Annotated in this window: 56 protein-coding genes (1 of these 56 running past the window's edge); 22 read left to right on the forward strand and 34 right to left on the reverse strand. The window is 66.9% G+C overall.

All coding sequences use genetic code 11. The features are described from left to right. Both ASG62_RS06015 and ASG62_RS06020 read right to left on the reverse strand, forming a co-directional pair. Nucleotides 1-672, reverse strand: the start of a protein-coding gene (locus tag ASG62_RS06015; protein ID WP_244487454.1) for an HD-GYP domain-containing protein. 723 nt of this gene lie to the left of the window's left edge; 672 of the gene's 1,395 nt are visible here — the first part of the coding sequence; it begins with the start codon at nucleotides 670-672; its stop codon lies off the left edge, out of view. Nucleotides 673-752: 80 nt separating this feature from the next. Continuing rightward, a complete protein-coding gene (locus ASG62_RS06020) occupies nucleotides 753-1,250 on the reverse strand; it encodes a tRNA (cytidine(34)-2'-O)-methyltransferase (RefSeq protein WP_056689619.1) in 498 nt (165 codons plus the stop codon). A 186-nt stretch (nucleotides 1,251-1,436) separates the two neighbouring features. Between ASG62_RS06020 and ASG62_RS06025 the strand changes: the two genes are divergently transcribed. The 5 genes from ASG62_RS06025 (at nucleotide 1,437) to ASG62_RS06045 (ending at nucleotide 8,416) form a co-directional block, all read left to right on the forward strand. Continuing rightward, nucleotides 1,437-3,320 carry an ABC transporter ATP-binding protein gene (locus ASG62_RS06025; RefSeq protein WP_056689791.1) on the forward strand — a complete coding sequence of 628 codons (1,884 nt, stop codon included), beginning with the start codon at nucleotides 1,437-1,439 and terminating at the stop codon, nucleotides 3,318-3,320. 25 nt (nucleotides 3,321-3,345) lie between these two features. Next, nucleotides 3,346-5,235, forward strand: coding sequence for an ABC transporter ATP-binding protein (locus tag ASG62_RS06030; protein WP_056689788.1), 1,890 nt, complete (start codon nucleotides 3,346-3,348; stop codon nucleotides 5,233-5,235). A 246-nt stretch (nucleotides 5,236-5,481) separates the two neighbouring features. Then, the gene (gene petA / locus ASG62_RS06035; RefSeq protein WP_413814179.1) at nucleotides 5,482-6,069 is read left to right on the forward strand and encodes a ubiquinol-cytochrome c reductase iron-sulfur subunit; all 588 of its coding nucleotides are present in this window, start codon (nucleotides 5,482-5,484) and stop codon (nucleotides 6,067-6,069) included. Between the two features lie 21 nt (nucleotides 6,070-6,090). After that, complete coding sequence (locus ASG62_RS06040; protein ID WP_056689615.1) at nucleotides 6,091-7,389, forward strand: cytochrome b; 1,299 nt, start codon at nucleotides 6,091-6,093, stop codon at nucleotides 7,387-7,389. Between the two features lie 25 nt (nucleotides 7,390-7,414). Beyond that, nucleotides 7,415-8,416: a cytochrome c1 gene (locus ASG62_RS06045; protein WP_056689613.1), complete on the forward strand. Its 1,002-nt coding sequence runs from the start codon at nucleotides 7,415-7,417 to the stop codon at nucleotides 8,414-8,416. 178 nt (nucleotides 8,417-8,594) lie between these two features. Here the strand turns inward: ASG62_RS06045 and ASG62_RS06050 are convergent, their stop codons facing one another. The 5 genes from ASG62_RS06050 to ASG62_RS06070 all read right to left on the reverse strand — a co-directional run bounded on the left by ASG62_RS06050 (nucleotide 8,595) and on the right by ASG62_RS06070 (nucleotide 12,459). Next, the gene (locus ASG62_RS06050; protein ID WP_056689611.1) at nucleotides 8,595-9,065 is read right to left on the reverse strand and encodes a MaoC family dehydratase; all 471 of its coding nucleotides are present in this window, start codon (nucleotides 9,063-9,065) and stop codon (nucleotides 8,595-8,597) included. Next, nucleotides 9,062-9,514, reverse strand: a complete 453-nt coding sequence (locus tag ASG62_RS06055; RefSeq protein ID WP_056689610.1) for a MaoC family dehydratase — start codon at nucleotides 9,512-9,514, stop codon at nucleotides 9,062-9,064. The genes ASG62_RS06050 and ASG62_RS06055 overlap by 4 nt, the downstream gene beginning before the upstream one ends. A gap of 192 nt (nucleotides 9,515-9,706) precedes the next feature. Next, on the reverse strand, nucleotides 9,707-10,810 hold the full coding sequence (gene ychF, locus ASG62_RS06060) for a redox-regulated ATPase YchF (RefSeq protein ID WP_056689609.1): 1,104 nt from the start codon (nucleotides 10,808-10,810) through the stop codon (nucleotides 9,707-9,709). Between the two features lie 117 nt (nucleotides 10,811-10,927). After that, the gene (pth, locus tag ASG62_RS06065) at nucleotides 10,928-11,671 is read right to left on the reverse strand and encodes an aminoacyl-tRNA hydrolase (RefSeq protein ID WP_056689607.1); all 744 of its coding nucleotides are present in this window, start codon (nucleotides 11,669-11,671) and stop codon (nucleotides 10,928-10,930) included. 134 nt (nucleotides 11,672-11,805) lie between these two features. Beyond that, the gene (locus ASG62_RS06070) at nucleotides 11,806-12,459 is read right to left on the reverse strand and encodes a 50S ribosomal protein L25/general stress protein Ctc (protein ID WP_056689602.1); all 654 of its coding nucleotides are present in this window, start codon (nucleotides 12,457-12,459) and stop codon (nucleotides 11,806-11,808) included. 350 nt (nucleotides 12,460-12,809) lie between these two features. On the opposite strand from ASG62_RS06070, the gene ASG62_RS06075 reads away from it, so the two are divergent. Beyond that, the gene (locus ASG62_RS06075) at nucleotides 12,810-13,319 is read left to right on the forward strand and encodes a tetratricopeptide repeat protein (protein ID WP_056689786.1); all 510 of its coding nucleotides are present in this window, start codon (nucleotides 12,810-12,812) and stop codon (nucleotides 13,317-13,319) included. Here ASG62_RS06075 and ASG62_RS06080 read toward each other — a convergent pair whose 3' ends face one another. The 7 genes from ASG62_RS06080 to lgt form a co-directional block, all read right to left on the reverse strand. After that, on the reverse strand, nucleotides 13,320-14,288 hold the full coding sequence (locus tag ASG62_RS06080) for a magnesium and cobalt transport protein CorA (RefSeq protein WP_056689600.1): 969 nt from the start codon (nucleotides 14,286-14,288) through the stop codon (nucleotides 13,320-13,322). A gap of 8 nt (nucleotides 14,289-14,296) precedes the next feature. Then, a complete protein-coding gene (locus ASG62_RS06085; protein WP_056689598.1) occupies nucleotides 14,297-15,229 on the reverse strand; it encodes a ribose-phosphate pyrophosphokinase in 933 nt (310 codons plus the stop codon). 244 nt (nucleotides 15,230-15,473) lie between these two features. Continuing rightward, complete coding sequence (locus ASG62_RS06090) at nucleotides 15,474-16,049, reverse strand: hypothetical protein (RefSeq protein ID WP_156381981.1); 576 nt, start codon at nucleotides 16,047-16,049, stop codon at nucleotides 15,474-15,476. Beyond that, nucleotides 16,046-17,197 carry a M24 family metallopeptidase gene (locus tag ASG62_RS06095; protein WP_056689594.1) on the reverse strand — a complete coding sequence of 384 codons (1,152 nt, stop codon included), beginning with the start codon at nucleotides 17,195-17,197 and terminating at the stop codon, nucleotides 16,046-16,048. The genes ASG62_RS06090 and ASG62_RS06095 overlap by 4 nt, the downstream gene beginning before the upstream one ends. Nucleotides 17,198-17,208: 11 nt before the next feature. Further along, nucleotides 17,209-18,015 carry a peptidoglycan editing factor PgeF gene (gene pgeF / locus ASG62_RS06100; RefSeq protein WP_056689592.1) on the reverse strand — a complete coding sequence of 269 codons (807 nt, stop codon included), beginning with the start codon at nucleotides 18,013-18,015 and terminating at the stop codon, nucleotides 17,209-17,211. A gap of 32 nt (nucleotides 18,016-18,047) precedes the next feature. Next, complete coding sequence (locus tag ASG62_RS06105) at nucleotides 18,048-18,992, reverse strand: class I SAM-dependent methyltransferase (RefSeq protein WP_244487453.1); 945 nt, start codon at nucleotides 18,990-18,992, stop codon at nucleotides 18,048-18,050. Between the two features lie 164 nt (nucleotides 18,993-19,156). Next, nucleotides 19,157-20,035: a prolipoprotein diacylglyceryl transferase gene (gene lgt, locus ASG62_RS06110; protein WP_056689591.1), complete on the reverse strand. Its 879-nt coding sequence runs from the start codon at nucleotides 20,033-20,035 to the stop codon at nucleotides 19,157-19,159. 192 nt (nucleotides 20,036-20,227) lie between these two features. Between lgt and ASG62_RS06115 the strand changes: the two genes are divergently transcribed. From ASG62_RS06115 to ASG62_RS06130, 4 genes are all read left to right on the forward strand, one after another. After that, nucleotides 20,228-20,530: an accessory factor UbiK family protein gene (locus ASG62_RS06115; protein WP_056689588.1), complete on the forward strand. Its 303-nt coding sequence runs from the start codon at nucleotides 20,228-20,230 to the stop codon at nucleotides 20,528-20,530. A gap of 319 nt (nucleotides 20,531-20,849) precedes the next feature. Next, on the forward strand, nucleotides 20,850-21,350 hold the full coding sequence (locus tag ASG62_RS27150; protein WP_056689587.1) for a YbjN domain-containing protein: 501 nt from the start codon (nucleotides 20,850-20,852) through the stop codon (nucleotides 21,348-21,350). Next, the gene (proC, locus tag ASG62_RS27155) at nucleotides 21,347-22,168 is read left to right on the forward strand and encodes a pyrroline-5-carboxylate reductase (RefSeq protein ID WP_274532605.1); all 822 of its coding nucleotides are present in this window, start codon (nucleotides 21,347-21,349) and stop codon (nucleotides 22,166-22,168) included. Before ASG62_RS27150 ends, proC begins: the two co-directional genes overlap by 4 nt. A 4-nt stretch (nucleotides 22,169-22,172) precedes the next feature. Beyond that, nucleotides 22,173-22,529, forward strand: coding sequence for a tRNA-binding protein (locus ASG62_RS06130; protein WP_056689586.1), 357 nt, complete (start codon nucleotides 22,173-22,175; stop codon nucleotides 22,527-22,529). An 18-nt stretch (nucleotides 22,530-22,547) separates the two neighbouring features. On the opposite strand, the gene ASG62_RS06135 is transcribed toward ASG62_RS06130, so the two are convergent. From ASG62_RS06135 to ASG62_RS06155, 5 genes are read right to left on the reverse strand one after another with little or no spacing between them, the layout of a single operon-like run. Next, entirely contained in the window at nucleotides 22,548-22,934 is a 387-nt protein-coding gene (locus tag ASG62_RS06135; protein ID WP_056689584.1) for a type II toxin-antitoxin system VapC family toxin, read from the reverse strand. Continuing rightward, nucleotides 22,931-23,173 carry a type II toxin-antitoxin system Phd/YefM family antitoxin gene (locus ASG62_RS06140; RefSeq protein WP_056689582.1) on the reverse strand — a complete coding sequence of 81 codons (243 nt, stop codon included), beginning with the start codon at nucleotides 23,171-23,173 and terminating at the stop codon, nucleotides 22,931-22,933. Before ASG62_RS06140 ends, ASG62_RS06135 begins: the two co-directional genes overlap by 4 nt. A gap of 59 nt (nucleotides 23,174-23,232) precedes the next feature. After that, a complete protein-coding gene (locus ASG62_RS06145; RefSeq protein WP_082536955.1) occupies nucleotides 23,233-24,729 on the reverse strand; it encodes an ATP-binding protein in 1,497 nt (498 codons plus the stop codon). Nucleotides 24,730-24,739: 10 nt separating this feature from the next. Continuing rightward, complete coding sequence (locus ASG62_RS06150) at nucleotides 24,740-25,468, reverse strand: response regulator (protein ID WP_056689580.1); 729 nt, start codon at nucleotides 25,466-25,468, stop codon at nucleotides 24,740-24,742. Continuing rightward, nucleotides 25,465-26,013, reverse strand: a complete 549-nt coding sequence (locus ASG62_RS06155; RefSeq protein WP_056689775.1) for a MarR family winged helix-turn-helix transcriptional regulator — start codon at nucleotides 26,011-26,013, stop codon at nucleotides 25,465-25,467. The genes ASG62_RS06150 and ASG62_RS06155 overlap by 4 nt, the downstream gene beginning before the upstream one ends. Before the next feature lie 300 nt (nucleotides 26,014-26,313). On the opposite strand from ASG62_RS06155, the gene ASG62_RS06160 reads away from it, so the two are divergent. After that, complete coding sequence (locus ASG62_RS06160; RefSeq protein WP_056689772.1) at nucleotides 26,314-27,204, forward strand: branched-chain amino acid aminotransferase; 891 nt, start codon at nucleotides 26,314-26,316, stop codon at nucleotides 27,202-27,204. Beyond that, nucleotides 27,201-27,887: an MBL fold metallo-hydrolase gene (locus tag ASG62_RS06165; RefSeq protein WP_056689578.1), complete on the forward strand. Its 687-nt coding sequence runs from the start codon at nucleotides 27,201-27,203 to the stop codon at nucleotides 27,885-27,887. The genes ASG62_RS06160 and ASG62_RS06165 overlap by 4 nt, the downstream gene beginning before the upstream one ends. 50 nt (nucleotides 27,888-27,937) lie before the next feature. Here the strand turns inward: ASG62_RS06165 and ASG62_RS06170 are convergent, their stop codons facing one another. Continuing rightward, complete coding sequence (locus ASG62_RS06170) at nucleotides 27,938-28,876, reverse strand: BA14K family protein (protein WP_162245985.1); 939 nt, start codon at nucleotides 28,874-28,876, stop codon at nucleotides 27,938-27,940. 403 nt (nucleotides 28,877-29,279) lie between these two features. Further along, complete coding sequence (locus ASG62_RS06175) at nucleotides 29,280-29,495, reverse strand: cold-shock protein (RefSeq protein WP_056689574.1); 216 nt, start codon at nucleotides 29,493-29,495, stop codon at nucleotides 29,280-29,282. Nucleotides 29,496-29,806: 311 nt separating this feature from the next. Between ASG62_RS06175 and ASG62_RS06180 the strand changes: the two genes are divergently transcribed. Both ASG62_RS06180 and ASG62_RS06185 read left to right on the forward strand, forming a co-directional pair. After that, nucleotides 29,807-30,439 (forward strand): hypothetical protein, encoded by a 633-nt coding sequence (locus tag ASG62_RS06180; protein ID WP_056689572.1) that lies wholly within the window; start codon nucleotides 29,807-29,809, stop codon nucleotides 30,437-30,439. 64 nt (nucleotides 30,440-30,503) lie between these two features. After that, the gene (locus tag ASG62_RS06185) at nucleotides 30,504-30,974 is read left to right on the forward strand and encodes a hypothetical protein (RefSeq protein ID WP_056689570.1); all 471 of its coding nucleotides are present in this window, start codon (nucleotides 30,504-30,506) and stop codon (nucleotides 30,972-30,974) included. 90 nt (nucleotides 30,975-31,064) lie between these two features. Here the strand turns inward: ASG62_RS06185 and ASG62_RS06190 are convergent, their stop codons facing one another. Further along, entirely contained in the window at nucleotides 31,065-31,277 is a 213-nt protein-coding gene (locus ASG62_RS06190; protein WP_056689569.1) for a cold-shock protein, read from the reverse strand. Nucleotides 31,278-31,672: 395 nt separating this feature from the next. Here ASG62_RS06190 and ASG62_RS06195 point away from each other — a divergent pair, with 395 nt between their 5' ends. Then, complete coding sequence (locus tag ASG62_RS06195) at nucleotides 31,673-32,266, forward strand: hypothetical protein (protein ID WP_056689566.1); 594 nt, start codon at nucleotides 31,673-31,675, stop codon at nucleotides 32,264-32,266. Nucleotides 32,267-32,361: 95 nt separating this feature from the next. Continuing rightward, nucleotides 32,362-32,748, forward strand: coding sequence for a hypothetical protein (locus tag ASG62_RS06200; RefSeq protein ID WP_156381983.1), 387 nt, complete (start codon nucleotides 32,362-32,364; stop codon nucleotides 32,746-32,748). Nucleotides 32,749-32,813: 65 nt separating this feature from the next. Here the strand turns inward: ASG62_RS06200 and ASG62_RS06205 are convergent, their stop codons facing one another. Further along, nucleotides 32,814-33,053 carry a hypothetical protein gene (locus ASG62_RS06205; RefSeq protein WP_056689563.1) on the reverse strand — a complete coding sequence of 80 codons (240 nt, stop codon included), beginning with the start codon at nucleotides 33,051-33,053 and terminating at the stop codon, nucleotides 32,814-32,816. A 139-nt stretch (nucleotides 33,054-33,192) separates the two neighbouring features. On the opposite strand from ASG62_RS06205, the gene ASG62_RS06210 reads away from it, so the two are divergent. The 4 genes from ASG62_RS06210 to ASG62_RS26245 all read left to right on the forward strand — a co-directional run bounded on the left by ASG62_RS06210 (nucleotide 33,193) and on the right by ASG62_RS26245 (nucleotide 37,800). Next, nucleotides 33,193-33,417, forward strand: a complete 225-nt coding sequence (locus ASG62_RS06210) for a hypothetical protein (RefSeq protein WP_056689561.1) — start codon at nucleotides 33,193-33,195, stop codon at nucleotides 33,415-33,417. 170 nt (nucleotides 33,418-33,587) lie between these two features. Beyond that, on the forward strand, nucleotides 33,588-33,725 hold the full coding sequence (locus tag ASG62_RS26240; protein WP_156381984.1) for a hypothetical protein: 138 nt from the start codon (nucleotides 33,588-33,590) through the stop codon (nucleotides 33,723-33,725). Between the two features lie 1,368 nt (nucleotides 33,726-35,093). Next, complete coding sequence (locus ASG62_RS25355) at nucleotides 35,094-36,770, forward strand: AAA family ATPase (protein ID WP_082537280.1); 1,677 nt, start codon at nucleotides 35,094-35,096, stop codon at nucleotides 36,768-36,770. A gap of 4 nt (nucleotides 36,771-36,774) precedes the next feature. After that, complete coding sequence (locus tag ASG62_RS26245; RefSeq protein ID WP_156381985.1) at nucleotides 36,775-37,800, forward strand: hypothetical protein; 1,026 nt, start codon at nucleotides 36,775-36,777, stop codon at nucleotides 37,798-37,800. 256 nt (nucleotides 37,801-38,056) lie between these two features. Here ASG62_RS26245 and lepA read toward each other — a convergent pair whose 3' ends face one another. The 10 genes from lepA to greA all read right to left on the reverse strand — a co-directional run bounded on the left by lepA (nucleotide 38,057) and on the right by greA (nucleotide 48,137). After that, nucleotides 38,057-39,865: a translation elongation factor 4 gene (lepA, locus tag ASG62_RS06215; protein ID WP_056695625.1), complete on the reverse strand. Its 1,809-nt coding sequence runs from the start codon at nucleotides 39,863-39,865 to the stop codon at nucleotides 38,057-38,059. A gap of 181 nt (nucleotides 39,866-40,046) precedes the next feature. Continuing rightward, the gene (locus ASG62_RS06220; protein WP_056695627.1) at nucleotides 40,047-41,024 is read right to left on the reverse strand and encodes a CHAD domain-containing protein; all 978 of its coding nucleotides are present in this window, start codon (nucleotides 41,022-41,024) and stop codon (nucleotides 40,047-40,049) included. Nucleotides 41,025-41,053: 29 nt separating this feature from the next. Next, a complete protein-coding gene (locus tag ASG62_RS06225; RefSeq protein WP_056695630.1) occupies nucleotides 41,054-41,524 on the reverse strand; it encodes a CYTH domain-containing protein in 471 nt (156 codons plus the stop codon). Nucleotides 41,525-41,670: 146 nt separating this feature from the next. Further along, nucleotides 41,671-42,483 (reverse strand): potassium channel family protein, encoded by an 813-nt coding sequence (locus ASG62_RS06230; protein WP_413814180.1) that lies wholly within the window; start codon nucleotides 42,481-42,483, stop codon nucleotides 41,671-41,673. 13 nt (nucleotides 42,484-42,496) lie between these two features. Further along, a complete protein-coding gene (locus ASG62_RS06235) occupies nucleotides 42,497-43,723 on the reverse strand; it encodes a DUF3095 domain-containing protein (RefSeq protein ID WP_056695700.1) in 1,227 nt (408 codons plus the stop codon). A gap of 62 nt (nucleotides 43,724-43,785) precedes the next feature. After that, nucleotides 43,786-44,223, reverse strand: a complete 438-nt coding sequence (locus tag ASG62_RS06240) for a winged helix-turn-helix domain-containing protein (protein WP_056695703.1) — start codon at nucleotides 44,221-44,223, stop codon at nucleotides 43,786-43,788. 47 nt (nucleotides 44,224-44,270) lie between these two features. After that, on the reverse strand, nucleotides 44,271-45,374 hold the full coding sequence (gene modC / locus ASG62_RS06245) for a molybdenum ABC transporter ATP-binding protein (protein WP_056695631.1): 1,104 nt from the start codon (nucleotides 45,372-45,374) through the stop codon (nucleotides 44,271-44,273). A 129-nt stretch (nucleotides 45,375-45,503) separates the two neighbouring features. Further along, a complete protein-coding gene (gene modB / locus ASG62_RS06250; protein WP_056695634.1) occupies nucleotides 45,504-46,205 on the reverse strand; it encodes a molybdate ABC transporter permease subunit in 702 nt (233 codons plus the stop codon). A gap of 239 nt (nucleotides 46,206-46,444) precedes the next feature. Beyond that, nucleotides 46,445-47,137, reverse strand: a complete 693-nt coding sequence (locus tag ASG62_RS06255; protein ID WP_056695705.1) for an aldolase — start codon at nucleotides 47,135-47,137, stop codon at nucleotides 46,445-46,447. A 526-nt stretch (nucleotides 47,138-47,663) separates the two neighbouring features. Then, nucleotides 47,664-48,137, reverse strand: a complete 474-nt coding sequence (greA, locus tag ASG62_RS06260) for a transcription elongation factor GreA (RefSeq protein ID WP_056695637.1) — start codon at nucleotides 48,135-48,137, stop codon at nucleotides 47,664-47,666. A gap of 251 nt (nucleotides 48,138-48,388) precedes the next feature. On the opposite strand from greA, the gene ASG62_RS06265 reads away from it, so the two are divergent. Then, a complete protein-coding gene (locus ASG62_RS06265) occupies nucleotides 48,389-49,348 on the forward strand; it encodes a cation diffusion facilitator family transporter (protein WP_056695639.1) in 960 nt (319 codons plus the stop codon). 85 nt (nucleotides 49,349-49,433) lie between these two features. Here ASG62_RS06265 and ASG62_RS06270 read toward each other — a convergent pair whose 3' ends face one another. After that, nucleotides 49,434-49,799 carry a hypothetical protein gene (locus ASG62_RS06270; protein WP_056695641.1) on the reverse strand — a complete coding sequence of 122 codons (366 nt, stop codon included), beginning with the start codon at nucleotides 49,797-49,799 and terminating at the stop codon, nucleotides 49,434-49,436. Nucleotides 49,800-50,033: 234 nt separating this feature from the next. On the opposite strand from ASG62_RS06270, the gene ASG62_RS06275 reads away from it, so the two are divergent. Beyond that, complete coding sequence (locus ASG62_RS06275) at nucleotides 50,034-50,252, forward strand: hypothetical protein (RefSeq protein ID WP_056695644.1); 219 nt, start codon at nucleotides 50,034-50,036, stop codon at nucleotides 50,250-50,252. The last annotated feature ends 348 nt before the right edge of the window (nucleotides 50,253-50,600 follow it).

Here is a 50,600-nt window from a genome sequence, read left to right on the forward strand (position 1 = left end):
GCCGGCGCGCTCGCGCACCTCGGCGAGCGCCGCCTCGCGGCCGGCGGCCGTGTGGAACACGTCGACCACCTGCGAGAGGAGCGCGATGCGGGCATAGAGCGGGATCGCCGGCCCCGCCCGTCGGTCGGGCCGCCCCTTGCCGTTCCAATGCTCGTCGAGCCCATGGATCGCGTCGCAGACGGAAGCGGGAAAGCGCAGCATCGCGGCGATCTCCGCCCCGCGCTGGCAGCGGGTCTGGATGAGATCGTCGACGATCTCGCCGCCATTCTGCAGGACGTTCAGCACCGCCTTGAAGCGCTCGGTAAGGCCGGCTTTCAGGCCCGTATGCGAGAAGACGAAGGAGAGGACCTTCGGCAGGCTGTCGTTCACCGTCTTGAAGTCGCGCTTGAAGCCGATGTCGTCGGACAGATAGAGCTCGCAGATGCGCGCGGCATTGCTGGAGCAGCCGAGGTCCTTCAGCATGATCGTGTAATACAGCTCCCAGAGCTGGAGCTCGGGCAGGCCCATCCGGCGCCCGATATGCACGCCGATCCACGTCGCGCGGACGCAATGGCCGATCGGCTGGCCTTCGGTGATGTCGAGCGCATGGCTGAGCGCGCCGAGAAGCTCGGCCAGCCGCATCTGGTCGGCGCTCGCGGCCGCACGATCCGCATCGACGAGTGCCAAGCCCATGTTCCGAAATCCCGTTCCCCCGAGACGTCGTTCATCGCCGACCGATCCTCAACACCGGATTGATCCCCGCGGGGTCTCTCTCAAGAGGGTGAAGAAAGGCCTTCGCTCGCGGGCCGCGCCGGGAGGAGCCTGAGCTGCCGAACGGCTTCGCCGGCCGCCATTCCGACCGATACCGCAAGATTGAGCGAGCGGGCGCCGGGCACCATGGGGATCGTCACGCGGAGGTCCGCGCGCTCATGGACGCCGGCCGGCACGCCCGCGCTCTCGCGTCCGAAGAGGAGCACGTCGCTCGCCCGGAACTCGGCCTGCGTGTAGGGCAGGGCGCCGGCCGTGGTGAAGAGCACCAGACGCCGGTTCCCGGCCTGCCGCCAGGCCTCGAACCTCTCGAAGGTCAGGTGGCGGGTGAGCCGCGCCATCTCGATATAGTCCATCCCGGCGCGCTTCAGCGCCCGGTCGGAGAGGTCGAAGCCGGCCGGCTCGATCACCGCGATGTCGAGCCCGAGACAGGCGCCGAGCCGCAGGATCGTGCCGGTATTGCCGGCGATGTCGGGCTGGTAGAGGGCGATCGTCGGGGCCATCGCCGCTCATGGCGCAAGCGCCTTCCGCCGTAAAGCCCGCTCGTGTCGAACCTGCGCCTTCGCCTGCGGCATCGTCCGCAGGCGGCGATCCTTCGCCGTGATTTTTCGCGCGGCTCGGCCTATATGCCGGTTTCCGCCGTCCCGCCGGCCCATCCCGACGACCTGCCCGAGCCCGAAAGACCGTTCATGTTCGCCTTCTTCGAAAGGCTGGTCGATCCCTTTCCCGGCGATCGGCCCGCAAGCCCGCCTTCCGGCCTCTGGCGCTTCGTCTGGCATTACGCGCGGCCGGTCTGGCCGCTGCTGGCCGCCTACGCCGTCCTGACCTCGCTCGTCTCGCTGGTGGAGGTCTCGCTCTTCGGCTTTCTCGGGCAGATCGTCGACTGGCTCTCGGCGGCCGATCGCGCGACCTTCCTCGCCACCGAAGGCTGGACGCTGTTCGGCATGGCGGTGACGATCCTGATCGTCCTGCCCGGCCTCGTCTTCGTGGAATCGCTCTTCGGTTTCCAGGCGCTGTTCGGTAACTTTCCGATGCGCTTTCGCTGGAGCGTCCATGCCTGGCTGCTCGACCAGTCGCTCGGCTTCTTCCAGGACGAGTTCGCCGGCCGCATCTCCACCAAGCTGATGCAGACCGCGCTCGCGCTGCGCGAGACGATCGTCAAGTCGATCGACGTTCTCCTCTACGTCACCGTCTACTTCACCGGCATCGTCATTCTGATCACCGGGGCCGACGTGCGGCTGGCGCTGCCCTTCCTCGTCTGGCTGACGGCCTACGTCTTCCTCCTGCGCTTCTTCATTCCGCGCCTGATGCGCGTCGCCGAACGTCAGGCGGATGCACGGGCCGAGATGACGGGGCGGATCGTCGATGCCTATGCCAATATCGGCACGGTCAAGCTCTTCGCCCACACGCGGCGCGAAGCCGAGCATGCGCGCCATTCCATGCGCAGCTTCCTCCTGCCGGTCTACGGGCAGGCGCGGCTGATCAGCGGCTTCTTCACGAGCCTCTACGCCCTGAACTCCGCATTGCTTCTCGGCGTCGGCGGCACCGGCATCTGGCTCTGGCAGGCGGAGGCCGTCTCGGTCGGCGCCGTCGCGGTTGGCATCGGTCTCGTCCTGCGCCTCACCGGCATGTCGCAATGGATCATGTGGGAGGTCTCGGCGCTCTTCGAGAACATCGGCACGATCCGCGACGGCATGGCGACCTTCACCCGCCCGATCCTTCTCGCCGATGCCCCCGAGGCCAAGCCCCTCACCGTTCCCGAGGGCGAGATCCGTTTCGAGAGCGTCGCCTTCTCCTACGGCTCCGACGTCGCCCATCGGCCGGCCGGCGCGGTCATTCCGAACTTCACGCTCACCATCCGGCCCGGCGAGAAGATCGGCCTCGTCGGGCGCTCGGGCGCCGGCAAGTCGACGCTCCTCAACCTTCTCCTGCGCTTCTACGATGTGGAATCGGGCCGCATCCTCATCGACGGACAGGACATCTCGAAGGTGACGCAGGCTTCGCTGCGCGCGGCCATCGGCATGGTCACGCAGGACACCTCGCTTCTCCACCGCTCCATCGCCGAGAACATCCTCTACGGCCGACCCGATGCGGACGAGGCCGCGCTCGCACGCGCCGTCGAGCGCGCGGAAGCGGGCGGCTTCATCGGCGGTCTCGTCGATGCCAAGGGCCGCACAGGGCTTGCCGCCGAGGTCGGCGAACGCGGCGTGAAGCTCTCGGGCGGACAGCGCCAGCGCATCGCCATCGCCCGCGTCATGCTGAAGGACGCGCCGATCCTCCTCCTCGACGAGGCGACCTCGGCGCTGGATTCGGAGGTCGAGGCCGCCATCGCGGAAAACCTCTACCGCCTGATGGAGGGCAAGACCGTCATCGCCATCGCGCACCGCCTCTCCACCATCGCCGCGCTCGATCGGCTGATCGTGCTGGATGCCGGCGAAATCGTGGAGCAGGGGACTCATGCCGAACTCGTCGCGGCCGGCGGGCTCTATGCCCAGCTATGGCATCGGCAGGCCGGCGGTTTCCTCGGAGGCGACGAGACCGCCGCCCCAATCGACGCACGGGCCGCCCCATGAGGGCGATGCCGGCCGGGGCGGCCGCATGATCGAGCGTTTCCTCCAGCGTTTCGAGCGCACGCTCGACCCGTTCGACGACGCGATCGGTGACGATGCGCGCGAGCGCGAGCGGCTGACCGGACATCTCTCGGCTTTGCCCACCACCGCGAACGGCTTCATCTGGCACTTTTCCAAGCAGGCCAAGGGTCCGCTTCTCGTGCTCCTGGTCGCCGGCGGCGTCAGCGGCGGCGTCGATGCGCTGCTCTTCTCGGGCGTCGGCTGGATCGTCGACGCGCTGGAACGGGGCACGCCGGACACGCTCTTCGCCGAGCATGGCACGATGCTGATCGGGCTTGCGCTCTTCACGCTGATCGGCCGCGCGCTCGTTCTCGTCGCGGCGTCGATCGTCGAGGAGCAGGTCGTCGCGCCCAGCCTCTTCAACCGCATCCGCTGGCAGAGCTATCGCCGGCTGATGGACCAGTCCTACACGTTCTTCCAGAACGACTTCGCCGGCCGGCTCGCCCAGAAGGTGCAGCAGATCGGGCAGGCGACGGGCGACTTCATCGTCACGACCCTCCAGACGCTCTGGGGCTTCGTCACCTTCGTCCTTCTCGCCGTCACCATTCTCGGTGCGATCGACTGGCGCATGGCCGCCGTCCTCGCGGTCTGGTCGCTCGGCTATGCCTGGATCGTCCGGGCGCTCCTGCCGCGCATCCGCGAGCGGGGCCGCGAGCGCGCGGCGGCGAACTCGATCTGGACCGGCCGCGTCGTCGACAGCTTCACCAACATCCTTTCGGTCAAGCTCTTCGATGCGACGCGGGCGGAGGACGCCTTCGTCAAGGAGGGCTTCCGCTCCTATGTCGAGACCGTCTGGCGGCTCGGCCGCGCGCTGACCAGCGTTCGCAGCGCGGTCGCCATCCTCAACGGCTTCATGATCACCGGCATCGGCGTCGTGGCGATCCTGGGCTGGCAGGCCGGCTCCGTCACGTCGGGCGGCGTCGCGACCGCGCTCGGCCTCGTCCTGCGGCTGAACCAGATGAGCGGCTGGATGATGTTCAACATCAACGGCCTCGTGCGCAATTACGGCACCATCCAGGACGCCGTAGCGACCATCACCGTGACGCCCACCCTCGTCGATCGCATCGACGCCGTTCCCCTGAAGGCGACGCGCGGGGAGGTTCGCTTCGACGACGCGACCTTCCACTACGGCAAGGGCGGCGGGGTGATCGACGGCTTGTCCCTCACGATCCGCGCCGGCGAGAAGGTCGGCCTCGTCGGCCGTTCGGGCGCCGGCAAGACGACGCTCGTCAACCTCATGCTGCGGCTCTACGACCTCGAGGCCGGGCGCATCTCCATCGACGGACAGGACATTGCGAGCGTGACGCAGGCCTCGCTGCGCGCCGCCATCGGCGTCGTCACGCAGGACACCTCGCTTCTCCACCGCTCGATCCGCGAGAACATCGCCTATGGACGCGAGGATGCGAGCGAGGAGGCGGTCGAGCTGGCCGCCCGACGCGCCAACGCGCTCGGCTTCATTCCCGGCCTTCGCGATCCGAAGGGCCGAACGGGCTTCGACGCCCATGTCGGCGAACGCGGCATCAAGCTCTCCGGCGGCCAGCGCCAGCGCATCGCCATCGCCCGCGTGCTTTTGAAGGATGCGCCGATCCTCGTTCTCGACGAGGCGACCTCCGCGCTGGATTCCGAGGTCGAGGCCGCGATCCAGGAGAACCTGAAGGAGATGATGAAGGGCAAGACGGTCATCGCGATCGCCCACCGCCTTTCCACCATCGCCGCACTCGATCGCCTGATTGTGCTCGACGGCGGCCGAATCGTCGAGGAGGGGCGCCATGCCGACCTCGTCAACCGCGGCGGTCTCTATGCCAGCCTATGGGCCCGCCAGTCCGGCGGCTTCATCGACGCGGAGGCGGCGGAGTAGGGCGCGCCCGGCTTTCCGCCGAAGCGAGGAACTGGCGCGAGGCTTGCGACCGATCTGCCGCAGGGGGCCGGCATTCGGCGGTGCGGGCGTCGGCGCCGGGGCCCGCGCACTTCTGCCGTCTGGACAATGGGAAAATCGCCGCCTAGAACCCCTCCAAATCATGGCGAGATCGTGGGAGGCGTGGCAACATGCGTCGAGCGTATCCAGTCGTGATCCGATTTGTCCGCGAGAAGCGGATCGGAGAGCATGACGTCCCTTAGAGGAGCTCGTGATTTGAGCGTCAACGACACCGCCGAGCCGACACGCCGGGATTTCCTCTACATCGCGACAGCGGCGGTCGCAGCCGTCGGCGCCGCGTCCGTGGCCTGGCCCTTCATCGACCAGATGAACCCCGATGCCGGCACGCTCGCCCTCGCCGAGATCGAGGTTGACGTCAGCCAGGTCGCCGAAGGTCAGTCGATCACGGCGAAATGGCGCGGCAAGCCCGTCTTCATCCGCCAGCGCACCGCCGAGGAGATCGCCTCGGCCAAGGCCGTGCCGCTTTCGGATCTGAAAGACCCGCTCGCGCGCAACGCCAACCTTCCCGACAGCGCCGACGCGACCGATGCCAACCGCACGGCGGCCGGCAAGGAAGCCTGGCTCGTCATGGTCGGCGTCTGCACCCATCTCGGCTGCATCCCGCTCGGTCAGCAGGGCGATTTCGGCGGCTGGTTCTGCCCGTGCCACGGCTCGTCCTACGACACGGCCGGCCGAATCCGCCAGGGACCTGCACCGCAGAACATGGCGGTTCCGGCCTTCGAGTTCATTTCCGACACGACCGTTCGCATCGGCTGACGTAGGAGCTAAGGCTTATCCATGAGTGGTCATTCGTCCTACGTCCCGACATCCGGCGTCATGCGCTGGCTCGACGCGCGCCTTCCGCTGCCGCGTCTCGTCTATGACAGCTTCGTCGCCTATCCGGTGCCGCGCAACCTGAACTACGCCTATACGTTCGGCGGCATTCTCGCGATCTTCCTGGTCTCGCAGATCCTGACCGGCGTCGTCCTCGCCATGCATTACGCGGCGACCTCGACCGGCGCCTTCGAGTCCGTCGAGCGCATCATGCGCGACGTGAACTGGGGCTGGCTGCTGCGCTACATGCACGCCAACGGCGCGTCCTTCTTCTTCATCGCCGTCTACCTGCACATCTTCCGCGGCCTCTACTACGGCTCCTACAAGCAGCCGCGCGAGGTTCTCTGGATTCTCGGCGTGATCATCTTCCTTCTGATGATGGCGACCGCCTTCATGGGCTACGTCCTGCCTTGGGGTCAGATGTCCTTCTGGGGCGCGACGGTGATCACCGGCTTCTTCACCGCCTTTCCGGTCATCGGCGATCCGATCCAGCAGCTTCTCCTCGGCGGCTTCGCGGTCGACAACGCGACGCTCAACCGCTTCTTCTCGCTGCACTATCTGCTGCCCTTCATGATCGCGGGCGTCGTCATCCTCCACGTCTGGGCCCTGCACGTCACGGGCCAGACGAACCCGACCGGCGTCGAGGTCAAGACCTCGAAGGACACCGTGCCCTTCACGCCCCACGCGACGATCAAGGACGGCTTCGCGATGGTCGTCTTCCTCGCGATCTTCGCCTATTTCGTCTTCTACCTGCCCAACTACATGGGCCATCCCGACAACTACATTCCGGCCAATTCGCTGAAGACGCCGGCGCATATCGTGCCCGAATGGTACTTCCTGCCCTTCTACGCCATGCTGCGCGCCATCACGTTCGACATCGGCCCGATCGATTCCAAGCTCGGCGGCGTCCTCGTGATGTTCGGCTCGATCATCGTGCTGTTCTTCGTGCCCTGGCTGGACACGAGCCGCGTTCGCTCGACTTCCTACCGCCCAATCTACAAGATCTTCTTCTGGATCTTCGCGGTGAACGCCGTGATCCTCGGCTGGCTCGGCTCGCGCCCGGCAGAGGGAATCTATCCGACGCTCGCGCTGATCGGCACGATCTACTACTTCGGGCATTTTCTGATCGTTCTGCCGCTGCTCGGCCTCATCGAGACCCCGAGGAAGCTGCCGGCCTCGATCACCGAGGCGGTGCTCGCCAAGCACAAGGGCGGCTCCGGCCTCCCCGCCGGCGCGGCGGCTTCGCCGGACGTCAAGGGCTGAACGGTTGCGGTCGGGAAACATCCAGATGAACAGACTTCTCGCATCCGTCCTGGCGGCCGGCGTCTTCTTCGCCCCCGCCGCCTTCGCGCAGGAGCCGACGGCTCCGGCGAACCCCTCCGCCGCCGCGCCCGCGGCGGCACCGGCCGGCGAAGCCGGTGCGGCGCCCGCGGCAGCTCCCGCCGACGAAGCCGCCCAGCGCTCCGCCGGCGGCAGCGCTCCTCCGCACGAGCCCTCCGGCGAGGAGCACGGCGCCACGCCGCACTATCCGCTGAAGCACCCGGCCAATCTCGACTGGAGCTTTGCCGGACCCTTCGGCCACTGGGACGTCGGGCAGCTGCAGCGCGGCCTGAAGGTCTACAAGGAGGTCTGCTCGGCCTGCCACTCGATGAGCCTCGTCTCGTTCCGCAATCTCGAGGCGCTCGGCTACGACGAGAACCAGGTCAAGGCCTTCGCCGCCGAGTACACGGTGCAGGATCTCGCCCCGAACGCGGACGGCGAGATGTTCGAGCGTCCGGCCATTCCGTCGGACCGCTTTCCCTCGCCTTATCCGAACGTGGAAGCCGCCGCCGCCGCCAACAACGGCGCGGCCCCGCCGGACTTCTCGCTGATCGCCAAGGCTCGCGCGGTCGAGCGCGGATTCCCGCAGTTCGTCTTCGACATCCTGCCCTGGCAGCAATATGCCGAAGGTGGCCCGGACTACATTCACGGCCTTCTCACCGGCTACAATCAGGAGCCGCCGGCGGGCGTCGTGATCCAGCCGGGCACCTATTACAACCCGTACTTCATCGCCGGCCCGGCTCTCGCCATGCCGCCGCCGATCTCGGACGATCAGGTGACCTACGACGACGGCTCGCCGCAGACGGTGGACCAGTATTCGCGCGACGTCTCGGCCTTCCTCATGTGGGCTGCCGAGCCGCATCTGGCCGAGCGCAAGGCGACGGGCATGGTCGCGGTGGTGTTCCTGATCATCTTCGCCGTGCTGCTCTTCCTGACCAAGCGCAAGGTCTGGGCGAACACGCCTCACTGATATCGGGGAAGGGCGGATGCCGATGCATCCGCCTCCCGGCTCGATCCACCCGCGAACGGGTCGATCCCGCTGCACATGAAAAAGGGCCCTTCGCGGGGCCCTTTTTCATGTCGATGCCGGAGCTGGCGGGGCGCTGCGCGGACGGTCTCCCGCGCGCAACGATCGCTTTGAATCGCCGTCAGTCGGTCCCCATGAAGGCGGCGGCCTTCATCGAGAAGACCAGCTCGCCATTCTGGTTCTCGCCGCCGGCGGTGGTCTCCATGACGCCCCAGCCGTGGCGGGTGCCGGAGATGCGCTTGGCGGTCACGGTCTGGAAGAAGCGGATCGTGTCGCCGGCGAAGACCGGACGCAGCCAGCGCAGTTCCGTGACGCCCGGCGAGGGCCCGACCTTGGGCGCCGTGCCGCCTCCCTCCACGAACTCGGCAACGACGCGCTTCGTCGTATCGACGTTGAGGCGCATGAAGACCGCGACCGTGTGCCAGCCGGATGCGCAGAGCCCGCCGAGGACGGAGGCCTTCGCCGCTTCCGCATCGAGATGGAAAAGCTGCGGGTCGAACTTCCCGGCAAAGCGCTGGATGTCGGCGGCTTCGAAAAGATGCGAGCCGAGATCGACCCTCTCGCCGACGCGAATCGTGTCCCAGAAGCTCATGCCGCCGCTCCCTCGCGCGTCAGCAGCATGACCGTGTACTCGCATTCGAGCACGGCCTCTCCCGCCTGATTGCGCACGTCGTTGCGGAGCTTGGTGATGCCGAGCGAGGGGCGCTTCTGCGAGATGCGGGCTTCGAGCACCGTCATCGTGCCGGACAGCGTGTCGCCCGGCCGCACCGGGCGCTTCCACTTGACGAAGTCGACGCCGGGCGAGCCCTGCGAGGTGGAATCGAGGACGAAGCTGTCGGCCATCATGCGCATCATCATCGCGCAGGTGTGCCAGCCCGAGGCGGAGAGCCCGCCGAGCATCGAGGCGGCTGCGGCTTCCTCGTCGAGATGGAAGGGCTGGGGATCGAACTCTTCGGCGAACGCGATGACCTCGTCGCGCGTCACCTCGTAGGGCCCGAGCGGGCGCGTCGCCCCGACGGGAAAATCCTCGAATGTCTGCATGCTCTCCCCCTCCGCCCCAACGGCGCCGTTCGCAGCATATACCGCGACGATGCCGGAAGGTGAGGGGGAGAACCGGCCCGCGGGCCGGTATCAGACAAGTCGTGCCGACCGCCCCAGTGATCGAAGGTGGAGGGACAGGACGGCAGCCGACGCGACGGAACTCGGCGCCGGCCCGATGTCGGGCCGCTTCCGTCAGTTGTTGAACTTGAACATCAGGATGTCGCCGTCCTGCACGACATATTCCTTGCCCTCGTCGCGCGCCTTGCCGGCCTCCTTGGCCGCCACTTCGCCGCCGAGCTTGACGAAGTCGTCGTAGGCGATGGTCTGGGCGCGGATGAAGCCCTTCTCGAAGTCGGTGTGGATGACGCCGGCCGCCTTCGGCGCCTTCCAGCCCTTGTCGATCGTCCAGGCGCGCGTCTCCTTCGGGCCGACCGTGAAATAGGTGATGAGGCTCAGAAGCTCGTAGCCGGAGCGGATCAGCCGGTCGAGGCCGGGCTCGGTGAGGCCGATCGCCTCCATGTATTCCGGCACGTCCGCCTCGGGCAGCTGGGCGATCTCCGCCTCGATCGCCGCCGAGATGATCACCGAGGAGGCGCCTTGCGCCTTCGCCATGCGGGCGACGGCCTCGGTATGCGCATTGCCGGTCGCCGCATCCGCTTCCGCGACGTTGCAGACGTAGAGCACCGGCTTGGAGGTCAGAAGGTTGAGGTTGCGGAGATGCTGGAGGTCGTCGACATCGAGGCCGCCGAGGAGAACGCGGGCCGGCTCGCCCGCCTGGAGCTTCTCCAGCACTTTTTCCATGACGGGCAGGACCGCGAGCGATTCCTTGTCCTTGGTCGAGGCGCGCTTGCGGATGCCGACGATGCGTCGCTCGATGCTTTCGAGATCGGAGAGCATCAGCTCGGTCTCGACGGTCTCGGCATCGGCCACGGGATCGATCCGGCCCTCGACATGGGTGATGTCGTCGTCCTCGAAGCAGCGCAGCACATGCGCCACCGCGTCCACCTCGCGAATGTTGGCCAGGAACTGGTTGCCGAGCCCTTCGCCCTTCGACGCGCCGCGCACGAGGCCGGCAATGTCGACGAAGGTGATGCGCGTCGGCACGATCTGCGCGGACTTGCCGATCTTCGAGATCACGCCGAGACGCGGATCGGGCACGGCCACGTCGCCCGTGTTCGGCTCGATCGTGCAGAACGGATAGTTCGCGGCCTGCGCCGCGGCGGTCTTGGTGAGAGCGTTGAAGAGCGTGGACTTGCCGACATTGGGCAGGCCGACGATGCCGCATCTGAAACCCATGGTTTCCGGTCCTTCGAATGGAGGTTCCGCGCGGGAGGCGCGGATGAAAGCGTTGGCCGCTGTTTGGAATGTCGCGCCCCGCCGGTCAATGCCCGGCGCCGGGGGGAACGGGGCGTCTCAGTCCTTGCCGCCGAAGAGCCGCTTCAGCATGTCGGCCATGGCGCCGCTGGGGGCGGCCTTCGGCATGTCGGAGCGGGCCTGCCGGATATGGCTCTTGCCCTTCGGCGGGACCTTGGCCGGCGCCGGCCGGGCGGCGAGGGGGGCGGCCGAGCCCTTGGCGGAGGCCGGTTCCGTCGATCCCGTCACCATGGCGAGGCGGTTCATGAACTGCGCGTCTTCGCCGGCCACGAGGAGGTCGGCGTGCCGCGCGATCTCCTCGATCAGCGGGTCCAGCCATTCGCGGTCGACCTTGTGGAAGTCGGAGAGGACATGGCCGTTCACCCGCTCCTTGGAGCCGGGATGGCCGATGCCGAGGCGGACGCGGCGATAGTCCTTGCCGATATGGGCGTCGATGGAGCGAAGGCCGTTGTGCCCGCCATTGCCGCCGCCGGTCTTCACGCGCACCTTGCCGGCCGAGATGTCGAGCTCGTCGTGAACGACGACGACCTGCGAGGGCTCCAACTTGTAGAAGCGCAGCGCGTCGCCGACGGAGGCGCCGGAATCGTTCATGAAGGTGAGGGGCTTCAGGAGAAGGACCTTCTCGGTCCCGATCTGGCCCTCGGAGATTTCGCCCTTGAACTTCTTCGTCCAGGGGGAGAAGCCGCCACGGCGCCGGATCTCGTCCACCGCCATGAAGCCGATATTGTGCCGATGACCGGCATAGGAGGGGCCGGGATTGCCGAGACCCACGATGAGGAGCATGGCGCCCGCCCCCTCCTGTCGTCGCTGGAGCTTCCTCGCGACCGGGCGGGTTCACCCGGCCGCGGAAAGAGGCTCCGCCATGGAAAGACAGAGCGCCCATCCCGCGTCCGGTCGGACGCGCGGGCGCTCCGGACTTACTTGTCGTCCGAAGCGGCTTCGGCTTCCGGACCCTGGCCGGTGACTTCGGTCTCCGGCGCCTCGACGACCTCGTCGACCTCTTCGGCCATCGGAGGAACGATCGTCGCGATGACCGTGTCGCCTTCGAGAGCGAGGGAGACGCCCTTCGGCAGCTTCAGCTCGGAGGCGTGGATCGCCGCGCCGATCTCGAGGCCGGTCAGGTCGACCGTGAAGGCCTCCGGGATGCTCTCGGCGGGGCACTCGACCTCGACCGAGTGGTGCGCGATGTTCAGGACGCCGTCCTGCGCCTTGATGCCGGGGGCCGCGTCTTCGTTCTCGAAGTGAACGGGAATCGCGACCTGGACCACCGTGCGGCTGGAGACGCGCAGGAAGTCGACATGGATCAGGAAGTCCTTCACCGGGTCGAGCTGGTAGTCCTTGGGGAGGACCTTGATCTTCTGGCCGTTCAGTTCGATCGTCGCGATCGTCGTCTTGAAGCCGCCGGCGTGCAGCTTCAGGAACGTCTCCTTGTAGGGGATCGTGATCGGGAGGGGTTCCTGCTTGTCGCCGTAGATGACGGCGGGCACCAATCCGTTGCGGCGGAGATGTCTGGCGGCCCCCTTGCCGACCTTCTCGCGCGCCTCGGCCTTGACCGTGTAGGTCTCGCTCATGGCTCTGTCCTTCGTTTCATTCAGAGGATGTCGGACCGGTATCCGAAACGGACCGGAACGACGAAAAGCGGCCCCGCGGGACCGCTCAACTCCGCGCTGCCTCCAAGGGTGTCCGCGCGGACGAGAGCGCCATAGCGGGAATGGGCCGGAAAATCAACCAAAGCCCGACCTTCCGACATGCCGGGGTTCCGACGATTCCGACCCGGGATGTCATCGAGACGTGCTTTGCGAAGCGCAAGCCGGCGGGATAGTTTCCTCCTTCGATGCAGGCCATCGCCGACGACCGTCGTGGGCGAGCCCGTCCGAAGGATGCCGCCATGACCATCGCATCTCGCTCTCTCTGCGCCCGCATGTCGGTCGCCGCCGCCGTGCTCCTGCCTCTCCTGATGCTCGGCGCGCCTGCTGAGGCCGCAGGCGACGACAGCGAGACCGTCAAGACCTGCGTCAAGGGCGAGGTCTGGGACGGCAAGGCGAAGAAGTGCGTCAAGCGCACGAGCGCCATCCCCGATTCCGATCTGACGCCCTACGCCTATGCCCTCGCCAAGGCCGAGCGCTACGAGGAGGCGCTGGAGGTTCTGGACACGCTCGCCGATCCGAACACGCCGAAGGCGTTGAACTATCGCGGCTACGCCACGCGCAAGCTCGGCCGCACCGACGAGGGCATCGGCTACTATCTCAAATCGGTGTCGCTCGACCCGACCTACGTGAAGGTGCGCGAATATCTCGGCGAGGCCTATGCGCTGAAGGGCGAGACGGACCTGGCGCTCGCCCAGCTCGACCGGATCGAGGTCCTCTGTGGCAAGGGCTGCGCCGAGTATCGTTCCCTTGCCGCCGCGATCGACGAGCCCGGCTCCTGGTGATCAGAGCCAGCCGGCGCGCTTGAACCGCCAGAAGAGCGTGCCGGCGACGCCGAAGATCAGGCAGAGGACCGCCGGATAGCCGAAGGTCCATTGAAGCTCCGGCATGTGCTCGAAGTTCATGCCGTAGATTCCGGCGACCGCGGTCGGCACGGCGAGGATCGCCGCCCAGGCCGCGAGCTGGCGCGTGATCTCGCTCTGGCGCTGCTGTTCCAGAAGGCTGGAGGCTTCGAGGACGAAGCTGAGGATTTCGCGCAGGCCGTCCAGCCGCCGGGCGACGCGGTCGACCTGCGAGACGAGGTCGCGGAAATAGGGCCGGATGTCGGGGTCGATCGTCGTGACCGGCACATGGCCGAGCCGGTTAGCGACCTCCTCCATCGGGCCGATGATGCGCCCGAACCGCACGAGCTGGCGGCGCAGATCGAAGATGCGGGCGATCTCCGTCCGGCTGAGAAAAGCGTCGAGCGCGCGCCGCTCCATGGCGAGGACGTCCTCCTCCAGCGCGTCCAGCGTTTCCAGATAGCCGTCCACGATGAAGTCGAGCACGCCGTAGAGAACGCTGTCGACGCCGTGCTTCAGAAAGCTCGGCGAAGCCTCCAGCTCCTCGCGCAAGCCCGCATGGCTGCGCGCGGAATCGGAGCGGAGCGTAATGACGTGCCGCTCGCCGACGAAGATCGCCGTGCGCCCGTAGGTGATCGCAGCGCCGTCGAGCTGGACCGTGCGGGCGATGACGAAGATCTCGTCGTCGTAGGTTTCGATCCGCGGCAGGACATTGGGCTTCTGCGCATTGGCGAGCGCCAGCGGATGAAGCCCGAAGCAGGTGCGCAGCGCTTCCAGCTCCTCGGGCGTCGCATCGACGAGCCCGAGCCAGAGGAACTCGCCCTTCGCCATGACCGGACACTGCGTGCCGTCGAGAACGACCTCGCGAACGCGCCGTCCGTTCTCGTAGACATAGGCGGCGACGACGCTCACGCGCGGGATCAGTCGAAGAGGCTGGAGACGGACTGTTCGGTTGTCGTGCGGGCGATGGCCTCGCCGAGGAGGTTCGCGGTGGTGACGACGCGGATGTTCGGCGCGTCCAGCACGGCCTTGGTCGGCTGGATGGAATCGGTGATGACCAGCTCCTCCAGCATGGAGGCGGAGATGCGGGCGACCGCCCCGCCGGAGAGGACGCCGTGCGTGATATAGGCCTTCACGCTCTTGGCGCCAATCTTCAGAAGGGCCTCGGCCGCGTTGCAGAGCGTGCCGCCGGAATCGATGATGTCGTCGATGAGGATGCAGTTGCGTCCCTCGACCTCGCCGATGACGTTCATGACCTCCGATTCGCCCGGCCGCTCGCGGCGCTTGTCGACGATGGCGAGCTGGGCGTCGATACGCTTGGCGAGCGCGCGGGCGCGCACCACGCCGCCGACATCGGGGGAGACGACGACCGTGTCGGAGAGGTCCTGATGCTCCTTGATGTCGCGTGCCATCAGGGGGATCGAGAAGAGATTGTCGGTCGGGATGTCGAAGAAGCCCTGGATCTGTCCGGCATGGAGATCGAGGGTCATCACGCGGTCGGCGCCGGCGCGGGTGATGAGGTTGGCGACGAGCTTGGCGGAGATGGGCGTGCGTCCGCCGGCCTTTCGATCTTGCCGCGCATAGCCGAAATAGGGGAGCACCGCCGTGATGCGCTTGGCCGAGGCGCGCCGGAGCGCATCGGTCATGATCAGCAGCTCCATCAGGTGGTCGTTCGCCGGATAGGAGGTGGACTGGATGATGAAACAGTCCTCGCCGCGGACGTTTTCCTGAATCTCGACGAAGATCTCCTGGTCGGCGAAGCGCTTGACCGTCGCGAGCCCGAGCGGCCGCTCCAGATATTTGGCGATCGCCTCTGCGAGCTGGCGGTTGGAGTTGCCGACAAACAGTTTCATCGCGTCTCGCTCGTCCGGTTTGTCGCTACGTCGCACGCTTCGGGAAGTGCCCAACAGGCGGGAAGACCCGTCCTGCCGGGGTCGGTCGATCCGACTGTCGCCATCCCGATCCTGGCCGTGCCCGTCAGGACCCTGTCCACCGGGCTCTTAGCAACAACCCGATCAGAGTCAAACCGGTGCCGGTAAAGATTTGCTGCGATGCGTCTAAACGGTAAACGATGCGGGGGCGCGAGGGTGCCAAGGTTCAACCTGCGGTCCCCAGCCGCGCAAGCTCGCCGATCGTGCGGCGGGCGATGGCGGAGAGGGTCGCCTGCGAGACGCCGGCCCAGGGATCGGCTGCCGTGCCCTGGCCTGCGCCGCGCTCCTGGCCCTGGATGCGGCTGATGCGATTGCCCGCGGGATCGACAACGTCCCAGACGAAGACGACGACGGTCTCCCGGCCTTCGCCGAGGGCGCTAAGATAGCCCTTCAGCCGCAGCGGCGTCGGCGGGGCGTCGGCGGGCGCGATGCCGACGCCGGCGCGTGCCGCTTCCGCACCGAGCGCGGCCGACAGCGTCTCGACGACCGGGACGGGCGCCCCGACGACCGGGAGAAACTGCACCGGCCCGACCGATGTCGCCGGCGCCGTCGCCGTGATCGGGGCCGGCACCTCTTCGCCGGTGCTGCTCGTGGAGGGCCCGGCGCCGATCTCTGCCGCCGGCGACAGGCCCGCGGTGGGGTCGACGCTTCGGCAGCCGGATAGGGCGACGAGGAGGAAGGCGACAGCCGGCCCGAACCGCCGCGCAGCCCGGCCCGCTCTCGGCTCGCGGACCATGGTCACGAAACCACGGTCAGCTCGATCGGCAGACGGGAGAGCGGTTCGGGCGCGCCCTCGGTGGTGAGATACGTCCGCCCGAGCGTCATCGCCGTGTTCGTATCGGAATCCATGATGATCATGTGGGCGAAGAGCGTCATGTTCGGCAGGATCGGATCGGCATTGCCGGAGACGAACATCTGTGGGTCCATCCAGGAGGGAGCATAGCGCGCGCCGAGCGAGTAGCCGCAGGCGGACAACCGGTGGCGCACCAGTTCATGCGCCTCCATCACGCCGGCATGGGCGTCGAACACGTCGCCGAAGGTCTTGCCCGGCCGCATCGCCTCCTCGACGGCGCCGAGCGCTTCGCGGGCTGCCTCGAAGAGCTCGATATGGCGCGGCGTCGGCGCGCCGATCACGACGGTGCGCATCACGGCCGCATGGTACTGCGCCTTCACGCCGGCCCATTCCAGCGTCAGCTGATCTGTCTCGGACAGAACGCGGCGGCCGGATTTGTAGCGGCAGAGCAGCGCCTCCTCGCCCGAGCCGATGATGAACGGATTGGCCGGATAGTCGCCGCCGCCCTTGAGGATCGGGCCCTGGAGCGCGTGCAGGATGTCGGCTTCGTCGGCGCCGGCGCGCGTGACGGCGAGGGCCGCGTCGAAGGCCTCGTCGCCGAGGCGCGCGGCCTCGCGGACATAGGCGATCTCGGCCGCGCTCTTCACGACGCGCAGGGAGGGGACGAGGTCGGAGGCCTCCTTCAGCGAAGCGAAGGAGCCGAGCTTGGTCTCGACCAGCCGGCCGTTCGCCGCGGTCAGCCCGTGCGTCGCCCATTCCACGCCGATCTTGGCGCCGAGGAGCCCCATGTCGTCGAGGAGATCGCGCAGATCGATTGTCGGGTCCGCCCCGCCCCGGTCACGCCAGACGATGATCGAGGAGAGGATCGAGGTGAGGCGCGCCTGTCGGAGATCGGCCGAGCGCGTGAGAAGCCGCATCTCGCCATCCGCCTTCACGACGAGGCATTGGAAGAAGCAGAAGCCGAAACTGTCGTAGCCGGTGAGCCAGTACATGGACTCCTGGGCGAAGAGGAGCATGGCGTCGAGTTTGCGTTCGGCCATCTCGGCGAGCAGGCGTTCGCGGCGGGCGTCGAATTCCTCGCGCGGAAAATGCAGCATGGGTGGAAATCCTATCGGTCGAGCGCGATGGCGGTCAGCTGGCGCCCATAGTCGGGCTCGCCGCGATGCGTCGTGCGGCGGAAGGAATAGAAGCTGGCGGGTTCGCTGAAGGTGCAGCGCCCGACGAAACGGGCGGAAACGCCGGCGCGCTCCAGGCGCGCGACGATATAGGCGGGTAGATCGAACTGCCGCTTGTCCGGCGAGACGCCGGGATGGAAGAAGGCGGCCGCGTTCGGGTCCAGGGCGGTGGCCGCTTCCAGCCGATCGACGCCGACCTCGTAGGCATCGCGCGTGATGGTCGGGCCGAGAACGGCGACGATGTCGCCCCGCTTCGCGCCGAGCCCTTCCATCGCCTCGATGGTGGATTCCAGAACGCCCCCCACGGCCCCGCCCCAGCCCGAATGGGCCGCGCCTACCACGCCGGCCCTGGCGTCGGCGAAGAGGACCGGCCCGCAATCGGCCGTGACGACGCCGATCGCAAGGCCGCGCGTCGCCGTTACGATACCGTCGGCGCGCGGGCGCTCGCCCTCGAAGGGTCCCGTCACGACCACGGCGTCCGGCGAATGAACCTGCCAGGGCGTCACGATCTCGGCGCCGGGAAGGCCGAGATAGGCCGCGGCGCGAGCCCGGTTCTCCCGCACGGCTGCCGGGTCGTCCTTCGAGCCGATGCCGGCGTTCAGCCCGGCATAGAGGCCTTCTGAAACGCCGCCGGCGCGCGTGAAGAAGGCATGGCGAATGCCGGCGCCCGAAATGTCGGTGCTGGTCACGACGTCGAGGTCGCGAAGCGGCGAAGCAGGGATCGGTCGATGTTCGGACATGGCGCGGATTGTTGTGAAGGGCTTGCTGGAAGTCAACGCGGCACCGGATCGGCGGCCGAGGACGCGGCTGACGCAAAGGGCGGAACGGGAAGCGGCCGAGAGGCCACGGCGAGCGCCTTGAAGAGCGCGCCCATCTCGCCCGGACCCTGTCCCGCCAGTCGCTGCACGGCCGCGCGCAGCGCGTCCTGCTCGGCCTCCGGCCTGCCGGCGCCGAGCCGTCCCGCCCGTTCGAGAAGACCGAGCGAAAGGAGAAGCTCCCCCTGGGTGGCCAGCGGCGACAGGCTGAGGCCCGCCTCGCCGAATCGCCGGGCCAGCGCGCGAAAATCGACATGGCTGGTGATGTCGGCCGATCCTGGTTCCGCCAGGGGATCGACGAAGCGATGGGCCTTCACAGCTTGAAGCGTATCGCCGAATCCGCCGCCATGCCCGTAGTCGACCAGCAGCGCGGCGCCGCCTGATCCGGCGATCCGGCGCCCCAGCGCCGTCGCGATGGCCTCGCGGGCGGGAGAGACTTCGAGGATCGTGCCGGGCGCGGCGTCGGGCAGTCGTGCGCCGGCCTCCGGCGGCAGGGGCTGATCGGTGAAGACGAACGCATCGTCCTCGCCGAGGGCGACGCAGCGCTCCGACCAGCCGTCCGCGCCCCGCACGAACTGGCGGATGGCGACGGCGTCGAACAGCTCGTTGGCGAGAAGGACCAGCGGCCCGTCACCGACCTCCTCCAGGCGCCGGCAGGGCCGGATCGGCAGGTCGAAGGGCGACAGGCGTTCGATCTGAAGCCGCGCCAGCCGATCGCTCGCCTCGACCAGCGTCACGCGCGCGGCTTTGAGGAAGGCCGGCTCGATCCGCCGGATCGTGCGCAGCATGTCCTCCATCATCGTGCCGCGACCGGGGCCCATCTCGGCGAAGACGAAGGGCGCGGGGCGTCCGAGCGCCTCCCAGGCCGAGAGCGCCCAGGCGCCGAGAAGCTCGCCGAACATCTGGCTGATCTCGGGCGCGGTCGTGAAGTCGCCGCCCCGCCCGAAGGGATCGCGCGTTGTGTAGTAGCCGCCCTCGGCATCGAAGAGCGCCAGATTCCAGTAGCGCTCGACCGTGATCGGGCCCTCGCGCCGGACGATCCCGGCGATGCGCTCGGACAGCGCGGTCAGGGCCGCTCCGCCCCGGCCTCTCCGGCCGGCGCCTCCCGCGGCTGGTAGACGGTCTCGCGCGCGGTGAGGATGCCCCAGAGAGCGACGGCGATCATCGGCAGGGAGAGGACCATGCCCATGGTGAGCCAGCCGCCGAGGAGATAGCCGATCTGCGCATCCGGCATGCGCACGAACTCGACCGCGATCCGGGCGAGGGCGTAGAGGCCGAGAAAGACCGAGCCGACGAAGCGCGGGCGACGCAGCATCTTGTAGCGATGCGTGAGGAGGCGCAGGACGAGGAAGAGCACGATGCCTTCGAGCAGCGCTTCGTAGAGCTGGCTCGGATGGCGCGGCTCCGGCCCGCCCGTCGGGAAGACCATGGCCCAGGCGACGCTCGACGGAGCGCCCCAGAGCTCGCCGTTGATGAAATTGGCGATGCGGCCGAAGAAGAGGCCGAAGGGCACGGAGGCCGCGACGACGTCGATGAGGCTCCAGAGCGGCACGCGGTGCTTCCAGGCGAAGAGCGCCATGGCGATGACGACGCCGATCAGGCCGCCATGGAAGGACATGCCGCCCTCCCAGATCCGCAGCATGGCGAACGGGTCCACCATGTAGCGGTCGAAGTCGTAGAAGAGGATCGAGCCGATGCGCCCGCCGAGGATGATGCCGGCGGTGATGTAGAGGATGAAGTCGTCGATCTGCAGCTTGGTGATCGGCGAGACGCCGTTCGGCCAGAGCGCCGGGTTCGAGACCAACGCGCGCCCATAGAGCCAGCCGCAGAGAATGCCCGCCACATAGGCCAGCCCATACCAGCGCAGCTGGATCGGGCCGAGGCTGAGGAAAACCGGATCGATCGTCGGATAGGCGAGCACGCCGAGGACGGTTTGGGTCAGCATCGGGCAGGTTTCCTCGAAGGCACGGACCGGGCAGGGCTTCCGCCCCTCGCTCGGGCGCGGACCTTGGCCAGAGCCACCCGCGCCCGTCAAGCGCGCGGCTTCGGGCCGGCGTCGGAGCCGGGCCCCGGCATTGCCAAGGCCCTCGCCGCAACCTAACTCAGTTGCAACGCGTCCCTCCCGGAGAACACGGCGATGAACAATCGAGCCCCCAACCGCATGCTGGACGAATTCGCCCGGCTCATGACCGACGCCGCCGGCGCCGCGCAAGGGGTGCGCCGCGAGATGGAGACCGTCTTCCGCTCGCAGGGCGAACGGCTGATCAACTCCATGGACCTCGTCCAGCGCGAGGAGTTCGAGGCCGTGCGCGACATGGCCGCGAAAGCCCGCTTGGAAAACGAAGCGCTGAAGAAGCGGCTGGCCGATCTGGAAGCGAAGTTCGGCGCTTCGTCCGCCACGCACGGTGCCGCCGGATCGTCGCCCGAGACCTCGTTCTAGACTTATCCACATGCTGTACACAGGGCGCGGACATCCTCCGCGCCCTTTTTCATGCCGTCAAAAGGCCTTTGCGCAGAGTCGCTTAAGGTCGGGCCGTTCGGGTTTCGCGCGCGGCGGTCCAGTCGCCAATTCCCTTATATTTCGTAAACCCCCTTAAGCCGAAGAATCCCGCCCTATAGACTGATTCATAAGGGTGATTCGTTTTCCATAGCCTCTGGTGGCTCCCTGCCTCCGGTCTGGTTCGGGCGACGATCCGTCGGCCCGGCGCCTCCCCAGGCGTCCGGCCGATCGTGCGGGATGGGGACCTTAAGGCTTGGCAATGACTTTCGGCGATATGGAGCTGGAGCGGCAGTTCAACCCGGTCGACGTGATCGAGCTCGTGGCGTCCAGCCATGACTGGTCCTTCGAGCGCTCCTGCGAGGACGAGATCGCCGTCTCGGTCGCCGGCCTATGGGCGGACTACTCCGTCTCCTTCTCCTGGCTGGAATCCTGCGAGGCGCTGCATCTGGGCTGCGCCTTCGATCTCAAGGTGCCGGCGGCCCGGCAGGTCGAGGTCCTGCGACTTCTCGCCAAGATCAACGAGCAGCTTCTCGTCGGCCATTTCGATCTCTGGCCGAAGGAGAGCGCCATCATGTTCCGCCACGCGCTTCTTCTCTCCGGCGGTGCGGACCCGACCAGCCAGCAGGCCGAGCGCATGCTGGGCATCGCGCTCGAAAACTGCGAGCGCTTCTATCAGGCCTTCCAGTTCGTCGTCTGGGCGAACAAGGATGCCGACGAGGCGCTGGCCTGCATGCTCTTCGAAACGGTCGGTCAGGCGTGAGCGCCTCCCACGGGATCGGCCGCATTCTGCTTCTGGGCGGCGGCAACATGGGCGGCGCCATGCTGCGCGGCTGGATCGACGCGGGGCTCGCGGGCGAGCCCGTCCATGTCGTCGATCCGAGGCCTGCGCCCGCTCTCGAAGGGCTGATCGCCTCCGGCGCCATCCGCCATTCCACCGCCGTGCCGGAAGGTCACTTCGACGTCGCCGTCGTCGCCGTGAAGCCGCAGATGCTGGAGGAGGCCCTGCCGCCGCTTCGGTCCGCGCTCCATGAGGGCACGATCGTCATCTCCGTCGTGGCCGGCAAGACGATCGCCTCGCACGAGCGCCTGCTCGGCCCCCGGCCGACCATCCGCGCCATGCCGAACACGCCGGCCCTGATCGGTCGCGGCATCACCGGCTGCTTCGCCAACGAGGCGGCCGACGGCGTCGCCCGCGGCAAGGCGGAGGCGCTTCTGTCGGCGAGCGGCGCGGTGGTCTGGGTGGAGAGCGAGGCCGATATCGACGCCGTCACCGCCGTTTCCGGCAGCGGCCCCGCCTATGTCTTCCATCTTGCCGAGGCGCTCGCCGCCGCCGGCGAGAGCCTCGGTCTTTCGCCGTCCCTCGCCATGACGCTCGCCCGCCACACGGTCGCGGGCGCCGGCGAGCTGATGATCCGCTCGGACGACGCCCCGGACCAGCTCCGTCGCAACGTCACCTCGCCGAACGGCACGACGCAGGCCGCGCTCGAGGTGCTGATGGCCGATGACGGTCTCGCCCCGCTGATGCGGCGCGCCGTGGCCGCCGCGCGCGACCGCGCCCGCGAACTTTCGAAGGACTGATCGCTTGGCCACCGAAGAGCGAGCGCCCGAGATCGCCTATGGCGACTTCGCCAAGGTCGATATCCGCGTCGGCACGATCGTCGAAGCCTCGCCCTTTTCGGAGGCGCGCAAGCCCGCCTTTCGCCTCCTTATCGATTTCGGCCCCGAGATCGGCGTCAGGAAGTCCTCCGCCCAGATCACCGTGCACTACGCGCCGGAGACGCTGGTCGGCCGGCAGGTGGTCGCCGTCGTCAACTTCCCGCCCCGCCAGATCGGCCCGATGCGCTCGGAAGTCCTGACCCTCGGCGTTCCCGACGAGACCGGCGAGGTCGTGCTCCTGGCACCCGGCCACGCGGTGCCGAACGGTGGGCGGATGTTCTGAAATCTGCCGGGTCGGTCTTCACATGACGTCGACCAGCTCGCTGTAGAGCGCCAAGATCTTGTCGGCCGTGATGAGGCGTGCCGGTTCTTCCAGGGCTTGCCCGATCAGGAGGCGGTCGAAGGGATCGCCATGGTGCTTCGGCAAGCCTGCCGCCGCGATCGCGGCATTCGACGAAATCATGCACTCCACGAAGCCGATGGCTTTCGCCTCCGCCAGGATGAGGCCCGGGTTCCACGAAAATTCCGGTTTGAGCAGAGCGGCCTTGATGCCGATCTCCCAAATACTCACGGTGCTGAACAGCACGTTCGTCGTTCGGCTGGCGATGAGCGATCGGACCGGCTGGGACAGCTTATGAGGCTCTGCAAGAACCCAGATCAGGATGTGCGTGTCGAGGAGAACCCTCACGGCACATCGTCGAAATGAGCCAGGAACTCGTCCGGCAGGGGGTCGTCGAAGTTGGGCGGTAGGGCGATCTGCCCCGCGAGCCCTCCGAGCCGCCGCTCCGTTTCCACGGCGTGCTCCAGCGGCACCAGACGCGCCACGGGCTGCCCCGCCTTCGCGATGATGATCTCCTCTCCCGCCGAGACGTCCTCGATCAGTCGCGACAGATGCGTCTTGGCGGCATGGATGTTGACGGTGCGCATGGATCGCCTCCTGAACTAACCTTAGTCTATCACGGCACCGGGGCCTGCGCCATGAAGCGTCAGGCCGGAATGCGGATCATCGCCCGCAAGCCGCCGAGCTTGGAGTCCGACAGGAGAATGTCCCCGCCGTGGCTGCGCGCGATGTCGCGGGCGATGGCGAGGCCGAGGCCCGTGCCGCCCGCGTCGATGTTGCGGGCGGTGTCGAGGCGCACGAAGGGCTTGAAAACCTCCTCGCGTTGATCGGCCGGGACGCCCGGCCCGTCGTCCTCCACCGTGATCGTCAGCCAGCGCCCCTCGTGGCGGCCGATGATGCTGACGCGGCTGCCGTGGCGAAAGGCGTTGGCCGCGAGATTGCCGATCAGTCGGGTGAAACTGTCCGGCCGCACCATGATGCGGGGATCGCCGAGAACATCGGTATCGACCTTGCGTCCTTTCAGCGCGCCCTCCGTGGAGAGCTTCTCGAAGACGCGCTCGAGATCGAGCTCGGCGACGTCCTCGCCGGCCTCGCCGCGCGCGAAGGAGAGATAGCCTTCCAGCATGCGCTGCATCTCGTCGATGTCGGCATTCAGCTCGCGCTGGTCCTCGCCGTCTCCGAGCAGGGCGAGCTGCAGGCGAAAGCGCGTCAGCACGGTGCGAAGGTCGTGGCTGACGCCGTTCAGCATCTGCGTGCGCTGCTCGATCTGCCGCTCGATCCGGTCGCGCATCTGAATGAAGGCGAGCGAGGCCTTGCGCACCTCCGAGGCGCCGCGGGGCCGGAACTCCGGCGGCATGGGCTGGCCGCGCCCGAACCCTTCCGCCGCTTCGGCCAGAGACTGGATCGGGCGGATCTGGTTGCGCAGAAAGAGGACGGCGATGAGGATTAGCACCAGCGAGGTGCCGACCATCCAGGCGAGAAAGATATGTGAGTTCGAGGCGTAGGCGGAGTTGCGCCGGGCGAAGACGCGCAGGAGATGCGTTTCCAACTGGATGCGGATCTCCACGAGCCCGGAATCGCCGACCGTGTCGATCCAGAAGGGGCGGGCGATCTGCTGGGTGATCTCCTCGGAGAGAATGCCGTCGAGAATGTTGAAGAAGGGCTTGGGCGTCGGCGCGGGGAGGGGCTCGGGCGGCAGGACCGCGATGTTGAGGTCCATCTTCTCGCGGGCGATCCGCGTGACCACGGCGAAGTCCGGGTCCTGCGGATAGGTCTCGATCACGTCGATCAGCCCGGCGATGTCGCGCACCACGGCCGTCGAGAGGCGCTGCGTCACGAGCTGCCAGTGCCGCTCCATGAAGACGAAGGCGACGACTGATTGCAGCAGCACCATCGGCGCGATGATGATGATGAGCGAGCGCGCATAGAGGCCCTTCGGCACGTAGCGCGAGAAGAAGCGGGGCACATGGCGCAGCGGCCCGCGCCAGATGTCGAGCTTGGGCAGCCTGGGCAGCTTGGGCGCCTTCCGCGGGCGCGGCAGCCGCACGGATGTCGGCGCGAGGCGCTCCAGCCTCTGCCGCCAGACGCGCAGGGTCGCGCCGTCCCGCTCGATCCGCGTGCGCAGCCGCTCGATCGGCGTCATCGCCCCACCTTCAATCGACGTTCAGCCGGTAGCCGATGCCGCGCACCGTCTGGAGCCAGAGCGGATTGGCGGGGTCGCTCTCGATCTTGCGACGCAGGCGGTTGATCTGCACGTCCACGGTGCGCTCGCCCACCTCCGTCTCCTCGCCGAGAAGGGCCTGGCGCTGGATCGTCTCGCCCGCCTTTTCCGCGAACTGGATCATGATTTCCTGCTCGCGCTCGGTCAGCCGGATCAGCTCCGGCCCGCGCTTCAGCTCGCGCTTGGAGAGCGAGAAGGTGAACGGGCCGAACCGCACCGTCTCGACCTTCGCCACGGGCGGCGGGGCGCCGCGCTTCAGGATGTTGTTGATCCGCAGGAGAAGCTCGCGCGGGTCGAAGGGCTTGGTCAGGTAGTCGTCGGCGCCGGCCTCCAGCCCCTCGATCCGCTCCTCGATCTCCGAGCGCGCCGTCAGCATCAGGATCGGCGTCTCGCGAAGGCCGGAGATCGAGCGCACGAGATCAATGCCGCTTTCGCCCGGCATCATGACGTCGACGACGAGGAGATCGAAGTCGAGCCCGACGAGGATCTTGCGCGCCTCCGCCGCGTCCGCCGCCATCGAGACGCGAAAGCCGCGCTCGGAGAGAAAGCGCGACAGGAGGCTGCGAATGCGCCGGTCGTCGTCGACGATGAGGAGATGCGGCGCGTCGTCGTCGATGAATGGCTTCGGCGGCGCGTCCGCCTGCGGCTCCGTCGTGCTCATGAGCGATGCTCTCCCTGCGGCCCGGTCTCGGCGCGCGGGCCGATGCCGTTCCGGTCGAACCAGATCTTCGTGCTGTCGCGGTCGCCGGCCATGTCGAGAAGGAAGCTCGCGACCGGATCGGCCCTGGCCTCGCGGGCGCTGGTCAGCGCCGCCTCGATCCGGTGCGCCTGGGCCCGCGAGAGCTCCAGCGTCAGCTCGCGCCCGGCGGTGGTGGGAAAGAGGCGCCGCTGCCGCCGGTCCTCCGATCCCGGAAGCTGCTCCACGAAGCCGCCGTCCACCAGCTGGCGCAGAACGCGGCCGAGAGACTGCTTGGTGATCTGCAGAAGATCGAGGAGATCGGCGATCGTCATGCCCGGCGCCCGGTTCACGAAGTGGAGAACGCGGTGATGGGCCCGGCCGAACCCGTAGCGCTCGAGCACGATGTCGGCATCGGCGGTGAACTCGCGATAAGCGAAGAAGAAGAGCTCGATGATCCTGAAGTCGAGCTCCCCCACCGTCTCCAGCGCTTCGGTCACGATCGCGCGGCTCGGCCGGGCCTCGGTCATGCTCTCGGTCAAAAACTCATCCATCAAGATAGGTCAGCACTATTGACGTAATTTTCGCCCATTGTTACATTCCTCGCGCCTCGTTGGAACCGTCAAGGGCCTGGCGTAGAGTTCGCCGGGATGTGCGGTTCGCGCCGCCGTTGCCGCGAGCTGGCGGTTGTCAGCCGCCTTTGCCGGGTTAGAATCCTGGAAGACGGCGAGAGGAGCGGGCGAGCGCGGCAGGCGGGTCTTCAGGACGAGATGCCGCCGCGCGTCGCCGTATTGCAAAGAGGGAGCGCGCCCGCAGCGGCGCGAGAGGACATCATGTCGGTTCCATTCGATCAGCTCGACGGCCAGATATGGTTCAACGGCGAGTTCGTGCCCTGGCGCGAGGCGAAGATCCATGTGCTGACGCATGGTCTGCACTATGGCAGCTCGGTCTTCGAGGGCGAGCGGGCCTATGGCGGCGAGATCTTCAAGCTTCGCCAGCACACCGAGCGCCTGATCGAATCCGGCCGCCTGCTCGGCTTCAAGATTCCCTACACGGCGGACGAGATCGACGACGCCTGCAACGAGCTCCTGCGCCGCCAGGGCTTCACCGACGCCTATGTCCGGCCGATCGCCTGGCGCGGCTCGGAGATGATGGGCGTCGCGGCGCAGAAGAACCGCATCAACGTGGCGATCGCCATCTGGCAGTGGCCGAGCTACTTTGATCCCGAGCAGCGCATGAAGGGCATCCGGCTCGACATCGCCGAATATCGCCGCCCCGATCCGATGACCGCACCGTCCAAGTCGAAGGCGAGCGGCCTCTACATGATCTGCACGATCTCCAAGCACGCGGCCGAGGCCAAGGGCTATGCCGACGCGCTGATGCTGGACTGGCGGGGCCATGTCGCGGAAGCGACCGGCGCCAACGTCTTCTTCGTCAAAGACGGCGTCATCCACACGCCGACGCCGGACTGCTTCCTCGACGGCATCACGCGCCGCACGGTCATCGATCTGGCCAAGCGTCGCGGCTACGAGGTGCAGGTGCGCACGATCCTGCCGGAGGAGCTGGAAGGCTTCACCGAGTGCTTCCTCTGCGGCACGGCCGCCGAGGTGACGCCGGTCTCCGAAGTCGGTCCCTACCGCTTCACGCCCGGCGAGATCACCCGTCGGCTCGTCGACGACTACGGCGTCGAAGTGACGCCCAAGCGCGCGGCCGCCGAATGACCATCGACCGTCCCGCGTCGGCTGAAGCCGGCGCGGAAGGGCCGCGTCTCGCCGTGCAGATCGTCCCGGTCACGGGGTTTCAGCAGAATTGCTGCCTTCTCTTCGATGCCGACGAGAAGGTCGGCGTCGTCGTCGATCCCGGCGGCGACGTTCCGAAGATCCTGGCCGCGATCGAAAAGCTCGGGATCGAGATCCGCGAGATCTGGCTGACGCACGGCCATCTCGACCATGCCGGCGGCGCGATGGAGCTCAAGGCCAAGCTCGGCGGCATCGAGATCGTCGGGCCGCACGAGGCGGACGCGCCGCTTCTCGCCAATATCGAGAACCAGGCGAAGATGTTCGGCGTGCCCGATCTCCTGAAGAACGCCACGCCCGATCGCTGGCTCGCCGATGGCGAGACGGTCGGCTTCGGCGGCCACGTCTTCGAGGTGCTGCATTGTCCCGGCCACGCGCCCGGTCATGTCGTCTTCTTCCATCGCGACGCGCGGTTCCTGCATGCGGGCGACGTTCTCTTCGCCGGCTCGATCGGGCGAACGGATCTGCCCGGCGGCGACCACGCCGCCCTCATTCGTTCGATCAAAGAGAAGGTCCTGCCGCTCGGCGGCGACGTGACCTTCCTGTGCGGCCATGGACCCGGCGGCACGCTCGGGCGCGAGCGGCTGACCAATCCCTATCTGGTCTGATCTGCGTCGAAACGGGACGGCAGGCCGGAGCCTGCCGTCCCGCGAGTTCTCTACTCCGCCGTGCAGAAGGCGACGCGGCCGTTCGATGTGACGTAGGTTCCCAGATCCGGATCGAAGCTGCGATGGGTGCGCTGGCAGTAGCGCAGCCAGTCGGTCGACCAGGGCTGAAGGCCGAGGTCGGCGCCGTTCCGCGCGGAGGAACGCGGCGTCCGGTCGGCCTTAGCCATGCGGTAGCCCGGTGCGATGCGGATGATCTTCGAGCCGGCCGAAGTCGTCGTGACGTCGATGCCGCTCGGGCCGATCGGCCGGCGATCCAGACGCTCGGTCTCGACATTCAGGATCTTCGGGCCGTTCGGGCGATTGAGGGCCGTCGTGCCCTGGTAGATGCTGCGGGGGTCGACGTCCCCATAGGCGACCACGCTGCCGCCGCCCCAATAGCCGTCGTCGAAGGTCGTCAGCCTCCGGCTCCCCCGAACCTCGCGATCCCGATAGACACGCCGGCTGTCGTAGCGCGGGTCGCGCTCGAACCGGTCGATCCGGCCGGAATCGCGAAGGCGGATAAAGGAATTGTCGGACGCGGAGCGGCGCCTGTCCTCGAATCGCTCGCGCCGTGACTCCCAGCGGTCCCGCACATGGCCTCGATAGTCCCGGCCGTCAGCGGACCTGTCGAAGACGACGACGCCGTCGCCATAGAATCGCTCGCGGTTGCCCGTGCGATAGCGCGATCCGCCGAGATCGGGCACGTCGTATCGACGGCCTCCCTCATAATGCTGGAAGGAACTTCTGCCGCCACCGACGACGGCGACGCCGCGACCCTCGCCGAAGCCGAAGGACAGGCCGCGATCGACCCGGCCGCCGCTTCCGACGAAGACCGCACCGCTGCCGAAGCCGCTCTCCGATCCTTCGCCGGCACCGGCCAGCGTCGGCATGGCGAGGAATGCGCCGCAAAGGGCGAGCGTCCGAGCGAAGCGATGAACCGTTCGAAGCATGACGAACTCCGTTTCCAAGGGCCCGGGGGCCATTGGCTTCGGCGTTGCATGCGGCGTGCCAGATCATTCGTGCCGAAATGAAACGGGGAGGGGCTTGGGCCGGGTCGGAGATCGCCCTGGAAAGGCGAAGGCTCGACGATGGGGCGTCCGTTCTCGCCGGCTGAAGCGGCGGGCGGGTCGGCACGATCGCCGCGCCCCGGCCGGCGGGCCACCGTCGGAGGCCTTCCGCGGCGAAAACGACGGATCGCCTCGAAAGGCGTGCCGAACGCCCTCAGCGGGAGCGCCGCATGCCACCGGGGACATGCGGCGCTCCGGAAGCGGCGATCGAAGGCTCGGTCCGGCGCGCGGACGCAAGACGTCGCGGACGATGTCCGCGGGCTCGCGACGAACGCCGGGGAAAGCCTTAGTCGGCGGCTTCGAGATTGACGGCCTTCGGGCCCTTGCCGCGCTTGTCCGGCTCGGTATCGTAGGAGACCTTCTGGTTTTCCACGAGGCCGGACAGGCCGGACGCCTGAACGGCGGAGATGTGGACGAAGATGTCCGCCCCGCCATTGTCGGGCTTGATGAAGCCGAAGCCTTTTTCGGTGTTGAAGAATTTGACGGTGCCGGTCTGTGCCATGCCTGTACTCCTTATCCCTGGCGGTTCGCATTGCCGTCTGTCGGTCGCAGGCAAGTCTCGAAGTGCAAGGATAGGAATCGATACGTCGCGGGATGTTCACCACATCCCGCTCGGAGGGTAGCGCCTCCGATGCGCGATCCGTCCAGTCTCACTGTGTTCGCAAATTTGCCCGAACGCCCTTTGATGCTATCAGGCGACTGTGATTGCAAGTAAAAGATTCTGGAAGTGACGCACCGTCCTGTTTCGATACAGCTAAGCGGCGAGAACTAAACGGGGTGGTTGGTTTTGCAAAGTAGGGATGGGCCTGTTCCATGACGATACTTATCGCCGGCTTCGGAGCCTTTCCCGGCGCGCCTTCGAACCCTTGCGAAGCCTTGGCGCTGTCTCTGCGGGACGCCTGGACCTCATCCGGCGCAGCGATCCGCTCGGTTGTGTTGCCGGTCGAATGGGAGCGGAGCTGGCCGGTCCTGCGCACGGCGATCGAGGAGACCGGCGCATCGGGCGTGCTGGTCTTCGGCCTCCACGCGCGCGCCGCCCGCCTGCGCCTCGAACTCGACGCGGTGAACGCGCGCGAACTCGGCGTGGAGGATGCGGCCGGCGGGTTTCCCTCCGGTCCCGGCGTCGAGGAGGGGCCCGAGCGCCTGTCCGGCGCCTGGCCGCTGTCGGCTTCGGCCGCGGCGCTGGCGGATGCCGGCATCGGCTTCGAGCTGTCGCGCGACGCCGGGCGCTATCTGTGCAACGACACCTACTATCGCCTCTGCCACTATGGTGGCGGCGGGCGCCTTCGCCGGTTCGGCTTCGTCCACACGCCCTTGAGCGACGAGGTGCTGGACGGCTGGGCGCGGACGGGCGCTTTGCCGGAGGTCTGCCGCACCATACCGGCGGCGCGCCTGCGCGAGGCGGCGCTGTGTCTGGCCGAGGTCTTCGCGGCGCCGGAGGCATGAGGCGGTGCGCATTCCTGGGTTCTATGCCGGCGGCAGTAAAGACATGATGACGACGATGAGATCGATGAAGCGCGCCGTCCTCGTCACCCTCGGCCTGGCCGCAGGTCTCCTGTCGCTGGCCGGCGCGGCCTCGGCCGAGGAGGCGGCGGAGGCCGTGCGGGCGCTCTATGCGCCGGTCTGGAATCCGCTGGAGGGCGAGGATCTGTCGAAGCTGACAGGGCCGGCGCTGGCGCTGTTCGAGAAGAGCGCGAAGGTTTCCGCCGAGACCGGCGAGGCGGGCTGCGTCGACTTCGTGGTGACGGTGGGCGGGCAGGATTTCGACGACGAGGAGGTCGCCCGGACGATCGAGACCGTGGAGACCGGCCGCAGCCCGGAGGGCGACGCGCTGGTGACGGCGCGCTTTCGCAGCTTTCCCGACGGCGATGCCGACCAGGAGATCCGCTGGACGATGCGGCAGGTCGGCGGCGCCTGGAAGGTGGCCGATATCGAAAGCCCGCTCGACGAGTGGAAGCTCTCGACCTTTCCCTGCGACTGACGGCCGGCGCCTTCGACGAAAAAGGGCCCGCCTTGCGGCGAGCCCTTCGAACGATCTCGTGCCGGCCCGGAAGGGCCGGCGGGTGCCTGTTCAGGCGCGCTGGACGTTGACGGCCTTGGGGCCCTTGCCGCGCGTGTCGGGCTCGACGTCGAAGGTGATCTTCGCGCCGTCCTCGATCGAGGACATGCCGGCGCGCTCGAGCGCGGTGACATGCAGGAAGACGTCCTTGGCGCCGCCCTCGGGGGTGACGAAGCCGAAGCCCTTGGAGGCGTTGAAGAACTTGACGGTACCGGTGTTGCTCATGGTCTGACCCTTTCAAAGATGCCGATCGGGGCGGGGCACGAGGCTCTGTTCCGATCGGCCCGGGCCGCGCGAAGGCGCCGCGCCGGATGGATTTGACGACCGCTCCCGATAGGGAACGGCGTCGGCGATTTCGGAAAGCTCGTGTCGGCGAAAGGGTCGAGGTCAACGGGACGACCGGAGAACCCGCGATCGGGCCCGTCCGGCAGATCCGCGGGGATTGGGCCCCCGCGCAGAAGAAGAAGTCTCACCAGTCTCCGGGTCATGAATGCCCGAACGCTCCTCATATGGCAGCGCCGCCCCCCATGCGCAAGGCCAGCGCCCGAATGCGCCACCGGCTTCGATCCAGCATGCCGTGCTAGGCCGGGCCGGATTGCGGGATGAGGGAAGAGGCAGGCATGACGGGACGAGGACGCGGACGGGGCCTGGCGCTGGCGCTGGCGATCATGGCGACGAGCGGGCCGGCTTCGGCTGTGGAACTGGCGGGCTGGCGGGCGGGCGCCGAGGCCGCGACGATGGACAAGGGCCAGCGCTTCACCTGCGAGGGGGGCGACTGCCCGGCGGGCGGGCTGCAGTGCCTCTACGCGGTCTCGCCCGGCGAGCCCGGCAAGGGGCGCACGCTCCGCGTCCACGACATGCTGCGGCCGAAATCCTTTCCCTGGAAGGACTTCGAGATCTGGGTCGCGATGAAGGCCGGCGAGATCCGGCCCGAACTCGCCAATGCTTCCTCCACGCTGAAGGCGAACGACGCGGCGCGGCTGGCCCGGCTCGGCGAGCGCGACTTCATGCGCCGCAGCTACACGATGAACGCGGCGGCGGCGAAGGAGACGGTCGAGGTCGGCCTCTGGGTCACGGACAACCAGCTGAACGCGGCCATCTGCGCCGTCAACGCGGTGGACCGGCCGCTGGCGGAGACGCGGATCGACGTCTTCTTCGGCGCGCTCAACACCTCGCCCCCCGCGCCGCCCTACGACCCGCTGGCCCAGCAATAGGCCGCCCGGGGCCGGAACGGGGAAGCGCGGTCGCGCCTTGTTCTCCCGAAGAGCCGCGGCGAGATCGTGCCGCGGCGACAACCGGGATGCCCGACATGACCACGATGAGACACCTCGCCGCCGCGCTCGCCCTCGCTCTGCCGCTCGGCATCGGAAGCGCGGCCCTCGCGCAAACCGCGCCCGAGCCGAACGCGGCGCCCATGCCGCTGAACGACGGCTCGGTTTCCAACGCCACGGGCACGCCGATCGGCAGCGGCCTTGCCACGGGCACGCCGGGCGTCGGCCTGGACACGAACGGCGCCACCGAGGGCGCCGGCGCGACCAAGGGGCCGGGCGGGCTGCAGAACGGCGTCGGCGCCGAGGGCACGCTCGCGCCGAACACGACGGGCTCCAACAACGACGTGATCGACGCGCCGGCGGCTGACGGGCCGGACGGGGGCGGCATTTCCCTCGATCCGGCCCCCGCCGCCCCCGCGAATTGATAGCTCGGCAGCGGCGGCCGGCCAGCCGGCCGCCGGCAACGCGGCGCCCCGATCGCGCGCGTCGTTTAGACGAAGCCGCCGCTGCCGCCCCCTTGGAACCGCGCCGCAGCCTTCTCCTCCTCCGTCGGCGTCTCGGCCTTCGCCTCCCTCCGGGCGGAAGCCGACTTGGCGGAGGCGGGGGCGACCGGGATCGCGGCGGCGACGGCGGCTTCGATCTCGCCGAGGCTCTCCGGCGGGCGGGAACTGCGCGGCGCGGGGGCCGATCGGCGGGCCCGCAGGGCCGGGGTTCGGAAGGGCGAGAACATCGGACGTCGTCTCCATCGCTTGTTCGTTGAAACCCATCCTTGCCGTCGCCCGTTTCGGGAGAATGCCGGCCATGTTTCCGCTGCATTTCATCCGGAGCGCGAAACCGACGGCCGGCCCGACCCATGGGAGGCTGCGACGATGCTGACGCAGACGAGGAAAGGCCTGCTTGACTGGATCAACGCCCGGCCGGGCGCGCGAGGACGCCGCCGCTGGCACCGGGCGACCTCGGCGACGCCGGTTCTCCTGCGCGACGGCTCGCTGAGCCGGCCGGGCGAGGGCCAGCTCTGGCGGCGGGAGGCCGAGAGCGGCTGGGAGTACGAGCAGGACGACGGCTTCGAGGAGCCGGGCGACGACCTGGACTGACCAACCGTCCGCCGAACCTGGACGGGCCGGCTCGACGGCGCCGGCCGCGCCCCCTATCGTCGGCGATGCCCCCGCCATCCGCGCGGGACCGGCCGATATCGCCCGCCCGCCTCCCGCGCCCATTCCCGGCCGCCGGAGGCCGGGCCGGGCTCTCAGGGACACCGAACCGCATGACGCTCCGCCTTCTCGCCCTCCTCGTCGGCCTTTCCGTGCTCGGCGGCTGCCTGTCGGAAATCAACAAGCCCATCCGCCCCGGCGACCGCTGGCCCGACCGCGCCACCGCGATCGACAACGTCCCGGCGCCCTGATCGGAGGGCGTGGCGGACGGGCGGGCTATGAGAGCCGCGGGCGGCTTCCCGGACCCCTCGAAAAAGCCCTGCAAGCAGGCCCTTTCCATGTAACGCCGCCCGCCCCGCCGCCTGATCTCCCCCCTTGAGGGGGAGATGCCTGGCAAGGCAGAGGGGGGCGCCTCGCGTCTCACCTTGACGGGGCTTGGCCTGCACCCCGTCGCCGGTCGCGCTCGACGGCGCCCCCCTCTGGCCTGCCGGCCATCTCCCCCTCAGGTGGGGAGATCAGGCAGCTTCGGCGACGGCGCGTGGCCTGAACCGGTCGTCCGACGTGCCGAAACGCCTGCACGCCTTGGGCGCTGGGGTAATGGTCGAGCTGGCGTCTGACCGAAGACCCCCGCGACCGATCGGAACGACCGCTGCCCGCCCCGCCGCCTGATCTCCCTCCTTGCGGGGGAGATGGCCGGCAGGCAGAGGGGGGTGCGCAGGGGCGCCAACCTTTCAACGGTATGCGAGGTGCGCGCGGAGAGGTCGGCGGGAGGCACCCCCCTCTGGCCTGCCGGCCATCTCCCCCGCAAAGAGGGAGATCGGGCGCGTTACGGGCGGCGCTAGGTCTGAACGGTTGCTCTTCGTTGGACCTTGCGACGCACGGAAGCGCCCGCACGCCGTCGCGCCGGGGTGATGGTCGAGCCGGCGGGGCGGAGCCTCGGGCCGGGGATGCTGGGTGCCGTCCTTGTCGGGAGCGGCGGGACGCCGGAGGGAGACCCTCCGGTAGGTGGTATGTGGTGTAGTTGGTCCGCCTCCGGCGTCCACGCGCGGGCTGCTGTCGGGATATCCGGCGACCAAGCCGGATCYGTCCGATCGTCGTGGACGGGGTGGTGAGCCCCGCTTCGTGCGGCGTCGCGAGGTCGGCATTGGGCCACGACTTCGCCCCAGGTCCCGCGCCTCATCTCTCCCGCAACCCCGCTTGTCGCAGGGCCGACGCGAACATCCTGACCGAGGGGCTGGGCCACGACTTCGCCCCAGGTCCCGCGCCTCATCTCTCCCGCAACCCCGCTTGTCGCAGGGCCGACGCGAACATCCTGACCGAGGGGCTCYGCCTTTCCGAAGAAGGCATCCTCCCAAGACCCGCCCCCCAGCCCCCGAACGATCCCGGTGATCATTCGCGCCCGTCTCGCGGGCTGGTGGTGAGAGGGAGGATAGGGGAGGCGGGGAGGCGGGGAGGGTGGGGATAAGTTTGCCGTCGGGTCTATCTAACCAAGGAGTTTTTGGTTTAACTCAACCTGAGCGGTTAATGTCAGTTGAGAGCAGGCGCTACTTCAGTCTTCGATCCATACAGTTTTTAGCATCGGCGTTAGCCAACGTAAAAAGCAGCGAGCAAAAACAAAGATGGCAATACAATTCGGTATTGAGAATGTTCGGCGACTAAATATGCCGAATTCAATCGAATTTAAACCCATAAACATAATTGTTGGGAAAAACAGTTCAGGGAAAAGTACCTTTGTGCGATCTCTTCCGTTAATCCGTCAATCATTACTTACGCGAACAAATGCGCCTATACTATGGTTTGGTGACCTAGTGGACTTTGGTAGTTATAAAACTGCGGTATTCGATCACAACATCGATGTACCAATTGCATTTACAATTGGAGAAAAAGAAATTGTTGTAGATCATCGCTCCCTGCATCAAAGCAGATTTAGAGCGAGTGCAGATCAAAGAATTTTTAGGATTGCCTCGTTCACCGCCAGGTACGAAATCGGAAGTAGAGTGACGTCTAATAATAGACAGCAGACTATCCTCAAAAGCGTAATCTATAAAGTGGATGGAAATGAGAAACTTGAACTCATTATAAAGCTAGCGGACGATGGGCTAAGGGTGCAAGATGCAGTCTTGAATGGACGATCTCTATCAAAGATCATTCCGATCGATAGCTTTCGGTTGCCGAGATTGTTATTTAGTACGTTTGTTGTGGGAGGGAAGAATAGTCATTCGGATGAGCGGGGATTCTACATGGAGGATCCGTTCTCTTTTTTGGTGGGGATTCTTTTCAACACGCTAAAAGGCAATGTGGACAAGCGCCTTAAGGAATCAAACGTTCACGCATTCTTTAGCCGAATGCTTTTGTCGGCCCCCTTTGACAAATCCCGAATTCGAGGGATCGCGGGTCAGTACTCGGCCCGACTTGTCGGATACATTGACAAGGTTTTCGACGCGCCAAATTCAAGTGACTACGATACGATTATCACCATCATGAATATATATTACATGATGCAGCTTTCTTTGCATATCCTTCCGCGCGTAAAACTCGCTTTTGAGCAATGTACTTATATTGGTCCCGTTAGAGCTCGCAGTAATCGATATTACAGGCTGCAGGAGTTGTCTGTTTCTGATATCGATCCAGACGGAACAAATCTTCCAATGTTCTTAAGTTCATTGACGGGACGTCAGATGGACTCATTCTCAAACTTTGTTCAGTCAACATTTGGATTTGGTGTTCAGATGGAGAATTCGGAGGGTCATCTCAGTCTATACCTCAAATATCCACACGATAGAACAAATATTGTTGATAGCGGGTTTGGTGTATCTCAGCTGCTGCCGGTTCTAGCTCAGCTTTGGTGGTCTACGTCGGCTGCGCGATTATTCCGAGGGAGGCAGCTTAGTAAGGGTAGGGCCCCAATCTTTCTCGCAATGGAGCAGCCCGAACTTCATCTTCATCCTGCTCATCAGGCTCTTCTTGCTGACATTTTTGTAGAAACGCTTGCAAGTGCGAAAGATGGTCCCGCGATGAGCCTTATTATCGAAACTCACAGCAGCGAGATTATAAATCGTCTTGGGGCATTGATTGAGGCTAAGAGGCTAGATGCAGAGAGTGTTCAAATAATAATTTTCGATGAAAGTGATGCAAATGCAGATCTAGACAATCCAGCTTCTCTAGAGGCAGCTGATAAAAGGCAAATCTTTGGTGGAAGCTCAAGGGTGCAGATTGTTCCTAAGATTGTAGAGTTTTCCGAAAAGGGAATCTTAAAAGGCTGGCCTGCTGATTTTTTCATTCCTAACATATTGTGAATAAATGATTATTCATTTTGATTATTCGATTGAAGAAATTGAAATGCTCAGCCCGGCTGTGGTGGGGGAGGTAATACACCATTTATGTCATTGTTCTTCTCAAGGATCCCATCTGCTTATTTTAAGTCGATCGCTATCTCAAAATCTCCTTACGAAAGAAATCAGTCCATTTGAGCGTGCGGTAATCACAAGGTTAGCTAATAATTACTCTCAGGTGGGTGGTCTGCTAGATGGCGGCATGCAATATATTCGAATCTGCAAAGATCAGAATAGTTATAAAGACTTTGCCATCCCCATGAATTTGGATGTTCTTTTGTCTGGGGCATTCTCGAGACCCACACAGATGATTGTGGAAAACAAAAAGCGTGACGGCGGTGTGTATCGCATCATTATTGAGTCCCACGCAAAAAGGGCACGTCTTCCGCATGTCTCGTTAGAGTTTGTTCACGGCGGCGGTGGCGACGTCGAGGAATGCTTCCTTGCGCTTGTAGAAGTGAGCGGAGTGTATGTTGCTCTTACGGATAGTGATCGTAAAACACCGTTCGATAGGGGGAATCAGAAGGTTTCACGAATAGCGCTATCAATGAAGCCAGCTGCTACAACTCTATGCGCAGCCTATGAAACGCCAACTCATGAATTAGAAAACTTTCTATCCGTTCTTGAATTGGAAAAACTAGAGCAGTGGAACTCGAATGCCGATAGAGGGATTTATGTAAAAATATTTGAGGAATGGAAGCAAGGACGATGTAACTTATATCCCTTCATTGATCTCAAAAATGGCTTTGGACATCTTTCCGACAAGATGAGCCAGCAGTCATTGGACTGGATTGAAGAGAAAAGCCAAAAATATGGATTTTCTATCATAAAAGGCTTTGGGGATAAGATACCGATCTCTGTAATCGAGTCGGATGAAGCGCAATCGGTTTTTCATCGCACTATGCGCGAAAAATATTGGGGTCGGAACTTTGATGTGTTCTGCTTCACGCTCCTTGAATGGGTTGTTGCGGACCGAAAGTTCCGGGCTGCCTGATAGCTTCTAGATACTAAACCAACTCCAATCTCAAATGGAAATGAAACATATTTATGGTTCAATGTAAGGTGACTTTTCCAAACTGTATTTGACTGCCTACACGGGTGCGCGGGCGCCATTCTATTTATGTGAAAATAATAGGACTCCGCTGAGAGCACTAGCTTCTGGCCACTCGCATATCCCCGGCATAGCCGTGCTCGCAAAGCCCCACTGGGGCTTTGCGTTCTGAAAGCGTCGGGCGACGCTTTCAGAACCGCTAGCTATCCATCTTCAACGCCGCGATAAACGCCTCCTGCGGGATCTCGACCTTGCCGAACTGGCGCATGCGCTTCTTGCCCTCTTTCTGCTTGTCGAGGAGCTTGCGCTTGCGGGAGGCGTCGCCGCCGTAGCATTTGGCGGTGACGTCCTTGCGAAGGGCGGAGATGGTCTCGCGGGCGATCACCTTGCCGCCGATGGCCGCCTGGATCGGGATCTTGAAGAGGTGGTTGGGGATCAGCTCCTTCAGCTTCTCGCACATCATCCGGCCCCGGCGCTCGGCCTGGAGCTTGTGGACGAGCATGGAGAGCGCGTCGACCGGCTCGGCATTGACGAGGATCGAGAGCTTGACGAGATCGCCCTCGCGATAGTCGATCAGCGAATAGTCGAAGGACGCGTAGCCCTTCGAGATCGACTTCAGGCGGTCGTAGAAGTCGAACACCACCTCGTTCAGCGGCAGCTCGTAGGTGACCATGGCGCGCTTGCCGACATAGGAGAGGTCGATCTGCAGGCCGCGCCGCTCCTGGCAGAGCGTCAGGATATTGCCGAGATACTCGTCGGGCGTGAGGATGACGGCCTTGATCCAGGGCTCGTCGATCGCCTCGATCTTCATGACGTCGGGCAGATCGGCGGGGTTGTGGAGCTGGATCGTCTCGCCGTTGGTGAGGCGGATATCGTAGACGACGGAGGGCGCGGTCGCGATGAGGTCGAGATCGAACTCTCTGGAAAGGCGCTCCTGCACGATTTCGAGGTGAAGGAGGCCGAGGAAGCCGCAGCGGAAGCCGAATCCCAGGGCCGCCGAGGATTCCATCTCGAAGGAGAAGCTGGCGTCGTTCAGCCGCAGCTTGCCCATGGCGGCGCGCAGCTCGTCGAAATCGGCGGCGTCCACGGGAAAGAGGCCGCAGAAGACCACGGGCTGGGCCGGCTTGAAGCCGGGCAGCGCGGTCTTGGTCTGGCGCTTGTCCTCGGTGATCGTGTCGCCGACGCGCGTATCGGCGACCTCCTTGATCGAGGCGGTGATGAAGCCGAGCTCGCCGGGGCCGAGCACGTCCATGGCCAGCATCTTGGGCGTGAAGACGCCGACCCGGTCGACCGGGTATTTGGCGTCCGTGCCCATCATGCGGATGATCTGGCCCTTGCGCAGCTCGCCGTCGATGATGCGCACGAGCACGATGACGCCGAGATAGGCGTCGTACCAACTGTCCACCAGCATGGCTTTCAGCGGCGCGGAGCGATCGCCCTCCTTCGGCGGGGGCAGGCGGTGGACGATGGCTTCCAGCACGTCCACGATGCCGATGCCGGCCTTGGCCGAGATCATCACGGCCTCGGAGGCGTCGAGGCCGATCACCTCCTCGATCTGCTCCTTCACCCGGTCCGGCTCGGCGGCGGGAAGGTCGATCTTGTTGAGGACGGGGACGATCTCGTGGCCGTTGTCGAGGGCGAGATAGACGTTGGCGAGCGTCTGCGCCTCGACGCCCTGCGCCGCGTCCACCACGAGGAGCGAGCCCTCGCAGGCGGCCAGGGAGCGCGAGACCTCGTAGGCGAAGTCGACATGGCCGGGCGTGTCGATCAGATTGAGGATGTAGGTCTCGCCGTTCTTGGCCTTGTAGTGCAGGCGGACGGTCTGCGCCTTGATCGTGATGCCGCGCTCGCGCTCGATATCCATGGAGTCGAGGACCTGTTCGGTCATCTCCCGCGCCTCGAGCCCGCCCGTCTCCTGGATCAGGCGATCGGCGAGCGTGGACTTCCCGTGATCGATATGGGCGACGATCGAGAAATTGCGGATGTGGTCGAGGGGCGTGGTGCTCATGGCGGGGATATAAAGAATTCGATGAAAACTGCCTACCGGTTTTTGTCGGCGTTCCAGGGAGCCGGCGAGGGTTGGCCCGGGCGGCGGAAATGGGAGGGCCGGCCCGAATGCTTTGCATTCGTGCGGGCGCCGAAAGCCTGCGGCATTCGGCTGGGGGCTTATCCGCCCGAACGCTTCGCGTTCAGGCGGATAGGCCGGATTCGAACGGCAGCGCCGTAACCTCGTCGGGCTCGCCGGCCGCTTCGCCCTGCGCGGCCTTGGCGGCGTCCCGCGCCAGGCGCTCGAAGCGCGCGGCCGCGGCCTTCGGGCTTTCGGCGAAGAGGCGGCGGGCCGATGTGAGGGAGGCCGCGCGCAGCACGCCCTGGCGCCGGTCCATGAGGCCGAGCACGACGCTGCGGTCGGCCTCCGAGCCGAAGGCGGACGGCTCGGCGATCATCTCGGCGCGCAGGAGCGCGTAGTCGTGGTCGAGGCCGAGATCGTCGCCGATGGCAGCGGCGGCCTCGCGCGCGGTGCGCATGGCGGCCGGCCAGAGGTCCAGGAGGAGGCCGAGATGGGCGGCGTGGTCCTTGGCATGCTTGCGCAAAGCGTGGAACGCCTCCGCCTCGCCCGACGTCGCGGCCTCGCCCAGCGCATGGCGCGCGGCGCGCTGCGTGTGGTGGATGCCTTCCGCGACGATCAGCGGCGCGCGCTTCAGCGGCCTCTGGAAGGCGGCGGCGGACAGGGCCGCGCGGCACTCCTCGATCGTGGCGAGCGTCGTCGCGATCTTGGCGCCGAGATCGCCCTCGGCCTCGACGGCGGCGTCGCGGCGGCGCTCCAGCTCGGCTCTTGCGGGGCGGAAGGCGTCGGTCGCGACGTCGCTTCCGAAATGGGCCTCCAGCGCATCGAGGGATTCGATCAGCGCCGCGCGGTCGCGCACGGCCGAGAGGGCGCGGGCGGCGTCGCGCAGGCGCGCGTTCTCGGCGCGCAGCAACGCCGGATCGCCCGAGCGCATGAGGCGGAAGAGCGCGCGCAGCTTCTTGAAACGCTTGCGCACGTCGTGGATCGCCTCGTGCCGGTCGCCGCCGCCGGACAGTTCGGCGGCCGCCTTCGTCAGCTGCTCCTCGGCGATGCGGGTGAGCTCTGCGTCGAGGCGCGTGCCGAAGACGATGCGGAAGGCCATGGAAGCGATCTCCGTGCGTTGGCTGAGGGTCAGGGCCGGCCGGCGAGCGCCAGCCGGGCGTTGGAATAGGCGGGATCGCCGGTGATCTCGCGGCCGAGCCAGGAGGGCAGCGTCACCGCCTCGTCCTCGGCGGCAAGCTCGATCTCGGCGACGACGAGGGGCGACAGGCTGCCGGCATAGACGTCGAGCTCGACGACGTGCTTTCCGAGCGGAATGTCGTGGCGCGTCTTGTCGATGGGCGTTCCGAGCGCGCCCTTGGCCAGCTCTTCGGCGTCCGCCAGCGGGATCTCGTATTCGAACTCGCCGCGCGAGAGGCCGGCGCCGAGCTTGATCGTCAGCGTCGCCGCGCTGCCGTCGGCGATGCGGATGCGGATGGTGCGCGTCTCGTCGGAGGCGAGGTAGATCTGGCGGATGACGCGCGAGCGGCCCCGCCCGGCGGCGAAGGCGGCGCGCCAGTCGTCGGTCTCCACGAGAAAACGCCGCTCGATCTCGATCCCCATGGTCCTCGCTTCCTTTCGGCGTCCGGTGGCGCTCGAACGTCGGCCAACAGCTCAGAAGCCAGACCTGCCACGTCGCGGTGTCATAGAACAGGGCCGCAAGACGCGCGAGGTGCGTTCGCGCGGGGCGGACGGGCCTCGAAGACCCCTCAATCCTCGTCGCCATCGGGAATTTTCAGGAGCATGCCGCAGGCCTTGCAGTGGACGGCGTCCGGCTCGTGGCGGCCGAGGGCGCAGCGCGGGCAGGTGAAGTCGACCTTGTAGGGCCGGAAGATCGCCTGTGCGAGGCGCACGAAGAGCGAGATGCCGATCAGCATGGTGACGATGGAGGTGAGCTTGCCGGCGGGTCCGGGCAGCGTGATGTCGCCGAAGCCGGTGGTCGTGACGGTCGCCACCGTGAAGTAGAGCGCGTCGACATAGCCGGTGAAGCCGGAGCCCGAGCGGAAGAAGAACGTGTAGATGAAACCGGTGGCGACGAGGAGGAAGGTCACGAGGTTGACGATCGAGCGCCCGGCCTCCTCCCAGCGCTGCAGGCCGTGACGCTTCAACGGCAGCCAGATGATGCCCGAGCGTGAGATCGACCACAGGCGCAGGATGCGCAGGAAGCCGAAGCTGATCAGCCAATAGGGAAAGAGCAGCGTCGCGAGGATGACGAGATCGACCAGCGTCGTCGGCCGGCCGAGCCAGCGCCAGACGTTGCGGCAGGCAAGGCCCCGCGCCAGGATGTCGGCGGCGAGCAGCAGCGCCACGAAGAAGTCCACCCATAGAAACGAGGGCGTGTCGCGCAGGATCGGCGTCGCCACGAAGAAGGCGATGGTGAGGAGATCGATCACGATCACCGCCGTCTGGAAGCGCTGCGCCCGCCGGCTCTTGCCGTGATAGACGCGGGCGCAGGCCGAGCGAACGCGCTGCAGCCAGTTCGCGTCGCTCGGGGCCTTCAGGCCGACCGTCTCGCCGGTCACGACAGGCCCTCGCTCAAGGAGCGGGCTCCGGGGCCGGGGCCGGGGCCGGTGCCAAGACCGGTGCCGGAATCGGGGACGTGCGGGCCTGCTTGATCGCCTGCGCCGCCATGGCGTAGCCGCCCGCCGCGCCGTCCACGAAATGGACGTGGTCGCTGCGGTTGGGCGCCGGCACGAAGCAGGTGACGAGGGCTGCGGTCTGCCGGTGGAGGCCATAGGCGAGCGGGGACCGCGCGTTGGCGGCGGCGAGCAGCGCCTCGATCCGGTCGGCCGTCTCGGGCGTGCAGTCGAGCGTCATGCGCAGCGCGTCGTCGAACTTGCGGAAGTCGGAATTGACGACGAACTCCTTCAGGTAGCGCTTCACGTCGAAACCGCCCCAGCGAAGGCCGAGGCGGAAGGTGAGGAAGGCCGCGCCCGTCTTCAGCGCGACGAGGAGGGCCGAGAGCGCGCGGGGCCGGCCCGATCCGGCGCGCGCCGTCTCGACCTCGGAGGAAAAGCCCGCCGTCAGCCAGGCGAGATCGGGCGCGCCGTTCGTGACGGGCCGGCCGTTGTGGGTCTCGCCGTCGGCGAGAGCGAGGATCTCGGCGACCGCCCGGCGGAAGAGCGTGTCGTCCTCGCTCTCCGGCGCGACGACGATCAGCGAGAGGATCGTGCCGTTCTTGGCGGGCAGTTCGGAGAAGCGGCAGGAGAGGCCGGTCAGATCCGGCCCGACGCCGTCCGTTGCGCGGGGAATGGCGAAGTCGCCGGCCTTCATGCGCGCCTCCGCCCAGGCGAGCCCGCCGCCGGAGACCATGGCATAGGAGACCGCCGGCGCCGGGGTGAAGCGCGCGAGGCGCAGGTCGTGGCTGCTCGCCCGGATCTCGTCGACGGGCACCATGGCGACGCGAAGATCGAGATCGAAGGTCTCGGCGATGAAGGCCGCGGTGCGGGCGAGCGCGAGGCGCCCGGTCTCGGCATCGCCCGGCGCCAGAACGAAGCTCGCGCCGTCGCCGCCGAAGACGAAGGGAATGGAAACGCCCGGCAGCGCGTTGGACACGGCGGCGATGACGGCGGCGGCGGCCGTGTTCACCTGCTTGTAGCGCCCGGCCGCGATCGCATCCGTCGAGCGGACGATGTCGGCAAGGCCGAGAACCCAGCCGGCGGGCACCGGACGATAGGCCTCGGGGTCGGTCAGATCGCCGAACCTCTCGATCGCGGCCAGACCCGTGTAGAAGCCCCTGTCCCGTCCGTCCTCGTCGGCCATGCCGTATTCCTCCAAGGCTTTCCTGACAGGAACGGAGGCAAGCTCCATTCGGATGCGTCGGATCATCGAGCTTCGCGCGGGGCGGACGGCGCGGCGAGGTCGGCGAGGGGCGGGGCGAGGGCGGCTTCGAGGGCGAAAAGTTCCGCCGCCGCGCTTTCGCGCGTCTTCTGCTCCACCGCGCGATAGAGCTGGACGATCCGCTCGCCCTCCGCGGTCAGGTGAGCGCCGCCGCCGCCCTGGCCGCCGCCCCGCGTCTCGACCAGCGGCTCGGCGAACATGCGGTTCAACTCGTCCACGAGAAGCCAGGCCCGGCGATAGGACATGCCGAATTCGCGCCCGGCCCCGGCGATCGAGCCCTGGCGCCGGATCGCCTCCAGAAGCGAGACCTTGCCGGGGCCGAGCCGTTTGCCGAGGCCGAGATCGAGGCGCATTGAGATGCGCGTCGCCGTCTGCGGGGCGGCCTCTTCCGGTTCGGCGGGCGCGGGTTGGGGGTCGGTCACGTCTCGGGGCCTCTTCCGGTTGTCCTCGGGTCCGGTGCCTTCGCCGCTCACGGATCGAGCCTTCCGGTGCCGCCGGCCGGCCGGTCCAGCGCCACGGCCTTGACGACGGCATGAACCGCAAGGCCTTCGCGAAGATGGAGCGCCTCGGCGGATCGTCTCGTCAGGCGGGCCAGAAGCTCCGCGCCGCCGCAGTCGAGACGGATGTCCATGCCGGAGACGGGATGGGGCCGGAGGGCGCGGATCACGGCGGGCAGGATGTTGAGCGCGCTGAGATCCCTCGGCCTCTCCAAGGCGAGCATCACGTCGCGGGCGCGGATGTGGATGCGCACGGGCGTGCCGATGGCGGCCTCGATGCGCGGCACGAGGATTTCGCCGGCGGCGGAGGCAAGCGTCGTCAGCGCGTCTCGCTCGTCATGGCCGGCGACGACCGTGTCGAGCGGGCGGCCCTCTTCGAGGCCGGGGCCGGCGGGAAGGAGATCGAGACGGGCGAGGACCTCGGCCGGACGGCCCGTGGCGACGACCCGGCCGGCATCGAGCGCGACAAGGTCGCTGCCGAGGCGCAGGACCTCCGGCACGGAGTGGCTGACATAGAGGATCGGAATGCCCGCCTCGTCGCGCAGCCGCTGGATGAAGGGCAGGATGTCGGCCTTGCGGGCCTCGTCGAGGGCGGCGAGCGGCTCGTCCATGAGGAGCAGGCGGGGGCTCGCCAGAAGCGCCCGGCCGATCGCCACGCGCTGGCGCTCGCCGCCGGAGAGGCGCTGCGGGGCGCGGTCGAGCAGGCGTTCGAGGCCGAGAAGATCGACGACGCCCTCGAAGGAGGCCTTCCGCTCGGCCGAGGGCGTGAACCAGCGGCCATAGGTGAGATTGCGGCGCACGGTGAGATGCGGAAAGAGCCGCGCATCCTGGAAGACGTAGCCGATGCGGCGACGATGGCGCGCCACCTCGATGCCGCGTTCGGTGTCGAGAAGGACGGCGCCGTCGATCTCGATGCGGCCGCGCCGCGGGCGGGAAAGGCCGGCGACGAGATCGACCAGCGAGGTCTTGCCGGAGCCGGAGGGGCCGAACAGAACGGTGAGCGGCCCCGCGCTCTCGAAGCGGACGGCGAGGCGGAAGGCGCCGAGGCCCTGCTCGACATCGATCCTCAGACTCATGGCGTCGGCCTTCTCATACCAGCGGCCCCAACCTTCGACATGTCGAAGGTTGGGGCGTTACGGCGGCATCGGCCGCCGCCGCGCCGATCGGCGCGGGACACCAGCGGTCCTTGATCAGGGCCCCTGGTATCATGTCGCGTGCACCCGGCGGCCGACGCGCGCGGCGAGGAGTTCGGAGAGGAGAAGCGCGCCCATGGAGATCGCGACCGAGATCAGCGTCAGGCGCAGCGCCCCGGCCTCGCCGCCCGGCACCTGCGTGAACGTGTAGATCGCGGCCGGCAGGGTCTGCGTCTCGCCGGGAATGTTGGAGACGAAGGTGATGGTCGCCCCGAACTCGCCCATGGCTTTGGCGAAGGCGAGGATCATGCCGGCGAGGATGCCGGGGAGGGCGAGGGGAAGGGTCACGGTCAAAAAGACGAAGGCGGCATTGGCGCCGAGCGTTCCGGCGGCATCCTCCAGGCGCCGGTCGATGCCCTCGATGGAGAGGCGGATCGCCCGCACCATCAGCGGAAAGGCCATGACGGCGGAGGCGAGCGCGGCGCCCGTCCAGCGGAAGGAGAAGACGAGGCCGAGATGCTCGGCCAGAAAGCCGCCGACGACCCCGCGCCGGCCGAAGGCGAGAAGGAGCAGATAGCCCGTGACGACCGGCGGCATGACCAGCGGCAGATGGACGATGCCGTTCAGCAGCGCCTTGCCGGGAAACCGCTTGCGGGCGAGGAGCCAGGCGACGAACAGGCCGAGCGGCAGGCTCGCCAGCGTCGCGACGAGAGCCACCCGCAGCGACAATCGCACGGCCGTCCACTCCTCGGGCGTCAGGGCGAGCGTGTCCAGGTGCGGTCTTTCCGAATGCGAGGCGGGCTATCGGATCGAATATCGCGAAAGGTGATGGGCGGGAAGAGGGTGAAAGGCGGACGAACGTTCGCGGCCAGCCCGATCTCCCTCCTTGCGGGGGAGATGCCGGCAGGCAGAGGGGGCTCGCGCCGATGGTCGATCACTCTACCCGCTCACGTTCGCATACGATCGCCAGAACATGAGCGCAGACGGCTTCGACGTCTGACACAATATCATCGTTAGGCGTGCTGTTTGTCCCCGTCCCCGTTGTGATCGTGTTCGCCTATGTCGGGAGGCTCCAAGCCGAAATGCGAGTTCAGATCGGCCACCTGCGCGGGCGTCAGGTAGCGTGGGTTGAGGCCGCGCAGGAGGAGGTAGAGCTTGGCGGTCTCCTCCAGTTCCTCCGTCGCGAAGACGGCGGCTTCGAGGTCCTTGCCGGCGACGACGGGGCCGTGATTGGCGAGGAGGACGGAGGCGTAGCGGCCGGCAAGGCCGCGGATGGCATCGGCGACGGCGGGATCGCCCGGCCGGTGGTAGGGCACGAGCGCCGTCGGGCCGGCGCGCATGAGATAGTAGGGCGTCATCGGCGGCAGGGCGGCGCGGGGGTCGATTTCGGGGAGCATGCTCAGCGCCACCGAATGGGTGGAATGGAGATGGACGACCGCCCGCGCGGCGCTGTGCGTCTCGTAGAGCGCGCCGTGGAGCGGGATTTCCTTGGTCGGCGCATCGCCCGAGAGAAGCCGGCCGGCGGCGTCGAGACGGGACAGGCGGGCGGGATCGAGAAAGCCGAGCGAGGCATTGGTCGGCGTCACCAGCCAGCCGCCGTCGTCGAGCCGGACGGAGATGTTGCCGGAGGAACCCGGCGTCAGGCCGCGCTCGAAGAGCGATCGGGCGAAGCGGCAGATCTCCTCGCGCAAGGCCGCGTGCGACATGACGATCCCTTTCCCGGGCCCGATGCCCATCCGCGTCATCTAAGGCGGGCACGGGGCCTTCACAGGGCCGGCCGCGCGGCGTCGAAAGCGCCTCGAAACCGCCGCCCCCAATGCTCAACATATTGCGGTTGCAAGGATATCCTGCTGCACCGCAGGATTGACAGGTCGCCTCATGGGCATAGGGTTCGTCTCGACGGAGGGTGACGGAGACAGACGACGGCTCCGCAGACGAGCCGCGACTCCCGAGACCACCTTCCGCCGATTGCAACGGAGGCGACAACGTTCGCCGACGCTCATCGGGAGGACGACATGGATCTCGTTTCCATCATCACCGACATGCCGCTGTCATTCTACGTGACGGTTTCCGCCGCCGTCGTCATGAGCATCTTCGGCTCCTGACCCGGCCGGATGAGAGCGGGCGGCGCAGGACTGCCGCCGCTCTCGACGGCGTGGCCGCTCCTGCGAAGCGCGTGACGGCCGGTTGCCCCCGCCGGGACGTTGCCCCGGCGGGAGAGGTCTGCGCGGCTCAGGTGCCGATCTCGATCTCGACGATCTCCGCCTCGTTGGCGCCGGCCTTGACCGTGTCGCCGACGGCGCGGCCGAGAAGGCTGCGCGCGAGCGGGGCGAGATAGGAGACGCGGCCCTCGGCCGGGTCCGCCTCGTCGATGCCGACGATGGAGAAGCTCTGGCGGCGGCCGTCGTCGCGCTCGATCGTCACGCGGCTGCCGAAATGCACCTTGTCGCTGTCGGAGGGCGCCTCCATCAGCTCCGCGGTCGCGCGCCGGGCGTGGATGTAGCGCAGGTCGCGGTTGAGGGTGGCGAGCGCGATCTTGTCGTCGGCCACCCGCGCCGCCTCGATCGCCGCGTTCAGGCGCTCCAGCTCGGCGTCGAGCTGGCCGAGGCCGCGCTGCGTGACGAGGTTCTGGTCGGTGCCGAGATCGCGGTCGGGAAGGGTCTCGACCTGGCTATCGTTCGGTTCCTTGACGAAGGCGACGCTCATACGTTTCGTCCCATGCAAAAAGGCGCCGGGTTGTCTCCCGGCGCGTTTCGTTGATGCGTGAGGAGCCGGTCGAGGCGCGAGGATGCGCTCATCGAGGCCGGTTCCCCGGTGGTCTGTTGTAAGACATGGGGTCGCGGCCCGCGGTTTCAAAGCCGTATGCCACCCTGTCCTTCCCGGCGGCTCCCCTATGTCTCCGCCGTCGACTGAGGCGAGGCGAGAGGCCGATCGGCGCGCGGCGCGGGGGACGGATCATGGCATCGCATTCGGGTTCGACGGGCGTCGTCTATGCGGCGCTCGCGGGCAATCTCCTCATCGCCGTCACCAAGTTCGCGGCGGCCGCCTATAGCGGCAGCTCGGCCATGCTGTCGGAGGGCGTGCACTCGCTGGTCGACACGTTCAACGAGGTGCTGCTCCTCTACGGCATGAAGCGCGCGGCGCGGCCGGCGGACCGCACGCATCCGCTCGGCCACGGGCGCGAGCTGTATTTCTGGACCTTCATCGTCGCGCTTCTGGTCTTCGCGATCGGCGCCGGCGTCTCGTTCTACGAGGGCGTGCTGCACATGCTCGATCCCGAGCCCGTGGCGAACGCGAGGATCACCTATATCGTGCTCGGCCTGTCCTTCGCCTTCGAAGGCTTCTCCTGGTTCGTCGCGCTGAAGGCGTTTCGGCGGGAGAAGGGTCGGATGGGCTATTTCGAGGCAGTGCGCCGCTCCAAGGACCCGACGACCTTCACCGTGCTCTTCGAGGATTCGGCCGCGCTGATCGGCCTTGCCATCGCCTTCGTCGGCATTCTTTCGGCCGAGATTTTCGATAGGCCGGAGCTCGACGGCGCCGCATCGATCGGCATCGCCTTCGTGCTGGCGGCCACCGCCGTCTTCCTCGCCCGCGAAAGCAAGGGGCTGCTGCTCGGCGAGCCTGCGACGGCCGAGGTACAGGCGCGCATCCTGGAGATCGCGGCGCGCGATCCGGCGGTGCGCAGCGCCAACGGCCTCGTCAGCGTGCATCTCGGGCCCGACCAGATCGTCGCCTCGATCAGCGCCGAGTTCGAGGACAGCGCCACCGCGCCCGAGATCGAGGCCTCCGTCGACCGGATCGAGGCGGCGTTGAAGGCGGAGGTGCCGGAGGTGACGACGCTCTTCGTCAAGCCGCAGACGGCGCAGCGCTTCGCCGAGCGGGCCCGGCAGATCACCGAGGGGGACGGCGCCGGATGACGGCTCGGCGCTAAAACGAAGAAAGCCCCCGTCCGAGACGCGTCGGACGAGGGCTTCCTGTCGAATGGCTGAACGTTTCGCGCTGTCAGCGCACGCCGAGAACGGCGCCGCTGCGACGGTCGATGTCGACGCGGATGTCGTCGCCGCGACGGTCGAGGCCGACGACACGGTAGGAGTTGCGCATCACGCGAACGTCGTCCAGCTCGCGCAGGCCCTCGCCGCGTGCGATGCGCACGGCCTCGCGCTCGGAGACGCCGCCCCGGCGCGCATCCTCGCGGCGCAGGTCGTTCCGGCGGTCGTCGCGGCGGATCTCGTCGCGCTCAAGGCGCGGGTTGTTCTCCATCACGCGCACGCCGTCCGGGCCGATCGACAGCGTCTGGGCCATCGCGGGGGTGGCGAGCAGGGCGGCGGCCATCGCGATCATGCCGGCGGTCTTCGACAAGGTCATCATCGGTCTTCCTCCTTGGTGCGAGCGTCTTTTCGGCTCGATCCGTCTTCGTCAGCGATCCAAAGCCCCGGGATCGGGCCCTCGCATCTCTTCGTTGAAGGAAAAAACTGACCGCCGCTGCAAAGGTTCCCGACGCCGCCGACGCGAGATCGCCGCAATCTCGACATCGGAGCATCCTAAAGCTTCCAGCTTGGGGAGCCCCGCACCGCGGCGACGGGCTCCCGATGGAGGTCGCCGATGAAAGATCGCAGATCCGACGACGGCTTCCTCGCCGAGCTGGAGCAGGCCGCCAAGGGTCTGTCGCTCGTCACCGACCGAGCCTCCCAGGAGGAACTGCAGCGCCTCTTCGGCGAGCTTCAGGACGACGGGCGCCGGAGCGGGGATGCACCGGGCGGCGCGGTCGAGGTCGAGTTCGGCCTCCACGGTCCGGCCGAGGCATCCGCCCGGCGCGGCTGACGGCCGTCATCCCCGCCATTCGGCCGCGCCCTTTGGCGAAACGGCCTCACCTCCGCTAGAGACTGTTATGAACCTTGGATAGGTGTTGTGCCGCTCCTGTTGGGCTGCGGGGTAGGAGCCCGATGCAGCCGGTAGCGGGGCTACCGGCCAAGAGGGCGACGGTCCGTGAGGACGGGCGAGACCCGTGGCTCGCCCTGTGGTCCGCGGCCCAACAGGAGCGGCCCTTCGGGTCGTGTGAGCGACGCCATCCCCTAGGCCGGATCGACATTCAGGATTCCCAATCGGGTTGATCGCTGATTCATAGGGTTCCGTGTTGCGACACGGAGCTTTGGATGGCGACCAAGCGGT

The sequence above is a fragment of the Aureimonas sp. Leaf427 genome, from assembly GCF_001425485.1.
In the GTDB taxonomy this organism is placed as follows: domain Bacteria; phylum Pseudomonadota; class Alphaproteobacteria; order Rhizobiales; family Rhizobiaceae; genus Plantimonas.

Coding starts and splice junctions, on each gene's coding strand:
- ASG62_RS06020 (WP_056689619.1), bottom strand. CDS start 1,250: ATGGCCCCGACGATCGCCCTCTACCAGCCCGACATCGCCGGCAATACC.
- ASG62_RS06025 (WP_056689791.1), top strand. CDS start 1,437: ATGTTCGCCTTCTTCGAAAGGCTGGTCGATCCCTTTCCCGGCGATCGG.
- ASG62_RS06030 (WP_056689788.1), top strand. CDS start 3,346: ATGATCGAGCGTTTCCTCCAGCGTTTCGAGCGCACGCTCGACCCGTTC.
- petA (WP_413814179.1), top strand. CDS start 5,482: ATGACGTCCCTTAGAGGAGCTCGTGATTTGAGCGTCAACGACACCGCC.
- ASG62_RS06040 (WP_056689615.1), top strand. CDS start 6,091: ATGAGTGGTCATTCGTCCTACGTCCCGACATCCGGCGTCATGCGCTGG.
- ASG62_RS06045 (WP_056689613.1), top strand. CDS start 7,415: ATGAACAGACTTCTCGCATCCGTCCTGGCGGCCGGCGTCTTCTTCGCC.
- ASG62_RS06050 (WP_056689611.1), bottom strand. CDS start 9,065: ATGAGCTTCTGGGACACGATTCGCGTCGGCGAGAGGGTCGATCTCGGC.
- ASG62_RS06055 (WP_056689610.1), bottom strand. CDS start 9,514: ATGCAGACATTCGAGGATTTTCCCGTCGGGGCGACGCGCCCGCTCGGG.
- ychF (WP_056689609.1), bottom strand. CDS start 10,810: ATGGGTTTCAGATGCGGCATCGTCGGCCTGCCCAATGTCGGCAAGTCC.
- pth (WP_056689607.1), bottom strand. CDS start 11,671: ATGCTCCTCATCGTGGGTCTCGGCAATCCCGGCCCCTCCTATGCCGGT.
- ASG62_RS06070 (WP_056689602.1), bottom strand. CDS start 12,459: ATGAGCGAGACCTACACGGTCAAGGCCGAGGCGCGCGAGAAGGTCGGC.
- ASG62_RS06075 (WP_056689786.1), top strand. CDS start 12,810: ATGTCGGTCGCCGCCGCCGTGCTCCTGCCTCTCCTGATGCTCGGCGCG.
- ASG62_RS06085 (WP_056689598.1), bottom strand. CDS start 15,229: ATGAAACTGTTTGTCGGCAACTCCAACCGCCAGCTCGCAGAGGCGATC.
- ASG62_RS06095 (WP_056689594.1), bottom strand. CDS start 17,197: ATGCTGCATTTTCCGCGCGAGGAATTCGACGCCCGCCGCGAACGCCTG.
- pgeF (WP_056689592.1), bottom strand. CDS start 18,015: ATGTCCGAACATCGACCGATCCCTGCTTCGCCGCTTCGCGACCTCGAC.
- ASG62_RS06105 (WP_244487453.1), bottom strand. CDS start 18,992: ATGTTCGGCGAGCTTCTCGGCGCCTGGGCGCTCTCGGCCTGGGAGGCG.
- lgt (WP_056689591.1), bottom strand. CDS start 20,035: ATGCTGACCCAAACCGTCCTCGGCGTGCTCGCCTATCCGACGATCGAT.
- ASG62_RS06115 (WP_056689588.1), top strand. CDS start 20,228: ATGAACAATCGAGCCCCCAACCGCATGCTGGACGAATTCGCCCGGCTC.
- ASG62_RS27150 (WP_056689587.1), top strand. CDS start 20,850: ATGACTTTCGGCGATATGGAGCTGGAGCGGCAGTTCAACCCGGTCGAC.
- ASG62_RS06140 (WP_056689582.1), bottom strand. CDS start 23,173: ATGCGCACCGTCAACATCCATGCCGCCAAGACGCATCTGTCGCGACTG.
- ASG62_RS06145 (WP_082536955.1), bottom strand. CDS start 24,729: ATGACGCCGATCGAGCGGCTGCGCACGCGGATCGAGCGGGACGGCGCG.
- ASG62_RS06150 (WP_056689580.1), bottom strand. CDS start 25,468: ATGAGCACGACGGAGCCGCAGGCGGACGCGCCGCCGAAGCCATTCATC.
- ASG62_RS06155 (WP_056689775.1), bottom strand. CDS start 26,013: ATGACCGAGGCCCGGCCGAGCCGCGCGATCGTGACCGAAGCGCTGGAG.
- ASG62_RS06165 (WP_056689578.1), top strand. CDS start 27,201: ATGACCATCGACCGTCCCGCGTCGGCTGAAGCCGGCGCGGAAGGGCCG.
- ASG62_RS06170 (WP_162245985.1), bottom strand. CDS start 28,876: ATGCTTCGAACGGTTCATCGCTTCGCTCGGACGCTCGCCCTTTGCGGC.
- ASG62_RS06175 (WP_056689574.1), bottom strand. CDS start 29,495: ATGGCACAGACCGGCACCGTCAAATTCTTCAACACCGAAAAAGGCTTC.
- ASG62_RS06180 (WP_056689572.1), top strand. CDS start 29,807: ATGACGATACTTATCGCCGGCTTCGGAGCCTTTCCCGGCGCGCCTTCG.
- ASG62_RS06185 (WP_056689570.1), top strand. CDS start 30,504: ATGAAGCGCGCCGTCCTCGTCACCCTCGGCCTGGCCGCAGGTCTCCTG.
- ASG62_RS06190 (WP_056689569.1), bottom strand. CDS start 31,277: ATGAGCAACACCGGTACCGTCAAGTTCTTCAACGCCTCCAAGGGCTTC.
- ASG62_RS06195 (WP_056689566.1), top strand. CDS start 31,673: ATGACGGGACGAGGACGCGGACGGGGCCTGGCGCTGGCGCTGGCGATC.
- ASG62_RS06200 (WP_156381983.1), top strand. CDS start 32,362: ATGACCACGATGAGACACCTCGCCGCCGCGCTCGCCCTCGCTCTGCCG.
- ASG62_RS06205 (WP_056689563.1), bottom strand. CDS start 33,053: ATGTTCTCGCCCTTCCGAACCCCGGCCCTGCGGGCCCGCCGATCGGCC.
- ASG62_RS06210 (WP_056689561.1), top strand. CDS start 33,193: ATGCTGACGCAGACGAGGAAAGGCCTGCTTGACTGGATCAACGCCCGG.
- ASG62_RS26240 (WP_156381984.1), top strand. CDS start 33,588: ATGACGCTCCGCCTTCTCGCCCTCCTCGTCGGCCTTTCCGTGCTCGGC.
- ASG62_RS25355 (WP_082537280.1), top strand. CDS start 35,094: ATGGCAATACAATTCGGTATTGAGAATGTTCGGCGACTAAATATGCCG.
- ASG62_RS26245 (WP_156381985.1), top strand. CDS start 36,775: ATGATTATTCATTTTGATTATTCGATTGAAGAAATTGAAATGCTCAGC.
- lepA (WP_056695625.1), bottom strand. CDS start 39,865: ATGAGCACCACGCCCCTCGACCACATCCGCAATTTCTCGATCGTCGCC.
- ASG62_RS06220 (WP_056695627.1), bottom strand. CDS start 41,024: ATGGCCTTCCGCATCGTCTTCGGCACGCGCCTCGACGCAGAGCTCACC.
- ASG62_RS06225 (WP_056695630.1), bottom strand. CDS start 41,524: ATGGGGATCGAGATCGAGCGGCGTTTTCTCGTGGAGACCGACGACTGG.
- ASG62_RS06235 (WP_056695700.1), bottom strand. CDS start 43,723: ATGGCCGACGAGGACGGACGGGACAGGGGCTTCTACACGGGTCTGGCC.
- modC (WP_056695631.1), bottom strand. CDS start 45,374: ATGAGTCTGAGGATCGATGTCGAGCAGGGCCTCGGCGCCTTCCGCCTC.
- ASG62_RS06255 (WP_056695705.1), bottom strand. CDS start 47,137: ATGTCGCACGCGGCCTTGCGCGAGGAGATCTGCCGCTTCGCCCGATCG.
- greA (WP_056695637.1), bottom strand. CDS start 48,137: ATGAGCGTCGCCTTCGTCAAGGAACCGAACGATAGCCAGGTCGAGACC.
- ASG62_RS06265 (WP_056695639.1), top strand. CDS start 48,389: ATGGCATCGCATTCGGGTTCGACGGGCGTCGTCTATGCGGCGCTCGCG.
- ASG62_RS06270 (WP_056695641.1), bottom strand. CDS start 49,799: ATGATGACCTTGTCGAAGACCGCCGGCATGATCGCGATGGCCGCCGCC.
- ASG62_RS06275 (WP_056695644.1), top strand. CDS start 50,034: ATGAAAGATCGCAGATCCGACGACGGCTTCCTCGCCGAGCTGGAGCAG.